This is a genomic window from Vibrio sp. B1-2 (assembly GCF_963888445.1).
GTDB lineage: Bacteria > Pseudomonadota > Gammaproteobacteria > Enterobacterales > Vibrionaceae > Vibrio > Vibrio anguillarum.
In genome coordinates this window covers 57672-106463 of record NZ_CAWPJH010000004.1, presented here as the reverse complement: position 1 = coordinate 106463, position 48792 = coordinate 57672, and the positions used below count along the sequence as shown (strand labels likewise).

Genomic DNA, 48792 nt, shown 5'->3' with positions numbered 1-48792 from the left:
CATTAATTATGTTTAGAGCTTGAGAAACATCCATAAAAAAATCCAAGTGCATTAAATACACTTGGATTTTGACAGCTCTGAAGGATCGTTCAACCGATCACTTTGGCCTTAACTGATCGGCATTACTGCATTGCAGGCCTTATTGGATAGATAATAATTCAACAGTGAATTAGCTGGTTAAATCATCGAAGAACTTTTTCACGCCATTAAAGAAACCTTCCGATTTAGGCTTATGCTTATTTGCCGCTTCACCACCGCAAGTTTCTTCAAATTCACGTAATAGTTCTTTTTGACGCGTGCTCAGTTTCACTGGTGTTTCAACCACGAGTTTGACAACCAAATCACCGATCGCCCCACCGCGTACGCCTTTCACACCTTTACCACGCATACGGAACATGCGCCCTGTTTGCGTCTCTTCTGGCACTTTCAAGTTTACACGACCATCGAGTGTTGGAACTTCAACTTCACCGCCAAGTGCCGCCATAGCAAAACTTACAGGGACTTCACAGTATAAGTTGTTGCCATCACGTTCAAAAATGTGGTGCTCTTTGACGTGAACTTGTACGTACAAATCCCCCGCTGGAGCGCCCATTTCTCCCGCTTCACCTTCGCCAGATAAACGAATGCGATCGCCCGTATCCACACCGGCTGGAATTTTAACATTAAGCGTTTTGGTTTTTTGCTTACGCCCCTGTCCATGACACACGTTACATGGGTCTTTAATGATCTTACCTTTACCATGGCAAGTCGGACAGGTTTGCTGTACAGCAAAAAATCCTTGGCGCATCTGTACTTGACCGTGACCATGACAGGTTCCACACGTTTGCGCAGACGAGCCTTTCTTCGCGCCAGTACCTTCACAAGAATCACAATGGACCAGTGTTGGCACTTCAATCTCTTTCGAACAACCACGAACGGCCTCTTCTAAAGACAGTTCCATGTTGTAACGCAAGTCAGCACCACGTTGTGCACGCGCTTGACCACCGCCCCGACGACCACCACCGAAAATGTCACCAAAGACATCACCGAAGATATCGCCAAAATCAGCACTGCCGCCACCAAAGCCGCCACCGCCCATTCCGCCTTGTTCAAAAGCAGCATGACCGTACTGATCATAAGCCGCTTTCTTTTGCGAATCGGTTAAAATTTCATACGCTTCTTTTACTTCTTTAAACTTGTCCGAAGCGCTGTCATCCCCTTGGTTTCTATCAGGGTGAAACTTCATTGCTAGGCGCTTGTACGCCTTTTTAATATCGCGCTCAGAGGCATCTCGGCCTACGCCTAATACTTCGTAAAAATCACGTTTTGACATCTTCTTCGTCACCAATTTGTTACCGCAAACGACACGCTGCCGCTTGGTGTTTATATCGACCTAACTAATGGCTCTAGATTCTAGTGAATTCAAACTAAAAAGACACTGTTAGTTAGATGGACACCAATGAGTTTTCATTAATTACAGACATACGGGCGTAAGAGTTACCCCAAACGCCCGCATCATACCGTTGATTTCATTCTTCTCTTAGAGAAGTTAGGGTGGGTTAAACTCGCGAGCCACCCAACCCTAGCCCTCCCCGTTTAAAAGGAGGGAACTCAATCAATTACTTTTTGTCTTCTTTGACTTCTTCAAACTCAGCGTCAACGACATCGTCTTCTGCAGACTGTTGTTGGCCTTCACCCGCTTGTTGTGCTTGAGCTTTTTGCTGAGCGATCTCCATCAGTTTTTGAGCAGCAGTCATAAGCGCTTGAACTTTAGCGTCGATCGCTTCTTTGTCTTCACCTTTCTTCGCTTCTTCAAGCTCAGTAATGGCCGCTTCAATCTTCACTTTATCGTCAGCAGGAAGAGCATCACCCGCTTCTTCAATTTGCTTACGAGTACCGTGAATCATTTGGTCCGCTTGGTTACGTGCTGTCGCTAACTCTTCGAACTTTTTGTCCGCTTCTTTGTTTGCTTCAGCTTCTTGGACCATTTTCTCGATTTCAGCATCGCTCAAACCGCCAGACGCTTGGATAGTGATCTTCTGCTCTTTGCCTGTTTGTTTATCTTTCGCAGACACGTGCAAGATACCATCCGCATCCAAGTCAAACACAACTTCAATTTGTGGCATGCCACGTGGTGCAGCTTGAATACCTTCTAGATTAAATTGACCTAGCGATTTGTTGTACATGGCTTGCTTACGCTCACCTTGTAGAACATGGATCGTTACTGCGTTTTGGTTGTCTTCAGCGGTAGAGAATACTTGATTCGCTTTAGTTGGAATCGTTGTGTTTTTCTCAACCAACTTAGTCATCACGCCACCCATTGTCTCGATACCGAGAGACAGAGGCGTTACGTCAAGTAGCAGTACGTCTTTTACTTCACCCGCAAGCACACCACCTTGAATGGCCGCACCAACAGCAACCGCTTCATCTGGGTTAACATCTTTACGCGCTTCTTTGCCAAAGAATTCAGCCACTTTCTTCTGAACCATAGGCATACGAGTCTGACCACCCACTAGGATAACGTCAGTAATGTCGCCAACAGACAAGTCTGCATCAGCCAACGCCACTTTTAGTGGCTCAAGCGAACGCTGAACAAGGTCTTCCACTAGAGATTCTAGTTTCGCACGTGTCACTTTCACGTTCATGTGCTTAGGACCAGCAGCATCAGCGGTGATGTAAGGCAAGTTCACATCTGTTTGTTGCGCTGATGACAACTCAATTTTCGCTTTTTCTGCGGCTTCTTTTAGACGCTGCATCGCAAGTGGATCAGTTTTTAGGTTGATGCCTTGCTCTTTTTTGAACTCATCAACGAGATAGTTGATCATGCGGTTATCAAAGTCTTCACCACCAAGGTGTGTGTCACCGTTAGTTGCTAGAACTTCGAATGTTTTCTCGCCTTCAACTTCATCGATCTCGATGATTGAAATATCAAATGTACCACCACCAAGGTCGTATACCGCGATAACGCGATCGCCACCTTGTTTGTCCAAACCATAAGCAAGTGCAGCCGCTGTTGGTTCGTTGATGATACGTTTTACTTCAAGGCCTGCAATACGACCTGCATCTTTCGTTGCTTGACGTTGTGCATCGTTAAAGTATGCAGGAACCGTAATAACGGCACCAGTAACTGGCTCACCAAGAAAATCTTCAGCTGTTTTCTTCATTTTCTTCAGAACTTCAGCTGAAACTTGAGGAGCGGCCATTTTTTGGCCTCTTGCTTCAACCCAAGCATCGCCATTATCAGCCTTCACGATTTTGTAAGGCATGATTTCAATATCACGTTGAACTTCTTCGTCTTCAAAACGACGACCGATCAAACGCTTAATTGCAAATAGCGTATTGGTTGGGTTTGTTACCGCTTGACGTTTTGCAGGCTGACCTACTAGCGTCTCACCATCTGTATATGCAATTACCGATGCAGTTGTACGTTCACCTTCAGCGTTTTCAATAACGCGAGGTTTGTCGCCATCTAAAACAGCAACACAAGAGTTAGTAGTACCTAAGTCAATACCAATGATTTTACCCATCAGGCTATCTCCAAATAAATTCTATTTTTGTTTTATGCTACCCCCTATGTGGGGGAGGGAGAACAGGGTTTCAACCCTTACTCACAAACTAAACAAGGATGTTCGTTTCTCGTATGCCCAATAAATAAGGTCACTCAGCACCTTTTCAAGGGCAAAATTGAAAAAAGTTATGATATTTCGACTAAACAGCGTAAATAACGACTTTTTCAATCCCGAAATCACTTAATGAAGGCTTCTATCTCGACATTAATCGATTTCGACATAAAAAAGAGAGGCGACGTACACCTCTCTTTGGCACTGAATAAATTAACGCCAATAAAGCATTTGGCTTATTTCGCAACTCTTTACTTTGATACCATGACCATCGCAGGGCGAATCACTCGGCCATTCAACTCATAGCCCTTTTGCATCACAAACATCACAGTATTAGGTTCATGATCTGGGCTCTCTTGAATTGACATTGCTTGGTGCAATTCTGGGTTGAATGTTTCGCCTTCAGGATTAATCTCTTTCAAGCCAAACTTTTCAACTACGCCAATGAAAGTTTTGTGCGTCAGTTCCACACCTTCCACCAGCGGTTTCACCACTTCGTTCTCAGCGTCAGCAGCTTGAATCGTGCGCTCTAGGTTGTCTAACACTGGCAACAACTCTTCAGCAAAACGGCTCAACGCATATTTACGCGCTTTATCGATCTCTTGCTCTGAACGGCGGCGCATATTTTCAACTTCCGCTTTCGCTCTTAGCACCGAGTCTTTTTGCTCTTGAATTTTTGCTTCGCTCGACAGTAGCGCCGCTTCTAATTGCGCAATTTGGGACTCTTTCTCATCGACTTCAACTTGTTCGTTCCAATCGATATCCGCGTCAGTACCAACGACTTCAGCTTCTTGACCCACTACTTCTTGCTGTAGTTCTTCTTCTTTGATTTTGTTTTCTTCGTTGTTCATGATATCTCCAGAATCCAACTATTTTGCGCTTAACCTCCACAGTTCAAAAAGTTAAGCACACAAAAATTCGCACAAAGGCATAACTTGCCCTTATTATGGGGATGAACAATCCTGATTCAAGCCTAATTAGTTTGGAAAATTTATGAAAAAACCATTTGAAGTGATCGCTATCATTGGAAAACCAAGAGATCAACAAGCCATTCAAACACATAAAGAGCTTTACCAATGGCTAACTTCAATGGGATATCCGGTCTTTATTGATGATCGTCTCAGTGAAATATTGGAAGGTGTACCTGCGGAACATTTCGCTAGCCTGCTTGAAATCGGCAAAAAAGCAGACCTTGCGGTTGTGGTTGGGGGCGATGGCAATATGCTCGGTGCCGCACGCGTATTATCACGCTTCGACATTTCCGTGATTGGGGTGAATCGTGGCAATTTAGGATTTTTGACCGATCTCAACCCAGAAGATTTTCAACCAAGGCTACTTGCAGTACTCAATGGCGAATATTTAGAAGAACAACGCTTCTTACTGGAAACAGAAATTCATCGCCACGGGCAAGTCAAAAGCCATAATGCAGCGCTTAATGAAGCAGTATTACACCCCGGAAAAATTGCACATATGATTGAATTTGAAGTCTATATAGATAATAGCTTCGCTTTTTCTCAACGCTCTGATGGCCTTATCGTTTCTACCCCAACGGGCTCTACCGCTTATTCACTTTCTGGCGGCGGGCCGATTTTATCCCCCAGTTTAAACGCCATTACACTGGTTCCCATGTTCCCGCATACCCTTTCAAGCCGCCCCTTAGTTGTGGATGGCAACCGCCAGATAAAACTGCTGGTTTCGCCTGATAATCGCGGAACACAGGAAGTTAGCTGCGATGGACAAGTATCCCTACCGGTTTCCCCCGGTGATGAAGTGCATATTTACCAAAGCCCAAATATTCTAAAGCTCATTCATCCTAAAGATTACAGCTACTATCACGTGCTAAGAAAGAAACTGGGTTGGTCGAGTAAATTGTTTTAAACCAACCTCTTCACCTTCTATTGACTGTCGACCTCGATTAATAATATCGAGGTCTTTTTTACAGGGAATCATTAATATTTAATGGGTTTTAAAATTTCTATTTATTTTCCATCATAAATTTACTTATCCTATAGCTGATTATTTGTGAGCCATGATTTATTCCATATTCAAGTTAAGGACTTCGATCACAATTATTATTTCTATCAATTTACTTACTGATCAACTTGGTTAAGAATCGTTCCATCAGTCAACCAGCTATAACTCACCACGGATTTAGATATGAGTAAAAATCTAAAAATTCAAGATAAGTTATGGTCAAGCTCCCTAGCTTGGTACACGCACGACTATCAAATCTCAATTTTACCATCTTTTGCACACGCCTAGCCTGCTTGGTTGTTTCTGCATTCTTTCGAATCCATTAAACAATCAACATCAACACTAAATCTATTTATATCGTTTTTCGATGCTTGCATTCATCTTTATTAATTTAAAGTTGTTGCTTGGTTATTCTCAAATAGATTTATTTCACTCGAATTTTATCGCTAATTATTTGGCGCGATATTTTGCACTCTAAATATATAAAGAGTGCTGACTAATATCGCCTGACGAAATTTAAATTATTCAAAGGTATTATCATGGAAAACTTTAAACACTTACCAGAACCCTTCCGCATTCGTGTTGTTGAACCAGTAAAACGTACAACGCGTGAATATCGCGAAGAGGCCATCCTTAAAGCGGGTATGAACCCATTTCTTATCGATAGTGACGATGTATTTATTGACCTTCTCACTGATAGCGGCACAGGCTCTATTACTCAAAGAATGCAAGCAGCAATGCTAATGGGTGACGAAGCTTACAGTGGCAGCCGCAGCTACTATACGCTGGCGAATGCGGTAAAAGATATCTTCGGTTATGAGTTAACTATCCCAACTCACCAAGGCCGTGGTGCAGAGCAAATCTATATTCCTGTTCTAATTAAAAAGCGTGAGCAAGAAAAAGGCCTCGATCGTTCAAAAATGGTGGCGCTGTCTAACTACTTCTTCGACACCACTCAAGGTCACACTCAGGTTAACTGCTGTGTGGCGAAAAACGTCTATACCGAAGATGCGTTCGATACGTCTGTCAATGCAGATTTCAAAGGTAACTTTGACATCGCGAAACTGGAAATGGCGATTGAAGAAGCAGGACCTGCGAACGTACCTTACATTGTCAGCACGATTACTTGTAACTCTGCCGGTGGTCAGCCTGTTTCTATCGCTAACTTAAAAGCGGTATACGAGATTGCTCAACGCTACGATATTCCTGTCATCATGGACTCTGCGCGCTTTGCTGAGAATGCTTACTTTATTCAGCAACGCGAACCGGGTTATCAAAATTGGACTATCGAAGAAATCACTCGTGAAACCTATAAATACGCAGATGGTTTAGCCATGTCTGCTAAGAAAGATGCAATGGTTCAAATGGGTGGTCTGTTGTGTTTCAAAGATGAATCGATGATGGACACTTACACAGAGTGCCGCACGCTTTGTGTGATTCAAGAAGGTTTCCCTACTTACGGTGGTCTTGAAGGTGGTGCAATGGAGCGTCTTGCTGTCGGTCTATACGACGGCATGCGTCAAGACTGGCTAGAGTACCGTATCGGCCAGGTTCAGTACCTTGTTGATGGCCTAGAAGCCATTGGGGTTGTGTGTCAGCAGGCTGGCGGCCACGCAGCATTCGTTGATGCAGGCAAACTATTACCTCATATCCCTTCGCATCAATTCCCAGCTCATGCTTTGGCCTGTGAACTCTACAAAGTAGCAGGTATCCGCGCGGTGGAAATCGGTTCGTTACTATTAGGCCGTGATCCTGCAACGGGTAAACAACACCCTTGTCCTGCTGAGTTGTTACGCCTAACCATTCCTCGTGCTACTTACACTCAAACGCACATGGACTTTGTTATCGAAGCATTTGGGAAAGTAAAAGAGAATGCCCACAACGTGAAGGGACTCGATTTCACCTACGAGCCACAAGTGCTACGCCACTTCACAGCCCGTCTAAAGGAAGTTGAATAATCACTAACTAAAGCGCGCCTAATTGGCGCGCTATTTCCTTCTAAATCGAGCAAAACAAAATCTATAAATTTAGCGGGATTTTTTGTGAACCTCGTCAAACTATTTAATGAACATTTAATGATCAATTCAAAACTAATTAACCTCATCGAATGAAGTAAAATTCACTAGAAAGCCAGAGCTATCAAGCAACATAAATCACTTCCTGTCGCATGCACTAAACTCAGCGCAGTTTACAATACTCATAGTTTTCTGACAGGCACCTTTACTGTATAAAAAAACAGTTTATACTGTTCACTTATACAGTGTTATTTGATTATATAGGTACAGAAATGCTGGCTCATTTAAGTGTGAATAATTTTGCTATCGTTAAATCATTGCAGTTAGAGCTTTCCAAAGGAATGACTACCATTACTGGCGAAACTGGTGCGGGTAAATCCATTGCAATTGACGCGCTCAGTTTATGTCTTGGTGGCCGTGCGGAAGCAGGAATGGTCAGGCAGGGTGAAGAAAAAACCGAAGTCAGCGCCGCCTTTATTTTAGACAATAACCTCAACGCCACGCGCTGGTTGGAAGACAATGACTTGCTCGACCAAAAAGAGTGTATTTTACGCCGAATCATCACCAAAGATGGCCGCTCTCGAGCCTTCATCAATGGCAGCCCTGTGCCTCTTTCACAACTCAAAGCTCTAGGTCAATTACTGATCAACATTCACGGTCAACACGCCCATCATCAACTGATGAAAAGTGAGTATCAAATGAGCATGCTGGACCAATACGCAGGTCACGTGAGTCTTGTCAAAGAGACACGCTCAGCCTACCAAATGTGGCGTCAAGCAGATAACCAGCTCAATCAACTCAAAGAAAATAGTCAACAAAACCAAGCTCAAGTTCAACTGCTGGAATATCAAATCAAAGAGCTCAATGAATTGGCGATTGGTGAAGAAGAGTTCACCGAACTCGAACAAGAGCACAGACGTTTAGCCAACAGTGGTGAGCTTGCTACCACTTGCCAGCAAGCCATTGAACTTATTTATGAGGGGCAAGAAGTCAATGCGCTAAGTTTGCTGCAGTCAGCCAACCACGCCTTGCTTGAACTGGCCGAGTTAGATGAAAAACTTGCCACCTTACCCAACATGGTGGCTGAAGCCATCATCCAACTCGAAGAAGCCAACAGTGAATTGCGAAACTATTTGGATAGTATCGATGTCGATCCTGAACGTATGGCTTATGTAGAAGAACGTTACTCTAAAGTGATGTCCATATCGCGCAAACACTACATCGCTCCTGAAACGCTTTACCACCACCACCAAGATCTGCTCAAACAAATAGCGCAACTTGACTGCTCTGAAGATAAATTACAAGAACTGGAAAGTAACGTTGCCAAACAGTATCAGCAGTTTGCAACCTGTGCCGACAAACTGCATAAGTCTCGTAGCCGTTACGCGAAAGAACTGGATAAGTTAATCACCAATAGCATGCACGAACTGAGCATGGAAAAAGCCAAGTTCTGCATCGAAGTTAATCATGAAACAACGCATCCATCACCACTGGGTTTTGACACCGTAACCTTCTTAGTCTCGACCAACCCAGGTCAACCGCTGCAGCCTATCGCTAAAGTCGCGTCAGGCGGAGAACTGTCACGGATATCTCTAGCAATCCAAGTGATCACCGCTCAAAAAATAGACACTCCTAGCCTTATTTTTGATGAGGTCGATGTCGGTATCAGTGGGCCAACTGCTGCGGTGGTCGGAAAAATGTTAAGGACATTAGGCGAATCAACTCAAGTACTGTGTGTGACTCACTTACCACAAGTGGCAGGCTGCGGGCACCAACAACTGTTTGTCAGCAAGCAAGCCAAAGCTGGAAAGACAGAAACACAAATGAAACGGTTAGACAATGAACAACGCGTCGCTGAACTTGCTCGCCTTTTAGGGGGTAGCCAAATCACCGAATCTACCCTTGCTAATGCGAAAGAACTGCTGATCGCCGCCTAAGCTGACATTTTTCTTTTTAGGTTTGCAACCAAACTCAAAATTTGCAGTCTCAACTAGCTCGTAGCTCAGTCTATTTTTTACTTCTGCTGCGAGCTTGTTTATTATCAGTCCAGTTTTACGACCTATTGGCAAAGAATTTTGAATATGCAGTTAAAAAAGTGGTTAATCGCAGTCCCTTTAGCAATGACAATGCTGACTGGATGCTCTTTATTAGAAAAACTCGTTTATCGTATTGATATTAACCAAGGCAACTACGTTGAACAGCAAGCCGTCGATCAACTCAAGTTCGGTATGAGCAAAGAACAGGTTAGGTTTGTCATGGGGTCGCCGATGCTTATTGAAAACGGTTATCCCGATACTTGGTATTACATTTATCACCACACGGAAGGCCACAAAGAATCGATACAGAAAAACCTGATTGCGACATTTAATACCGCAGGTGCTTTGATGGAAATCAGTGGCGACTACCCTCCTAGCGAACGGTTTTTTGAAGGCGTAAACTGAACGAAAACACGTTCAAACAAATGATACCCAAAGTGCACCTCACAATGAGTGACACTAACGGACAGGGCTCATAACGAGCCCTTTATCTTGCACCCAATACCGCAGCAACGTTTACTGTTGCGCTTTTGCCTGCTCGGCTCTCTTGCGACGGATCTCTTTAGGATCGGCCAATAACGGACGATAAATTTCAATGCGATCACGGTCTCTGACCGTCGAATCTAGCTTAACGTTACGACTAAAAATCCCGACCTTATTTTTTGATAAATCAATCTCTGGGTAGAGCTCAAGCACACCGGACTGTTGAATTATCGTTTCGACGGTTGAGTTTTTGTCTACCACCAAATTCAGTACTCTTTGCTCGTGAGGCAATGCATAGACTACCTCAACATGGATCATCTCAGATTCAATACTCATTACTGATACACCTGTTTCGCTCGTTTGGTAAATGCGTTAACCATATTACTAGTCAATTCATTGAATATCTTGCCAAAAGCCAATTCCACCATTTTGCTCGAAAATTCAAACTCCAGTTTAAGTTCAACCTTGCAGGCCTGTTCATCAAGTGCAGTAAAATACCAACCGCCTTTTAAAGCCTTAAAAGGACCATCGACCAAATTCATCAAAATAGCTTCACTGGCCACCAACACATTCGACGTTGTGAACGTCTTACTTATCCCTGCCTTTGAAACATCCACCGAAGCCACCATCGACAAATCGGAAGATTCAATAACGCGAGAACCAGAACAACCTGGCAAAAATTCAGGATAACGAGCAACGTCATTCACGAGATTAAACATTTGTTCTGCACTAAAAGACACTAAAGCAGAACGACTGACTTGCTTCATATTCTCTCCTCATCACCACCGAAAGAGTCTGGTGTGTAACAATTTTACTTTTATTCTTATCCTACGCAAATAAAAGGATTTCCTAAGCTCGAACCAAGCCGTATAATGCCGCCATTATGGTAAAGAAAAAATCAAACTCAAAAGCAGGTAGCAATACCATTGCTGTAAATAAAAAAGCTCGCCACGAATACTTTATCGAAGATGAAGTAGAAGCAGGCATGGAGCTCCAAGGCTGGGAAGTCAAATCTCTTCGTCAAGGCAAAGCTAATATCGCAGAAAGCTACGTTTTCATGCGAGACGGAGAAGCCTTTGTTTCCGGAATGACAATAACGCCACTGCAGCAAGCATCCACTCACGTGGTTGCCAACCCAACTCGCGTGCGCAAGCTGTTAATCAGCCGCCGTGAACTGGATAACCTTTATGGACGCATCAACCGTGAAGGCATGACACTTATCGCACTATCACTGTATTGGTCTCGCTCTTGGGTGAAAATCAAAATTGGTGTAGCGAAAGGTAAAAAACTGCATGACAAACGTGATGATTTAAAAGAAAAAGATTGGGCAAGAGAGAAAGCACGCGTAATGAAGAGCTCATTGCGTTAATCTTGACCACTTAGACGCAGAAAGCTAGACAGACAAAGGTTTTCTGGTAGTATGCGTCAACACACTTGGGGCTGATTCTGGATTCGACGGGAATTTTGCAGTCTGAGGTGCATGCCGTGGGGCGGTTTGCCACGTTAAAAGCCGCAAAAAAATAGTCGCAAACGACGAAAACTACGCACTAGCAGCTTAATAACCTGCCAAGAGCCTTTCTGCCCTAGCTTCCGCTCGTAAGACGGGGAACAACAGAGAGTCAAAACCAAACAAGCTCGTGCCGCGTCTCCCGCCTGAGAGACAAAGCATTAAAACTAATTCAGGATAGCCATTAGATAGCGTGTCGGTTCGCAGTTTGATGGTGAAATTAAAGATCGAATAAGCATGTAGTACCAATGATGAATGATTTTCGGACGCGGGTTCAAATCCCGCCAGCTCCACCAAATCATAGTTTAAAGACGTCCCAGGGCGTCTTTTTTCTTGCTCGCAATAACGTAAAATCAACAACTTAGCATCCAATAACGTCCAATGCGATTTCATAGCAGCTTTGATTTTTAGGTACACTACAAGGTACACTGATTTTATCGTGTTAATCTGGTGTACCCATCATGGCAAAAAACACAGTAAAGCTGACAGATAAAGAGATCAAAGCCTCCAAACCTAGAGAGAAAGAATATAATCTTTTCGATGGTGATGGCTTGCGACTTAGAATCAAACCTAACGGTTCAAAGCAGTGGATCTTCAACTACTATCGCCCCACAAACGGTAAACGAGCTAACTTAAGCTTTGGAATGTACCCAGAGATCTCCCTTTTACAAGCAAGAAAAAGCTTACTTTCTGCCAAAAAGAGCTGATCGCACAAGGCATCGATCCACAAGACGATCGAAAACGCCAACAACAAGTTCATAAAGAGATCCATGAGCACACCTTCGAGAACGTCACGAAAGACTGGTTTGCCATCAAACAGCACGATGTCACTCCCGATTACGCGATCGATATCTGGCGTTCATTGGAACTGCATATCTTCCCGCACATCGCCAATAAACCGATAAAAGCGATCACGGCTCCGGAAATCATCGAGCTACTCAAACCGATTGAAGCCAAAGGTAGCTTAGAAACCGTCAAACGCCTATCTCAGCGTTTGAATGAGGTGATGAACTTTGCCACTAACTGCGGCCTTATCCTAGCAAACCCACTTACTGGTATTCGTGCCGCTTTCAAAAAGCCTAAAAAAGAGAATATGGCCGCATTAGCACCACATGAATTACCAGAGCTAATGGAGGCAATACTAATGCAAGTATTAAACGCACAACTCGTTGCTTATTAGAATGGCAATTACACACCATGACGCGCCCTTCTGAAGCCGCTGGCGCTAGATGGGATGAAATTGAATGGGAAGAGAAAGTCTGGACCATTCCAGCCGAGAGAATAAAAAAAGAAGAGAGCACCGCATCCCGCTCACAGAGCAGATGCTAGCGCTTTTGGAAGTGATGAAGCCAATAAGTGGTCATCGCGATTTTGTTTTTCCGTCGGATAGAGACCCGAAAAAGCCCTGCAACAGCCAAACGGCTAACATGGCATTGAAACGTATGGGGTTTGCTGGAAAGCTGGTTAGTCACGGTTTGCGTTCTCTAGCGAGTACCACACTCAATGAGCAAGGCTTTGATCCTGATTTAGTTGAAGCAGCCCTAGCCCACGTTGATGATAACCAAGTTCGAAGTGCCTATAACCGCACGGATTATCTCGAACGTAGAAAGCCAATGATGTGCTGGTGGAGCGAGCATATAGAAGAGGCCGCCAAAGGCAGCCTCTCCGTTACCTGGACTAAGCTAAGCAGTTGAAAGTCATTTCGTCCATGAATTAGACAACGTCTCAGCCTGCTTCAAAATAAGCTCGACAGCTTCAGCGGCTTTGTCTGGTGGATATTTCCAGCGTTGTAATGTACGGCGCACGAGTATTTTTAATCTAGCGCGAACACTGTCACGAACTTGCCAATCAACCGTGGTCGATTTTCTGAGTTTGTCAGTGATTTCGACGGCAATCTTTTTAAGGATCTCATCACCAAGTTCACGCACTGCGCTTTCGTTGTTGGCTAGAGCATCATAAAAGGCGATTTCATCTGGGTTTAAGCCCAGCTCAGCCTCGCGCATCATTTCTTCCTGAAACTCTTTGGCCATTTGAATAAGTTCTTCAATGACCTGCGCCGTTTCAATCGCGCGGTTATTGTACTTTCTAAGCGTTTCTTGCAAGCGTTCAGCGAATTTTTTCTCTTGCACAACGTTATTACGTGTTTTCGCCTTAATGTCATCCTTGAGTAGTTTTTCAAGTAACTCAACGGCCAAGTTGCGCTCCGGCATCTGTCGCACGTCTTCTAAAAACTCATCCGATAGCAAGCCAATATTGGGCTTGTCCAAGCCACAAAGTGCAAACACGTCAGCCACGCCTTCGGCGATCACTGCGTTATCTAGAATCTGTTTCAGTGCCGAGTTCTTTTCTTCCTGAGTGCGCTTTCTATCTACGCTGGTAAATTTGCTGATGGCGGCCTTAATGGCTGAGTAAAAGGCGATTTCTTTCCTTAACTCTTTAGCCTCATCCAACGTACTGCATAGTGAGTATGATTTTGTTGCCGCCAACACTAAGTCTAAGAAACGCTTTTTGCCATCCTCTAAGCCGAGCACATAGTTAGCGGCAGGCACCAATAGTTTGTGCGCTTGTGTTTCATACCCCGATATGTCCAAACCATCGGATTTTGGTGTTTTACCGAACATGCCACGAATAGCATCCATTTTTTCTAAAAGAATTGAAAACGCTTCTTCTGCATTGAGCGTCGGCTCACCCTTCCCTTTTGAGTCTGTATAGATTTTTAAAGCTTGCTTAAGCTCATTGGCTATACCGATGTAATCAACGACTAGACCGCCAGGCTTGTTTTTAAACACGCGGTTAACCCGAGCAATGGCCTGCATCAGGTTATGGCCTTTCATCGGCTTATCGATATACATGGTATGACAACAAGGCGCATCAAACCCCGTTAACCACATATCCCTGACAATGACCAACTTCAGAGGATCATTCATATCTTTAAAGCGCTTTTCTAAACGTTTTTTGGTTTTCTTGTTGTAGATATGCGGTTGCAACAATGGCTTATCTGATGCACTGCCCGTCATCACAATTTTAATCGCCCCTTTTTCAGGGTCATCCGAATGCCATTCGGGGCGCAATGCAATAATCTCATTGTAGAGGTGGGCACAGATATCACGGCTCATGGCCACTATCATGGCTTTACCATCCATGGTGGCATTGCGTGTTTCAAAGTGGTCAATCAAGTCCGCCGCAACTTGGCTTAATCTAGGAGTCGCACCAACTAGCTTTTCAAGGCGGCTCCATTCCCCTTTGGTTTTCTCACGGTTGCTGACGTCCTCTTCATCCTCGACCACTTCATCAACTTGATCCGACAACTCGGCGATTTCAGCGTGGTTCAAATCAAGCTTGGCAAGGCGAGACTCGTAATAAATAGGCACAGTTGCGCCATCATCTACGGCATCTTGAATGTCGTAGATAGACACATAGCCACCAAATACAGCGCGAGTGTCTTTGTCATCGATTGAAATGGGTGTGCCAGTAAAACCAATAAAAGAAGCAAACGGAATGGCATCGCGCATATGCTTGGCGTAACCAAACTTATATTGGCCATCGGCACTCAGTGTTGCTTTAAGGCCATATTGGCTGCGGTGTGCTTCATCTGAGATCACAACGATGTTGTGGCGGTCATTGAGAACTGGATGATGTTTCTCGTCGTCAAGCAGGGCAAACTTTTGCACTGTGGTAAAAATAATACCGCCGGACTCTCTTTCTGCTAATAACTGCCTTAACGCATCCCGGTCAGATGCTTGAACAGGCGTTTGCTTTAATAGCTCTACGGCATTGCAGAACGTGGCAAACAGCTGGCCATCTAAGTCGTTGCGGTCGGTAACGACTATCAGCGTTGGGTTATTCATAGCCTTTTGCTGAAGTAACATACCGGCATAACAACACATTGAAATACTTTTGCCACTGCCTTGAGTATGCCAAACCACACCGGCTTTTTTACTGCCAGGTACAACTTCATCAGCATAAGTTGCCCTTTTCTCAGTTACACCATCGATGTGCTGCGCCGCAATAACGGTCGCCTTTACCGCTTCTCGCACGGCATGAAACTGGTGATAACCGGCAATTTTTTTAATAATTTGCTCGCCGTCGGTTTCAAACAATACAAAAAATCGGATGTAATCCAGCAGCAACTCACGGTCAAAAAAGCCGCGCACCATGGTTTCTAGTTGCCATTCAAGTAACGGTTTATCATCTTCATTTTTAATGGTGCGCCAAGGCATAAAGCGCTCTTGGTTGGCGGTGAGAGAGCCTACCCGAGCGGTGTAACCATCACTGACGACTAACGCCTCGTTGAAAACAAACAGGTCTGAGATTTCATCTTTATAGGTTTGCAGCTGATTAAAGGCATCCCAAATATCGGCGTTTTCATCGCTTGGGCTTTTCAGCTCAAGCACAGCCATCGGTAAGCCATTAATAAAGCAAATCACATCCGGCCTGCGTGGCTGTTTAGTGCCCGTAATGGTGAACTGATTAACAACTGAAAAGGTGTTGTTGTTTAGGTTATCGAAATCAATGATAAAAGCATGGTCAGTTACTGACTCACCCTCGTCATTTTTGTATTCAACCGGCACACCTTCCAATAGCAACCGGTGAAATGCGCGGTTATTGGTGATCAAATCCAAGCTTTCTGGCTTTAACACACTTGCTTTAAATTGCTCGAAGCAATGGTCTATCTGTGCAGCAGGAAGGTGTTTATTGATCGTTTCAAATGCCGCTCTAAGTTGACCATCCAATACCACTTGCGCGTAGTCATTACGCAGTGGGTTGTCGCTATCTGGGGCAATATCGGGGCCATGTAGCACATCCCAGCCACCTTCACGGAACCAGTCTAAACAGAGGCTTTCGAGTTGTTCTTCGTTCATTGATCACTCCCTCCACCAACTACATCTAAAATATTTTCGACTATGGTATCTCTCGCATTAACGGGGTAACCATACTTACGCAATAACACGCGGGTAGCATTTTTCATTTCCGCTTGTACAGTGTCGCGTGCTTGCCAATCCACGACCATAGATTTCGAGAGATATTTATTCAGCTCATCCGCAATTAACTGAATACGGTTTGGCTCCACTTCTAGGCTTTCAGGCGTGGACTTCAGTAACCCGAGGATAGAACCAGCATTTTGCCCCACTGGCCGTGAAGGTTGTTCCGGCTGCCCAGCTTCATCAATTACGGGTTCACGGACAGGAGCAACTTTTCGTTGCTGCAAGGCTTTATCCCGTTCAATCTCCGCCATAAAAATATTGCAATAGTCCGCTGCGCCAATTAAATCAGGGAACAAGCTAGCGTGATGAACATTCATACGCCGTAGGTGTTTTAAGCACTCTTGCTGTTCCTCGTTCTTGATATACACCTTACAAATATACTTGGCGAGAATGCCTGCTTGCTCTCCTTCAGTCGCTGTTTTTAATTCGTCATCTGGAAAGTCTTCATCGGTTAATACTTCGGTTAATTTGTTTTCAATCGTGGCGTCATAAGGCGAAAAGGTAAACAGCCCTGCTTGACTCACCAAGCGGCCATGATCGTCTTTTTTCGGCTCAAATACGCGAATATCAGGGCAAAGCTCATCATCAGCTATAAACGTTTTATTCAGGATATAAACAGCACGATAAGGATTGTCTTTTTCGTCTTGCTGGTCTTCTTTGGCAAAAGCAAAAAATAACGCAACATAGGGCGAGTAGGTCCAATCCAATAGCGGAGTCATCAAACCATGATGCTGGCCGATTGACCAAAGCTCGTCGTGCTCACGTTCATCCCCATCATCTAACAACGAATGATCAGAGATTCGCCCACGAATTGCCTTACGGAACATATCCAACTGACGCTTTGCTAGCTCCTCTGTTACGATGTCATTTTTCGTCATACGTGCCAAAGTTGGCGTCATTCCCCAGTAGTACATACGTTGCCCACGAAAAATAAACTGGGTATCAACACGATTAAAAAACGGGCTTTCCAGCAAAGAAGAAAAGTCGCGCCAATGTTCGATTCTGGTTACTGGGATCCGGCCACTTGGCTGCTCTGGCACAATATCAAAACTTCTTTCTGGATTTTCGCTATTCCAAACCGGAATTTTACTAACATCAAAAGCAGCGACTGTCATTCAACAACCTCACTGGTTAAGTCGATTTCACCGGAAAGCAGTTTTGGAAGTAGTGTATCGCGCAGCGACTCCAAACTTGCGCTTTGTGCATTATTGGCATCAACGTTTGACTGGAGCGACTGCATAATTTCTTTGAATAAATTCATAACGCCTTTAGTTGGTGTGATGACATCAAGGCGATATGCATTGTCTCGGTTCAGCCCAGGAACAGCAGCATCAGTATTCATGTCTTTTAGACCTAGATTTTGTAAAACTAAGTGGCAATATTTCAGTGAATAACCTGCTCTCGGTTTCACGTAGAAGACAGTATCAATTGGATGAAATGCTTTTGGTTCCCAGTACACCGAACCAACAGTGCCTTTACGACCAACAATGATTCCTGGGCCTTCCACAAGGCTTTGATTATGATATCCAGTCAGACCTCCCGAACCATACACAGGTACATCACCATCAACACGAACCGTTTTCTTTAATGCCTTACCATATGCTAGTTCGAGAATGTCTTTTAGTCGCTTTAGTTCCCACCCCTCTGGTATTTCGCCAAGTTCGGAGTCTTGCATGGCGGCAGGAAACAGCGCGGCGGTTTGGGCAAGTTTGTTAAATTGCTCGGGATTGCTGGCTTTTAAGCTGTTCAGTTCATCAACAGTTTTGGCAGAAAGAACACGCATGGCAGCCAGTTCTGCATCTTCAGCGCTTCCACCCGCAGCTAGGGTTTCAATCTTGGCTTTGACGGGATCAAAATCGACAAACCAGCTTTTGAAGAGCGCTTGTGCGATTTGTTCTAGGGTTTGGTTGGTTTGGGTGTTGAGTTCTAACTTCTGGTCAATTTCGAGCAGAATACCACCGATTATTTTTTGTGTTGGAATGTCATTAACAATCTCTAATAACAGCTCTTTTACTGAATTTCGGTTTAATTCCGTTTGTCCAGTGGTGCCTTCAGCAAAACTTTCGATTAAGCTTTGCTTTGATTTCATCAAATAACCAAAGTAAATAGGATCGACTAATTCTGGGTTTGGCCTAACAATAGTTACATGAGAGTCTACTGTAGCAACGTCATCGGCACCAAAGTACTGCGCTACTCTCCCTAACGTTCCAACTCCAGTAGAGTTAATTAATACATCATGCTTTTTGAGCATTTTCCCTTCAGTGATTTTTCTTTTGCTTAAATCATTTCGTCTTGAAGGCTCAAGCGATACTTTAAAGTCTCTAATACACTTCTGATTCAATACAATGACTGAATCATCTATTACCTCTGTATACTTAGGCGTGATCCCTCTATTTATATATAGAGCAAGGCTTTCGACTGTGACCTCAGATTTCATAACCAACCCCCGCAAAATTCTCCTCAACCGCCTTTTCTAACTCAAACCCGAGGCATCGCTTAATTACCTTCATTCTGCTCTCCTTGTAAGTTTTCAATCAGTTTGAGTTCGCGTTGTATTTCTTGTTGCAGTTGTTGTTCTGTGGGGAGGTGCAGCATATATTTTGAGGCAAAAATCTGTTTGCGATCATTGAGTACCGAGTATTTGGCTACGGCTTCGTTTTTTTCGGCGCAGAGAATAAGGCCAATGGTTGGGTTGTCGCCTTTGCTGGTGTATTGGTCGTCAAATAAACGAATATAACCGTCCATTTGCCCGACATCGGCATGAGTGAGTTCGGTCATTTTTAAATCAATCAGTACGTAGCATTTTAAAATGCAGTGGTAAAACACCAAGTCTACGAATAAGTCTTTATCTTCAAACTGTAGGCGTTTTTGCCGCGCTACAAACGCAAAGCCTTGGCCGAGCTCCAGTAAAAAAACTTGTAGCTGAGTCATTATGGCGCTTTCTAGGTGCGATTCGTGTAATTGTGGTAATTCTGGCAACCCTAAAAACTCTAATACATAGGGGTTTTTAAGCACTTCAATGGCTGGGGTGGCTGAGGTTATTTGCTTTCGCCCTTGCGCAATTAAGGCGTTCGGGTTTTGGCTGGCCAGTATGCGCTGGTAATATTGCGAGTTTATTTGCCGCTCTAAATCGCGCTTATCCCAGCCAGACGCTGCGGCTTCTTGTTCATAAAAGTCACGTGCTTGGGCGTCTTTCACCTTCATTAAGGCGCGATAATGCGACCATGACAGCTTTGCCGAAAACGCACTTTCTCCACCCGCTGGGTGGGTAATGGCGAGTAACTGGGTAGATTCTCCACCCGTTGGGTGAGGGATCGGTATTCTGTCTGGGTAGGTTAAATAAAATTGGCGAAAGTACCAAAGGTTGGTGGCCGAAAACCCTTTGCCATAATTGCGATTTAAACGGGCTGACAGGGCTTCGATCACTTGTTTGCCGTATTCTGCTCGCTGTTGACCTTGTTGTAATTGCAGGACAATTTCTCGCCCTATCAGCCAATTAGCCAGTACGGTATTGTGGTTGACTGAGCGAACGACATTGCTACGCGCCTGTTCAAGTATGCTCACTACTCGTTCAAACAGGGGCGAAAGCTGTTGTTCAAGCGTGGACAGCTCAGAGCTCATAACCAATCCCCGCTAGGTTTTCTTTAATTGCCTTTTCTAGTCGGTCAGATTCTTCAAACTGCGCTTTTAATTGTGCGGTTAAGCGCTGCATTTTATCGGCGAATGGCTCGCTGTCTTCCTCGGCATCGGCGGCACCGACGTAGCGCCCTGGCGTTAATACGAAATCGTGCTTTTGCGTGTCTGCCAGCTTGGCGCTGAAGCAAAACCCTTTTTCGTCTTCGTAGCCAGTACCCGATTGCCACGCGTGAAAAACATTGGCGATTTTGGCGATATCATCGCTGGTAAAGTCGCGCAGTACTCGGTCTTTCATAAAGCCAAGGTTGCGGGCATCAATAAACAGGGTTTCGCCACGGCGGTCACGTTTGCCTTTTTGTGTTGCTGAGCTGCCGCCTTTTTTGTTTTTGGTTAAAAACCAAATACAGGCAGGTATTTGGGTATTGGTGAATAGTTGGCCGGGTAGTGCCACCATACATTCAACCAGATCAGCCTCGATAAGTGCTTTGCGAATTTCACCTTCGTTGTTGGTATTGGAGCTCATGGAACCATTAGCGAGTAATAGACCCATTGAGCCGTTATCGTTAAGGTGGTGCAGCATGTGTTGTATCCAGCCGTAGTTGGCATTGCCTTGCGGCGGTGTACCATATTTCCAGCGAATATCGCCCTCTAATTTAGCGTGCCACCAGTCTTTGATATTAAACGGTGGGTTGGCCATTACAAAGTCTGCACGCAAGTCGGGGTGTTGATCATCTAAGAAGGTATCGGCGTTTTTTTTACCAAAGTTAAAGTCAATGCCGCGAATGGCCATGTTCATAGCAGCGAGCTTCCAAGTAGTGGGGTTGCTCTCTTGACCATAAACAGAAATATGTTTGCGCTGCTCTGCTGCGTTGTAATGTTTATCTGCCGCATGCGCTTCGATGAACTTATCGTTACTGACAAAGAAGCCACCGGCCCCCATTGCAGGGTCATAGACTCGGCCTTGATAAGGCTGAAGCATTTCAACGATCAGGGTAACGATGCTTTTGGGCGTATAGTACTGGCCGCCTTGTTTGCCTTCTGCTAATGCAAATTGCCCAAGGAAATACTCATAGACATGGCCCAAAATATCTTTGCTGTGTAAATCTAACTTTTCGCCGTTGTACTCTGGGTTACGGAAGCTGGTATCGGAAAACTTATTGATAAGTTCAGTAAGGTTGTAATTGTCTACTTCATAACGAGAAATATTAGGTAAAACACCTTTGAGTTTCTCATTCGCTAACTTGCCACCTATTTTGTAGGTTTCGATTAACTCTAACGCATAGTCAAGCAACCAAGAAATTGAGGTCAAGCGCCTAGTTGTAACAGGATCTCGTGTTTTATCTTCATTATTGGCCCTTATCTCAGTGGCTTCGGCTTCACTTATTTCCTTACCAGCATGTTCTAGCCACAATACCGAACCGATAGATAGTGCGGCTGTATTCTTTAAATATTCCCAGCGTGAACGTTTTGGAACCCAGAACACGTTTTTTTCTTGGTAGTATTCATGCAGTTCTAACTCTGCATTGACCGCATCGTTGTATTCTTCGTCAGAGGCGTAATCTTCACGAGGCATGAAATAAATGTTGTCGTCGCTGCTGTCTTCGGTAAACAAAGTGCGCAGTTCTTGTTGGCGCTCTTCAAAAGCGTCTGACACATACTTTAAGAAGATGATGCCTAGCACGACGTGCTTATAGTTGGCGGCGTCTAAAGCATTACGTAATCTTTCTGCTGATTTCCAAAGCTTATCGTCGAGTTCATTTAGGAACTGCTGTTCTGAATTGTTCATGTTCTTCTCTATGCTGTGACGCTATCGAAACCAGGCGCAATCTAAAGGTTACCGATACCGTATAAATTTTGATCATTATCAACCAAAATTGCGTTTTAAAATCGTGGTTATCAATTTCACTGGATGAAAATTAAGCTAAATTTCCAACATGTTAGCTCTACACGATAAAGTCGAAAAATTTCTTGGTGAGAGAATATGAAAAAACAGATCCGTGGGCAATGTTCTAGGTATGGTTATGAGATTGTGCGCTTAATCTCTGGTCAAAAACGCTGAACTTATCGGTATTATTCAGTTAAAGCGCACTATTTAGCCAAACCACTTCTTGTTCTAAGGCCAACCCCTGCCGCTTCATTGTTTGTATAAGTGCTTTTAACTCATTTTCCTGTTCGAGCCATTGGCCAGCATTACGCTCAAAGGATTCAAACTCTCGTGCAGTGTCAATCCAGAGTTTATTATGGCCATAGCGAGTTAATAAGGTGCGCCAATTCGGCATCAGCCAAAAAGTGGCTCTTTCTCCGAGCTGCTCTTTTAAGCGGCGGTAATTGTTCAGCCCCACTCCATCATAATCAGCAAATAAATAGATTAATGGCGACCGCTGCGGGGCGGCCAACCAATCGATCAACTTATTGTGCAATTGGCCGCGATACCAAATCACGCTGGTGGGCTCCGAAGTGGGTAGCCAATCAAGCCTATCAAACAGCTCTTGGTTCTCCACGAGCCAGATAGGATGTTCGCTGTACAGTGAATAATTTTTGTCGCCGCCGATTTCTAGCGCAGCAACGCCAAATTCTTCACTCGCCCGTTGTAACTGTTCCGTAGCCCTATCTCTGTCATACCAATTCGGCTGCCCTCGGGTCTTAATGAATACATGAGTAACATCGTGGGTGATTCTTCCCTGTTTACTGCTTCGAGTGCTGGCGATATTCGCTGCTCTTGGCGGAATCGATAATGGTAAGTATTGATGTGGCGACAATTGCTGTAGAGTCACGGTCACGACGGCTAAGTCTTCAATGCGGTAGGCGACGCCTCTACCGCTAGGCGTCATTCGCACGCTGTGAGTCTTTCGGCAAAATTCGTCGAGTTGCCTTTTCTGCGCAGTCGTCATTGTGCTCGCTGCAATCGAGTCTGGATGTGCATTCATGAGCCGTTTTAAGGCGGCAATCAATGGTTGGCTCACTGTGATACCTCCGCGATTGGCTGAGTCACAATAGGACTTTCGATCGGCGACAATAGCTGCCAGCTATTACGGCTTATGACGTTTTTGCCATTTACTTGGTGAATTGGCACACAATACCGAGCGGTGGTTAACGGTGCCGGCGAGGCAAAAATTAACGCGAAGCCAAATTGCTCGGCTATCTCGATTAAGTTGGCTTGATTCTTGGTATCTAATGCTAACGCCTCGTCCAAATAACAGACCGCTTTCATTTGGTGGCGTTTGTCTTGCATTAGGTGCAGCATGGCAAGGCCGGTGACTAACTTCGCCATCAATACCGTGCCGTTAGACGCTGCGCTATCAATATCTTCAAAAGACTCTTGCTGCTGCCCCTGCTTTGCCACGACAAACTCAAGCCTAAATAAGTCTGCGACTCTTAATCCTTGGCGAGCATTGCCCTCTTCAATTAACGTATTTTTCGCCCGCTCTAGATCTGCATCATCTAAAATGCTCGCTTGATCGAACAAATCGAAACTTTGCCCCGAATCTGTCTGCTCTGCTTGCTGTATAAGTACATTAATCGCATCTACGAGCAGACTCTCTTCAACTGGTTCAATTTTGAATGTTTTGAGATCTGATAACTGCCTGTGACTGATTAGCCGATTGAACTCTTTCATTTTACTTTGCAAAGCAAGCAGACCACTGCGTAACTCCCTTAAGCTCGCTGTCACATTAACCACCGCAGAACGTGCTTTTCTCTCTAACGCTTGCTTTTCGTCGTCTAAACAATGGCTAAATTGAATGATGCCTTTTAGCTCTTCGTCTTGAGTGGATGCCATTTGAAACTTTGTGAGCCCTTTCTGAGCTAACTCATTTTTCATTTGGCGTAGCTCTTTAGAAAGGTTATCCAGTTCCCGACAATCGTTGATGAACTGTTCAAGACGAATGGGGAGAAACTCCAAGCTCCACTCTTCGGTTGCTATCCATGGGGTATGAGGCTGTTCCGACAACGCCGTAAACAAGGATTGATCATCCATTCTTTGTTCTTTGAGCACCTCAACACGGTTATTATCTGAAGTTAACTTAATGAGCTTTTCCGAAGTCTTGTTGATTTGTTCTGTCAGCGCTTGATTGCGTTCCTTAGCACTTGCTAAAGCATGATTAATCGCTGCGATCTCTTGCTCGATTTTGGCTTTTTCTTCTCTACGTTGAGACTGACTAGCGGTGAGTTGCTCAAGTTGCTGATAATCAATGAGCGCCTTTTCACACTCTTTCACAGCGCGGTGCAACTCGTTCTTTTTCTTTTCCGCCAAATCCCTTTGCTGACTGACCTCTAGCAGCTCTATGAGGCTATTTATCTGCAGATTGACACTATCTAGCTCTTCCACCAGCTCTTGTTCGGTCTTTTGAACATGTTGAGGAATGAGCTCATCAAGGGATAAAGTTAAACCAGAAAGAGTGAGCGACGGCGCAGCTTCACCACTCAGCACTTCTCGAAGCTGATTGATATCGAGTGAATAATGCGAGGGTGAACGCTGCATCACTTGCTGACTCAGTACTTTGTTCAGTTTTTCTAGCTCATGCACTTTGAGCAATTTGGATAGATGAAGATACAAGTTATCGTCTAGGGTTTGCCGTTGCGTTTCCAACCTTTGGCGCTTTTCTGTCCGTTCTTTTAACTGTTTGGCTAAATCTGATGAAGAAGAGCGTTGCGATTGAATACATAGCGCTGCCTGTTCTTCATAACTTTGTTTTGCTCGGTTGAGCTGGCTCTCTAAGTAAGCTTGATTCGGAATCAACGCAAAGCGAGCTTGAAGCTCTTGGTGCTGCTCTTCGATACGTTTTAGATCAGTGAGCTTGTTGTTTAACCCACTGCGTGTTTCAGCACGATCAATATCTTTGTTATGCAACTGATCTTGCTCTTCTTCAAGCTGATGCTTCTGTGCTGATAATTTTTCTCTCGTTGTTTGAACGTGTCCGTGCCAATCTTGCAATAATTGGTTAACTTTAGGTTGCGCTGACGCAATTTTGCCTCTTAGGGACAATGTACGCTGAAATTTATGCTCCAACTCTTCGATGGCCGCAAGATTATTCACCGCCGCTAGATACTGCTCCCGCTCTAAGTTGATATCCTGAAATGCCTTCTCCCATTCTTGCTTAAAATCGATACTCGCATTGGGCAGCTCACGGCTAAATATCTTGAGCAAGTAGTCTTTTACATCGCTGGAATTGAGCTTATCCAATCTGAGCGTTTTGGTGAGCACTTGCTGGAAAGAACGTGCATCACTTACGTGTTCAAGCTTGAATACCGTAAAGTCGATGTCACCGCTCCTCTTACTCTTTGCACCACCGTAAATCAAATGGCGGAAATCTCTTTCATTGTATTGATAGACTCTGTGCTGATGGCTGGCTAGATGGTTGACCAGTTTGGGTTGGGTAACAATATGGCCATCCACCAAACGGTAATCATCCAGGTTTAATTCGCCTTTGTAGGCAAAGTATTCATAATCGTGGCCTACGCCTTTACCAACACAGCCGAAAACAACCGTTCCGGTTTGAGGAAGTATGACTTCAAGCAGGATGTATGCGCTGTTGTTTGGGAAATAGAAACGACGTGCTTTTTCGACGCTATGAGAACCAAAGTCCATTCTTCTTTGGTCAATGATCAGTAGAAACTGGAGGGCGTTGATTAAACTGGTTTTACCGTGATTATTTGGTGCGATTAACGACACAGAATCATCCAGTGGAAGTTCTGCTCGCTGATATCCAGCACTGCCAATTAATGCGAGACGCTGAAAGCCGTAATTTAGCATGATTCACTTTCCTCATCAGTGATTACATCGCTGACAGAAGCTTGATCGGTAATCGCCTCAAAGTGGTCTAAGTAACGATATACCGAAGGTAATAAGCGCCAGTGGTTGTTTTCTTGAATCGCAAAGCCTTTTCGCACCGCATTTTCGAGGATTTTTACTAATGCACCTTGATCTAACTCTTCTGCATCCAACAATCCTTGATGCTTTTCATAGACCTCATTTAGCACTTTATTGTCAATGGCCCACTGGTAAAACTGGCTCAAAGAACGACCAGTATCCGCTTGGTAGTCAAAAATCACCATAAGCAAAAGCGCCAGCTGTCGCGATTGCTTATTGATGTTTTGAGTCCCCTCATCGTCATGAAACCAAGCAAAACCACGCCCATCGATACGTAGCTCAAACCCTAGGTTAGAAAATAGATGTCGATACTGTTCCGATTGCTGTTCGAGTTCATACCACAGAGCTGCATCTGTCGAACGGTTCAGGTGTCGACCTGAATTGAATAAGTTGAACAGTTCTGTGAGATGTGTCAGCTCGGTTAAGTCGAGTTTACTATTTTGCATTATCCATATCCTTTGCACTTGTTGAGTGAGTCAAGGTCGTTAGTTGATGAGGATGATAAGTGACAGAGACGGTGCTGAGCGCTGTAGTACAAGGATTTGTACCCAAAAGGCTTTGCCATTGTGGTTCTCGCACCAGTTCATGATAGAGACGGAGTAATTCTGTATCAGGTAAATAGCGATAGTGTGTACTTAACCAAGTCATGAGATTCTCGACCGGCAATGCTTCTGCAAGTTGTTCACGCAATCGCTGTTCATCGATCCAATTCACTAAGAGGCTATCAGAGAGCTCTTCTTCGTCCGGAAAAGGAATAGAATTAGGTTCAAAACTCAAAAATTCAGCCATCAGTTCACGCACTTCGTTCCCAATCTGAATTTTACTGGTACGACTGGTTTTCCATAATGGTAAGCCGACTGCATTTAGCCCTCGCACTAGCCCCTTCTTACGAACTTGGCTTATTTGCTTGCTAATCACAGCAGAAAGCTGGTTATGTAGCCTCGCTTCCTCTCTCAGCGGTAACAAGGTATCTGCACATTGCTGAGCGATGATCCGCCCTTGGTATCGAAGATCTTTGACTTGATAAGCAATCTGACGCATTGCTAACCTTTGTTGATACAAAGAACCACGAATAGCCAGAGTATCAACGGCTTTGTCTAGTGCTTCTTCTGCTTTTTCCAACAATGGATAGAAACTGCCCCCAAGACCGCTATCCATCATTTCATTCATGGGTTCAACGTATTGGTCATACACTTCTAATACTTCACGATAGCGGCGTTCAATTGGCACACTGGTGTCTGCTGACTTAGCCGCTTCAGCAATGTCAAAAATGGCTTGCTTGTCTTGTGTTAATTGTTGGGCAATCTTTCTCGTCAACTCTGACAATTGGTTAGCGCCTGAACGCAGTAAATCATTATCGGTGTCTTCAAGTCCCTTTAATACTTGACCAGTGGCGTTTTTGATTGCTTCAACACGGGCTTTAAGTACCGCAGACAAACCAAGCTCGTGCTCCTGGGTCAAGCCACGTACAAAATCCACCACCAACGTGTTGATCTGATAATCACTACTTCTGCTGATAGGCTGCAAGATGTCCGCGTTGATAAGACTAGTCAGCACGGTGTTAGTATCTGCATCTTTGTTTTTATACTGGTTTATCACTTGTTCGAGGATGCGAAGTTCAAACGCGGGGAACTCTCGTGAAAGCCGGGCTAACTGCTCAACCACTTCCCAGTGACGGTGTAATTGAAAAACAAGACTTTTAGGGGAAACCATCTCTCTACCTTATCCACAAAGTTCTAGACTTTGATTCACCAAGACTATGCATAGATTGAAACTAAACTCATAATGTCTACTTAATGGCGACAGGTAAATACTGAATACATAAACATATCGAATAACTAGACAGGAATCTAACAATGAGTGCATGGCCAATTCGATGGGATCTGCTGTTTCGATACCGAATGATTGAGATTATTGCGTTATGGAAAGGTCGCTTAACCACCAATCATCTGATCCAGAGCTTTGGTATCGGGCGTCAACAAGCTTCCAAAGACATCAATACTTATCTTGCGGAGATTGCACCTGGCAACTTAGTTTACGATAAGTACCTCAAAGGCTATAAACCCAGTGATAGCTTTAGCCCTAAACTCACCTCCGGCCATGCCGATGAATACTTGCATATTCTTTCGCGTAGTGAGGATATGACGGTCACTTTTAATGAGCTCGATATGGGCTTTGAACATTCCACTATGGTTCGCCCAGTAACACGCAACATTTCGTCACAAGTATTACGTCCTTTGGTGCAAGCAGTAGACGGTACTGGATTAAATACCTAGATATTGAAGACCTTAGTTCAGATGAACAAGACTATGTTTTGCTCAAGTTTGGCACGATGTCGCCTATTGGCAACTTAAGAATAAAAGACTCTCTTCCAGAACGCTACGAAGTCGCAGACAACCTCTACTTCTCTGTTGATGATGTTAAAAATAGAGCAGGTGATTTCCTCGACTATGCACAGCAAAGAGGGGCAACCACTACAGAAAGCCCCACTAGAGGTTGGCGGAACTTACGACTTCGTCGGAATAGCGGACACCTTATCTGATCTCGTGCCAAAGGAAGTGTTATTACAAGAGCTAGCGATTACTGCAAGTAAATGCGTAGGCCTAAAGCAGAGACTCGCTTTACGAGGAGTGCTAGAACAAATCTTGGAGATGCCAGCCGTTGGCTTTAATCATATATCAGAAAAGCTCACTAAATGGGGGCTGCTATGAATAAGCCAAGCAATAAGGAGTCAGTACAAGATACGGTGGCTCGCCTAAGAGCAAACCGAAATCAACAGCAGACCAAGACTGGGAAGAATGCAACTCATTCGATCAAAGAGCGAACACAACTCGATACGCCAACGAGATCGAAAGCCTCAAAAAACGCCAAAGCAGTCAGTGCATCGGAACGCAAAACCGAAGCGAACAAAATCATCAAGCAACTATTACTTGGTGAGCTTACACAAGGTCAAGCGTTGAAAAATTTACGCATTAATATACTGGGACTCAAACAGGATGTGTTCGCAAGACTTGTCGATGTTTCAAGAAAAACACTCTCAGATATAGAGAATGATCGGGGCAGCTACAATACAGAGATTCTCAACAAGGTATCCAAACCATTTGGCTTAAAAGTCGGACTGCTCCCCTCTTCTCCCGATGCGTTAAAATCGCTATTGATAGATGGTGAGGATGGGTAAAATGCTCAGTATCAGCGCTCTTGATTTAGATTAAGTTGCTATAACAAGCTAACATTTTAAAGTGAGTTGGAAATATATGGACGCGGGTTTAGTTCCTTTTGAAGCAGGAAATTGATGATTTTACCAAGTAGCTCTAAATAATGGCAGCTCAATGACTATCGCTTAATAAATAGAAGGCGCGCCAATCTCAACTTAGGACGCCACCCTGATGTTTCTCTTGTACAAATGCGGAGGTCAGTTTACACACCCGCAGTTATGCATTCGTTTGTTGCTGATGGGTAGCGACTGTCGTGAGTTTATCGGCGCGGAAAAGCTTGTAAGCCATAATGCCAATAACCAACGCTTTGATAATCATCATTTGTGGGTTACCGAAATAGGCAGCCATACCAACAAACCCCGATAAGAACATGAGCAAACGGAACCTTTTCAGGTCAGTCATATACAGTGCCAACAAAATTAACGCGAGATCGCCAAACTGCAAGGCTTCGGCAAGTGTGGGGTTATTGATAAAGCTGCTTACGGCCACATAAGCAATATAAAGAATACCGCTCGCCATCAAAGCCGCAGCAGAATTGATCACCATTTTGCTGGTGTTAGTAAAATCTTTCACATATCGATATGCGTTAATGGCACCAACCGACAGGTTAAGGATGACTTTAGGCCACCAGCCCATCAAAATTGACCAAGCAATGTCATTCGCAGCCGAAGCAAATGCAGCATAGCGAGTAAACTTCATCGAATTAAAAATAGTGAGTGATATATAGAATGCGACAGATGTCCATCCTAATACTTCGCGTAATATATCAAGCAAAATACGATCTCTTTTTACATAGAATCATCATCCACAACAATGAAACTATCTGCTACTAATAAGGCCAGTAGTGGTTTATAAACCCACCACCTAACCGTTGGGCGCAGGATAATATCACGGCATTCGGTATAAATCCTAGAAAAGACTCTTATCAATACACGCTTATCCTCGAAAATATGTTTCTCAATTTTGGAAACAAAAATGCAAACTCAACAAACGCATCACCACTCCCCTTTTGACACATTCAATCATCCCTGAATGAAAATTAACTGACGTACGCTAACTCATTCAGCGAGGAGAACGAACCGCAACCACTTTCGTCTCAATCAACTGGTAACGAATCCCAGCTTGGTCAAACGACTGGCGCAGCGCCGTTAAATTCCGGTGATAGGTCACTTGCCGACCAGATGCCGTCTTCACTTTCATTACCATATTACTCATACACTTATCCTCTACACTTAACCGATTGGTTGCATCAAACTATGCTATTTTGAATATTTATCACCAAACAACTTGGAGTTGCAGGTAGCAAGGAAATCATTATTGTGCGAACTCTTTGAGTGCCGCCATCGCCTTTTCTGCCTTCTCTTTTTGCACAAAAATATGGTCATGATAATAGCCCGCCATCACATTAGCGCTGATGCCATACGAAGCTAGCTTAGTTGCAAAAGCGGCCGTTAAACCCACCGCCTCTAAACTTGAATGAACCGTCAACGTAATTAAGCTGAATACCGATTCAAAATCGAGCTGCGCCGCAACGGCCTTTTGCTGCTCAACGACCAAGGTCAGCCCTTCACGCTCTTGAAATGTCGCCACGGGTTCTAAATGCAAATAATCGGCTAATGCCCCTTGCACAGTACAAAACACATAACTTCCGCCCACCAACTCGGGTGACATGGATTGCAGTAAAACCTCTAAATCAGTAATCGCTGTCATATTTTTCTTTCTCATTCAAATTGAAGCCGAAGTGCAGAGTAAAGCCCTCTGTGGAATAAGTGAAATTAATAATATTAATGGTTAATTAGTCATTCTTATTGAATAGAACATCACTTGAGTTCTATGGCGACTTTAGGCTAGCTGTCTGCGCACGAAAAACTTAAAACAACTCAGTTGATCACACTTGTACTGCAATCAATTGAGCCTTTGGTATTAGATAGTTAGAATAGCGTTCACTTTGAGGAGCGATTATGTCTATCGAGTTCTACAACCAAAATGCCCAACTGTTTTTTGCATCAACCAAAGAAGTAGATACCCATTCGCTGATGGAACACTTTACGCCCCATATACCAAAAGGGGGCATCATCCTTGATGCTGGTTGTGGTTCTGGCAGAGATGCAAAAAGTTTCATTGAGCAGGGTTATAAAGTGGTGGCATTTGACGCCAGTGAAGAATTAGCAAGCTTAGCATCTCAACTGCTTCAAATTCCGGTCACCGTTTCAACCTTTGCTGATTTTCAAAGTGATCAATCTTTTGATGGTATTTGGGCTTGCGCATCGTTACTGCATGTTGGTGAGTTGGATCTTCCAGATACCTTTACTCATTTAGCTTCTCAGCTAAAACCATTAGCCCCTCTATATTGTTCTTTTAAATATGGGACAGGGGAAGTGGAACGTGATGGCCGTCGATTTACCAACGGTGATGAACAACGTTTAGCACAATGGATCGCTCATGCCCCATTGAATATGGCAAAAATCTGGATAACCAATGATTTAAGAGCGGATCGCCAAAACGAACAGTGGTTGAATGCTATTTTAATAAAAAGTGAAGAGCGATGAGCGCTCATAGAAACAAGGGTCTGGCCACTTTATATAACGGCCCAAAATTAAGTGCGGGAGGGAAACAAGACCCGCTACTTCCTAAGTTAATCCAAGCCATTAACCACGCTAGTGAAATAGAGATCTCGGTTTCTTTCGTTCAACCTTCCGGATTGGATTTACTATTTGACCCTATTCTTGACGCTCTAAAAAGTGGAGCCTCACTCAAATTACTGACTTCGGACTATCTAGCAATAACCCACCCAGTCGCATTACGACGCCTTATGATATTGGCGGAACGTGGAGCGCAATGCCGTATTTTTACTTGTGAAAGTCAACATAGCTTTCATATGAAATCCTACATTTTTGTTAAAACAGAACAAGGGACCATCAGTGAAGGGTGTGCTTGGGTCGGTTCAAATAACATCAGTAAAACAGCATTACTACAAAGCTATGAGTGGGCTTTACGCCACGATTTTGAGCAACCAGCCACTTCACCCGCAGCGCAAGAATTTGAATATATTCGTGAGCAGTTTTCAGCTATTTTTTCTCATGAACAGAGTATGACTCTCTCCCATCACTGGATAGACGACTACTTACTGCGCTACAAAAAACTGTCAATGCAACGTTCATTAACACTGTTGGATGGAGCCGATGAAGCACCGGAGATACCTACCCCAAACTCAATGCAAGTGTTGGCTTTATCAGCGCTAGACCAGAGCCGTGAGCAAGGCTATGTACGTGGCTTGGTTGTCTTAGCGACTGGAATGGGAAAAACATGGTTAGCCGCTTTTGATGCTCAACAGATGCAAGCAAAACGCGTCTTGTTTGTTGCCCATCGAGAAGAGATTCTGACTCAAGCTGAAAGCACATTTAGTAAATTAATACCTAACGCTAAAACTGGCTTATACAACGGAGCTGAAAAAACAGAGAAAGCTGATTATCTTTTTGCTTCAGTCGCCACCTTAGGTAAAAAAGCGCAGTTAGCGCGCTTCAAAGCCGATGATTTTGACTATATTGTTGTCGATGAATTTCATCACGCGAGTGCACGTAGTTACCGAGATTTACTCGCTTATTTCCAACCAGCGTTTCTTTTAGGCTTAACCGCAACACCCGAGCGCTCTGATCAAGCCGATATATTATCGCTTTGCGACAACAATTTAGTGTTTGAGCGTAACTTGGTGCATGGCATTGATGAGAAAATTTTAGTGCCATTTCATTACTACGGTATTTACGATCAATTCGTCGATTATCAAGAAATCCCTTGGCGCAATGGTAAATTTGACCCCACAGCTTTGGACAGTGCATTTGCAACCAAGCAGCGTGCCGAACATATTTATCAACATTGGTTTGGCAGAAAACAACAGCGCACATTAGCTTTCTGTATTTCTAAACGTCATGCCGATTACATGGCGAAATACTTTTCCAAACAAGGCATTCGCGCTATCGCCGTCTATAGTGACTCTCGAATACGTCGAAACGACGCCCTAAAACAGTTGAATGAAGGAAGTATCGACATTCTTTTTTCTGTCGACCTGTTCAATGAAGGAACCGATCTACCAGCGATTGATACCATTTTGATGATTCGTCCCACCGAATCAAAAATACTCTTTTTACAGCAATTAGGCCGCGGTTTGCGCCAATCTCCGAGTACAGGTAAACAGCAATTAATGGTGTTAGATTTTATCGGTAATCACTCTTCATTTTTAAATCGGCCCGCAACCCTACTCAATGTGGGTTCACTGAAAGAAATAGTCAAAACGACCAACCAAACCACTTCGTTAGCGGCCGGTTGCTATGTCAACTTTGATCCACAACTGCTGCAATTTTGGCAAACCTTAGCAAAACAGATACGTTCAACTGCGGCTGAAGATTACCAAGATCTCAAGCATCAACTCGCACACCGACCAAGCGCCGCCGAATTTTTCCACCATGGCTATGATCTCAGTAAAGTACGCCGCTCGATGAAAAGTTGGTTTAGGTTCGTGGCAGACCAAGAAAGTGACTTAGCACTGACTCAACGACTGACGAAATATGACGAGTTTTTGCTCAAAGCAGTCGAAATCACAGCGATGAGCAAATGCTTTAAAGCCGTTTTACTTGAAGCACTATTAGAGCTTGATGGTTTGAGAAAGCCCCCAACATTGAATGAGCTAGCGATTCAAAGTCATAAAGTGTTATCACGTAGACCTGATTTGATGCGACGAGATCTCACCGAACAAGCCAAGCAATTTAGCGCCACAGGATCCGAATGGCTAAATTACTGGAATCGAAACCCAGTCAAAGCGTTTACAAGCCCAGACTCTTCTGGCCATGCATGGTTTAAGGTGGATAATCATCGCTTTGTACCCACTTTTGCTGTAGACAATGCCGATTTGCCACAGCTTCATGATTTTATTCAAGAACTTGTCGATTTGCGCTTTGCCGAATACATACAGCGAGTCAGTAAGCAAGAAGCACACTCAAACTCGAAGCCAATCCAAACTTCGGCAAAGATCCTTCCGTTGCCAAACCAAGCAGGCGAAAAAGGTACCTATTTGCCCCTCTACCCCGATCTAAAAATTGCTTGCGGTCATTTCAAGCAAGGTAGTCATGATACTCAAGAGCAATATTTAGTCGCCGCTGGTTACGGTAAGCTTGATCCAACAAGACATTTCATTGCCCCCGCTTCAGGTAACTCAATGAATGGAGGTAAAAAACCGATTCAAGATGGTGATTTACTACTACTTGAATGGGTCACACCAAAGAGCGCAGGTTCAATTTCTAATCTGGTCATGGCGATTGAAACTCAAGATGAAACGGGTGATAACCACTACTTGCTACGCGTAGTACGCAAAATAGGACCAAACCATTATCAGCTTGAGGCACAAAACGCTGACTACGCTCCTATGCTCGCAACCGACAGCATGCGTACTTTTGCTCGGCTCAAAGCCATCCTCCGTTAATATTGCATGCTTCCTGACGCTCGATTGGGGAAATAAACATAAAACCAAAATAACCACCAGTTATTTTGTGACAGGCAGCAAATAAAGAGACGATAAATTTGCGCTTAAAATAGCGATTCAAATCACCTTTTCAGCGCATTTACTCCCATAAATCTTCTTCACACATCACATAAAACCGCGCGAATGTTACTGGCCACGGTTTATTTCCATTTGGAAGTGGAAATAGGGCTTATCCACCCTTGCTCCCTTTTACGCTATTTTCTTCTCCAAGCTAAACATTTGGAGAATCCCACGGTGCAAAACTCTCAACCCATTAGCATGGATGATGCACAGATTATAGAGCTTGGCTTGTCGCTCACCGAACGAGCCATTGCCTTGCTTAATTCACACGCTATCTACCCCGATTCGCTACAGAAAAAAATGCTCGAAACACACATCAAAGCGATGGTTTGGCGCTCATTTAGCGGTGAATCGTTACCTGAACTCGATATGGAGATGTTTGATGAAATCTCTCCTATTTGTTTCACCTTGGCCGAGCAAGTGTGTCGTTGGATGGAGAACCTCGCTTATGAAGAAGCGCATCTGCTTTCGGTCCATTTTGAAGTAGCTAAAGAAAACGAATTAAACCCAACAGCAGGAGAAACAACATGTCAGTAATCAAAGTCGTTATTGGTGATCGCATGGGCAAAGGTCAGAAAGTAGGAGCAGGTGCTCAAGCGGCAGGCGCTGAAGTGACCGTTATTCCCGGCATGGCCGCAGACATGAAGCTAGGTGATGTCATGCATCAGCAGCAAGCCGATTTAGGGATCTCTTTTTGCGGCAGCGGCGGCGCTGGTGCTATCACAGCGCAAACAAAATATGGCTATCAATGCCGTTATGGAATGCGCTCTGTTGAGGAAGGGATAACCGCGATCAATGAAGGCTGTGTGGTTTTGGGTTTCGGCTTTATGGATAAAGAAGAGCTGGGCGAAAAACTGGTGAAGGCGTTTGTGGCTAAGCATGGCATCAAAGCATGAAAGAGCAGTTAACCACTAAGGTAACTGTGAGTGGCAAGGGCGAAACAAAGCAGCAGGCTTTTGCCGCGGCTTTAAGCCAAGTACAACCCACGTTACTTAAGAATAACGCAAAAGTCCTCCTCCGGATTGAGCCGTTAGACGTCAACGTTTTGCAAGCAGAAGAGAAAGTAACGCGAGAGAAATTCCTTTTCTTCTTTCTTGCAAGAGATCGACGCCAATACAGCGTCAAGCTAGAGGTTACGGTCAGCCTGACCCACATCGATGTGGAACAGGTCGATTTCAAACGTTAACAGGTCACTATAAGGATCCCTGACATGTTTCTTATCATTCTCTTTAAGTCCATCATCATTGGTGGCTTAGTCGGTATCGGCGTTGGAGTAGGCGCGGCAAGGATGTTCCATGCTCCAACTATCCAAGGTATGGGTGCATTTCGTACTCTGGGAGAGTTGAACTCGTGTGAAGGCGACCCTGCCTCTCACTTCTCTTTTGGGCTTGGATTCTTCTTTAATGCTTGGGCCTCAACGGTTGCGGCAGGGGCATTCACTCAAGATGTTGACCACCGCATCATCCCGAACTGGGGCGCGGCGGCACTGATGATAAAAAACCGCGACCTTGCCACTACCTTGCATGATCCAAAACGAATGGGTATTGCTTGCGCCATTATCGGTGCGATTGTGGTTGCGTTTCTTAACTCAACGGCGGCGGCCGTTCCTGCGGCGCTGCAAGTCACGGCAGTAAAGGTATTAGTACCAGCGGCAAACTTACTGGTGAATACCGTCATGCCGGTTATTTTCTGGCTAGCGGCAATTGAAGCGGGTAAGAAATCGGGCTTTTGGGCCACTATCTTTGGTGGTTTAGCTCAGATGATTATGGGCAACGCCGTTCCTGGTTTGGTGCTGGGTATTTTGATTGGTAAAGGTGTTGAAGAGAGTGGTTGGAACAAAGTAACCCAGATCATGATGGCGGCGATTATTGCACTGTTTGCGTTAAGTGCTTTCTTCCGCGGGTTCGACATGAAATTTATCGAAGCTTTTCATATGCAAGTTCCTTTGTGGCTTGAAAATATCCATCTCATGATCAGTGGTAAATAAGGAGTTGACCATGGACGAAAAAATGAAAAACAACTTTTGGTATGCCGACTGGTCTTTCCCGATTTTTGTGGGATTGCTTTCAGCCGGGGTTTTTGCCGGAACGCACATGTACTACTTATACGGTGTCGGTGCTTTTAACGAAGTGGCGTTTGTTTCCATGCTGCGAGCAGGGATGGATACAGGCGCGTACGGTGCGGTGGCCGCTTTTGGTGCAAGCTTTCTGTTTGCTCGCATCATTGAAGGTTCGCTCGTGGGCATTTTGGATATCGGTGGCGCAGTGCAAACCGGTGTGGGTTTAGGGATTCCAGCTTTACTACTGGGTGCTGGCATTGTTTATCCTCTTGAAAATTTCACCGCTTCGTTAATCACAGGCATGCTCGCTGGTTTGGCGATTGGTGGCTTAATTGTGCTGGCACGTAAATTCACCATTAACCAAAGCGATTCAACCTACGGGGCTGATGTGATGATGGGAGCAGGCAATAGCTCCGGCCGTTTTCTTGGACCATTGATCATTTTATCTGCGATGGCCGCTTCTATTCCAATTGGGATCGGCTCTCTAGGTGGCGCATTGATTTTCTATGTGTGGGGTAAACCGATTACGGGTGGTGCAATTCTCGGAGCGATGGCGTTAGGAGCTCTTTTTCCTATCGCACTGTAAAACAAGCTGGGGTTTAAATTCTACTGATAATCGCTCTTCGCGCCGATGAGCGAAGAGCGTGAGATACAAATTATGTATGACATCCTGATCAAAAATGCCCAACAAGCGGGTGGGTCTAGTATCGATATCGCCCTTCAGGGCAACAAAATAGCGGCGGTGGGCGATCTTGCTGGTTCATTGGCAAAACAGACCGTCGATTTAGATCATGACGTTTTTGTGAGTGCTGGTTGGATTGACGGCCACACTCACTGCTATCCGAACTCGCCGATTTATAACGACCACCCCGATAACGTTGGGGTGTCAGGTGGCGTGACGACTGTCATTGATGCGGGCAGCACAGGCGCAAACGATGTGGATGATTTTGCACAGCTTGCAGCGCAATGCACAACCCATGTGCGAGCTCTACTGAATATCTCGAAAATTGGCTTGTTGCGCCAAAATGAACTGGCCGATGCCAACGACATTGATCTGGATAGCGCAAAGCAAGCGCTGCTTCGTCATCCCGAATTTATTGTCGGCTTAAAAGCACGCATGAGCGGTAGTGTTGTCGGCCACAATGGCTTAATGCCACTTCATGCAGCCAAAGCATTACAGCAGCAATGCGGCTGCGTTCCATTGATGGTGCACGTTGGTAATGCACCGCCAGATTTGGATGAGATTGTCGCTCTGCTGGGCAAAGGCGATATTCTCACTCACTGCTTTAATGGCAAGCCTAACCGCATTCTTGATTGTCATGGGGAGATAAAAAGCAGCGTTCAGCAGGCCAGAGCTCGAGGCCTGAAACTTGATATCGGCCACGGCAGTGCCAGTTTCAGTTTTGAGGTGGCTGAGCAGGCCATCGCACAAGGGATTTTGCCCGATACGATCAGTTCTGACATTTACTGTAAGAACCGGCTCAATGGCCCGGTTTACGGTCTTGCCCACCTGATGTCGATGTTTTTTACGCTCGGATTATCCCATGAGCAGATCATTGAGCGCGTGACGAGTCAAGCAGCGCAAGCACTTCGCCTAGCGAAAAAGGGGCACTTAATTGCAGGCTATGATGCCGATTTAACGCTCTACACCATCAATAAAGCGTCGGTTAACTACACCGATACTCATCACCAGCATCGAACTGGACAACAGAGATTTACGCCTCTTGCTGCCATTATTGACGGCAAGCTTGTATTGACTGAACAAGGACAACAGCATTATGTCTTCCATTCTTGAAAAATATCACTTGAAACAGGTGATCAACGCATCTGGCCGTATGACAGCTCTTGGTGTTTCCACTCCTCAGCCCGAAGTGGAGCAGACTGTCTGTTTTGGGATGAACAACTACTTTGAAATGAGCGATTTGGTGAACAAAACTGGCCAATATATTGCTCGTTTGCTGCAAGTTGAAAATGCGGTCGTCGTCTCATGCGCTTCAGCGGGAATTGCGCAGAGTGTCGCGGCAGTCATTGTGCGTGGTAACCCTTATCTGCTTGAGCATCTGCATGCAAAAACGCACCCGATCGCAACGGATATTGTGATCCCCAAAGGGCATAACGTCAATTATGGCGGCCCGGTTGGTACCATGGTAAATCTTGGCGGCGGTAACCTGATTGAGGCCGGTTGGGCTAATGAATGCAGCGCAGAACAATTAGCCGCGGCGATCACCCCCAATACCGCCGCCATTCTCTACATTAAATCGCACCATTGTGTGCAAAAAAGCATGTTAACCGTGCCACAAGCGGCCAAAGTGGCTCAAGACCACCAGCTTCCACTGATTGTTGATGCGGCAGCAGAAGAGGATCTGCAACTCTATTATCAGCAAGGGGCTGATCTGGTGATCTACAGTGGTGCGAAAGCGATTGAAGGCCCAACCAGCGGTTTAGTGATTGGGAAACATCAATATGTGGAATGGGTTAAGCAGCAATCTGCAGGGATTGGCCGTGCGATGAAAGTCGGTAAAGAAGGCATTTTAGGCCTAACGCATGCCATTGAGTTGTACTTAAGCCGCCAACCAGAAACCGGCCAACAAATGGTGGATAAAATGACGCCATTTATCGAGGGGTTAAACCGTATTGAAGGGATAAGCGCGCGCGTGGTTTGGGACAGTGCAGGCCGAGATATCGCACGTGCAGAAGTGAGTTTTGATGCCAAACAATTTGGTATCAGCGCTAATCAAGCCGTCACACGCCTCCAAAATGGTAACCCAGCGATTTACTGCCGCGCTTACAAATCCAATGAAGGTTCGGTGGAATTTGATGTCCGCAGTGTTTCATCTCATCAACTTGAACTTATTCTTAGCGCCATGAACCAACTGAATCAGGAGTCATTAGAATGTCTTTAAGCCCTAATTTTTACGCTGACCGTGTATGTCTCAATGTGCTGGCGGGCTCTCATCATAATGCGATTGAAGTCTACCAAGCCGCAGAAGGCCATGTGTTGGTTGGTATGCTCTCGAAAGATTACCCAGATACCGCAAGCGCTGCGGCTGATATGAAAGCGTGCGCTGAAAAAATCGAGAATGCTTTATCGATTGGCCTTGGCGCAGGGGATCCGAAACAATCGGATATGGTGACGGCTTTAGCCGGAATACTACAACCTCAGCATGTCAATCAAGTCTTTACTGGTGTCGGGGCTACGCGTCAAGCGCTAGGTCAACATCACACTATCGTGAATGGTTTGATTTCACCATCAGGCACTGTTGGCTTGGTTAAAATCTCAACTGGCCCGAAAAGTTCCGGCATGGAAGAAGCGGTTGTTCCCGTTGATACGGCGATTGCCATGTTGCAAGATATGGGCTGCAGCTCAGTCAAATTCTTCCCAATGCAGGGGCTAAAATGCAAAGCTGAGTACCAAGAAGTTGCCAACGCCTGTGCTCGTCATCACTTTTGGTTAGAGCCAACGGGTGGTATTGATCTAAACAACTTTGAAGAGATTTTACGCATCGCTCTCGATGCTGGGGTCGAAAAAGTCATTCCACACATTTATAGCTCAATCATCGATGAGAAAACCGGACAGACTCGCCCCGAGGATGTGAAAACCCTGCTGGCCATGACTCAAAAACAACTGGCACATTCATAACACCGACGCCGGAGCATGTGCTCCGGCATAACAAAGCGTTGGCTATCTATTGCCTTTTAGTGCATTTTACCTTTTAGATAGCGCTGTTCATGCTGGAATGGGAATCGATGATGTACAAGCTACCGCACCCTCGCCTAATTCATTTGTTGGATGCTGTATCCGCCTCGCCTTTGACTCAGGACGAACTTGCGCAACGGCTTAATGTTTCGACACGCACCATACGCACCGATGTCGCGCTGCTCAATAATGTGATGGTCAACCATGGCGCGCATCTTCTCCACCAGCGCGGTTCCGGTTACCAACTCAATATTTACAACCCGTCAACTTTCGAGCATTTTTTGTCGAGGGTGCAAAATGCAGAAACGATTCCAAGGACCAGTAAAGAGCGCATCATTCAGATTCAAGTACTGCTATTAACGGCAGAACAAGGCGTAAAAATTGACGAATTGGCCGAGACATGGAATCTAAGCCGCACCGTTATTCAAAATGATATGGCCGATGTACGCAGCCAACTCGCCACGTTTGGTTTATCGATTGAAAGTAAACCTCGTTTGGGCATGCTGATCCAAGGCCCAGAAATGGCAATTCGCTCCCGTTTAACACAGCTTATCTACATCGAACAAAAAGAGACAAAACAAGCTCTGGGCTTTATTAGTACGATTTTCCCTGAAAAATCTCAGCAAATTTTTGCAGCGCGCTTTCGTGAAGTGTTGACCAACCATACACTCTATATCAATGATATTGGGCTGCGTTGGTTAACCCTTTATGCCGCCGTCACACTGCACAGGCTCGCGTGTGGCAAAGAGCTTACCGAATTTTCTAAAAACGATGTTCATGAAACGACGCTACCGATTGCCAAAGCGTTATTTTCTGCGCTACCGATGCTGCTACCCGCCAATAACCATGAAATTGCCGCCTTGGCGATTCACATTCAAGCGAGAATTGCGACGAATCAAGCACTCCTTAGCCAGGGTGTACAGCATGAAGCCGATGCTCTAGTCACTCATATCTTTGATTATATCTATCAAAATTACCCTTACGATGTGCGTGACGATGCGCTATTACGCCGCGATCTCCACAACCACGTCTGCCATATGATCATTCGTGTCAAACATCATGTCGCCACAATTAACCCATTGGCCGAACATATCAAACAGCACTACCCACTCGCTTACAGCATTACCTTATCGGCCATCGCAGACTGGATCAGAGAGACGGGTTACTGCATGACACAGCACGAAATAGGCTATCTTGTAATTCACATTGGTGTGGGGCTTGAACGTAATTACCATTTAGGTCACCGTACACCAAAAGCGCTCCTGTATTGCGACGCCGGTAATGCCGCGACACTTGGGCTAGAAGCGATCATCCGCCGCCAGTATCCGCAATTGGATATGAAAACGGTTTATTCACCTGAACAGTTGATGACCGCTGATGCCACGCAAGCGGACCTCATTATTACCACCATGCCCTTAGCCAATAGAGAGATTCAGAGCTTTGTGGTTGACCCCTTCCCTACCCAACATCAATTGGAAGAACTGGGCAAACAAGTGTTGGTTGATCGCACGCACTCTTATCTTTTGGATAAGTATTTTTCCAAGGCTCAATTTCTCTACCTTGATGACGTCATTGAGCAATCACACCTCTTTGAACAGGTTTGCTCGCATCTTGAATCAACGGAATTGGTAGAGGAAGGATACCGAGCTTCACTGCAAAAGCGAGAGAGTTTGGTTTCAACCATGATGGGTGAATACATTGCTCTACCTCACTCGATTGAGCTCTTTGCTAAACGTTCGATGGTTTACACCGTCGCTGCACCGCGTGGAATTGAATGGGGTAATGGTGAAAAAGCCTATCTGATCTTTTTCCTCGCCTTAAGTAAATGTGATTATGAAGAGGCGATGGGGCTGTATGATCTTTTCCAAGTGCTGATTAATAAAAAATTAGGCAAAAGTCTGTCGCAATGCGAAACCTTCAAGCACTTCAAAACACTGGCGCACTTGGAATTACAATAGAATAACTGATCCCTATAAGTATTTCTTTTAAAAACAATTATCAATTCTTTTATAAATCAAAATTTTAGAGGAAAACCTAGCCACAACAAGGCCCTCGCTAAGAGGGCCTTAATATCAAGATTACTGAGTGGAGAGGGCTTACAACACGTCGAAGCGATCGGCGTTCATGACTTTGGTCCAAGCAGCGACAAAGTCTTTGACGAACTTCTCTTTGTTATCGTCCTGCGCGTAAATTTCAGCGTATGAGCGCAAAATAGAGTTTGAGCCAAACACCAGATCAACACGAGTCGCTGTCCATTTTGTTTTACCGCTCTTACGCTCAACCATATCGTAAGAGTTACGGCCCGTTGGCTTCCAAGTGTAATTCATGTCGGTGAGGTTAACGAAGAAATCGTTAGTCAACGCCCCAACACGATCAGTCAATACGCCGTGTTGGCTGCCGCCGTAGTTTGTACCGATAACCCGCAACCCACCAATCAATACGGTCATTTCTGGAGCAGTCAGGCGCAATAGTTGCGCTTTATCTAACAGCATCTCTTCTGGGTTAACCACGTAATGTTGCTTCTGCCAGTTACGGAAACCATCCGCCAGTGGCTCAAGCACATCAAACGATTCCACATCGGTTTGTTCAAGCGTTGCATCACCACGTCCCGCAGTAAAAGGCACAGTAATATTAACGCCTGCCGCTTTGGCCGCTTGTTCAACACCGACGTTACCCGCCAAAACAATGGTATCGGCGATGCTAATACCCGCATCAGCGGCAATTTTCTCCAGAACAGCCAACACTTTACTGAGTCTTTCTGGCTCATTACCTTGCCAATCTTTTTGAGGAGCCAAGCGAATGCGCGCACCGTTAGCGCCACCACGTTTATCGGAACCACGGAAAGTACGAGCACTATCCCATGCGGTGCTGACCATCTCACTGATGCTTAAGCCGCTGGCCGCTATTTTTGCTTTTACTGCATCCACATCATAATCTTTACGACCTGCGGGGATGGGATCTTGCCAAATGAGATCTTCTGCCGGAACATCAGGGCCAAAGTAACGCGCTTTAGGCCCCATATCACGGTGAGTAAGCTTAAACCAAGCTCGCGCAAACACTTCAGAGAAATACGCTGGGTCTTTGTAGAAACGCTCTGAGATCTTGCGATATTCAGGATCCATCTTCAGCGCCATATCGGCATCGGTCATCATAGGGTTATAACGAATGCTTGGGTCTTCCACATCAACCGGTTTATCTTCCTCTTTGATGTTGATTGGCTCCCACTGCCACGCGCCAGCAGGGCTCTTCGTCAGTTGCCATTCGTAGGTAAACAACAGGTGGAAGAAGCCGTTATCCCACTGGGTTGGGTGCGTAGTCCATGCACCTTCAATACCACTGGTGACGGTATTACGGCCAATGCCGCGGCTGGTGTGGTTATTCCAACCCAAGCCTTGTTCGTGCAAGTCCGCCCCTTCAGGATCTGGCCCTAAGTTCGCAGCGCTACCATTACCATGCGCTTTACCCACCGTATGCCCACCCGCTGTCAGCGCCACGGTTTCTTCATCATTCATTGCCATGCGCTCAAAAGTGACGCGCATGTCATGTGCGGTTTTAAGCGGGTCTGGATTACCGTCAACGCCTTCAGGGTTTACATAAATCAGGCCCATCATCACGGCAGCAAGCGGGTTTTCTAGATCGCGCTGACCGGAATAGCGGCTATTTTCTCCGCCACTTGGCGCTAGCCACTCTTTTTCTGAGCCCCAATAAGTGTCTTTTTCTGGGTGCCAAATATCTTCACGACCAAAAGCGAAACCAAAGGTTTTAAGCCCCATGGATTCATAAGCCATATTACCCGCCAAGATCATCAGATCCGCCCAACTGATTTTGTTGCCGTATTTTTGTTTGATTGGCCACAATAAGCGACGAGCTTTATCTAAATTGGCGTTATCAGGCCACGAGTTAAGCGGAGCAAAACGCTGGTTGCCAGAGCCCGCACCACCGCGACCATCTGCAATTCGGTAAGTACCCGCGGAGTGCCATGCCATGCGGATCATCAAACCGCCGTAATGCCCCCAGTCGGCAGGCCACCACTCTTGGCTATCGGTCATTAGTGCTTTGAGATCTTTTTTCAAGGCATCAACATCCAATGTTTTTAGCGCATCGCGGTAATTAAAATCCGCCCCCATTGGGTTGGTTTTCACGTCGTGCTGGTGAAGAATGTCAAGATTCAGTGCTTTCGGCCACCAATCCATGTTCGATAGTTCAGCAGAGGTTACTCCGCCGTGCATGACAGGGCATTTACCGCCCGAATTCATACCTTTATTCTCCATTGCGTTCTCCTTGCTTCGCATTACTGCGGCTATTTAAGTGTGCTTGATTTATTCTAAAAACACTCAGCACGGTCGATATTGGCTGAACATTCACTGTATTAAATTCAAATGCAACAAAACTTAGAACAACATCATGTATATACAATAACAACGAGAGGTAATGAGCCTGCGGTCACGACTTGTTCGAAAAACCTTTTTCTTCAAAACCTTGCCACGATTATTGTTTCTGCTGCGTTCTGTACAGACTAGACAAGATGAGCATTAAACACTAATTCACTGTGGCTATTAATTTGATAGGCATCCTCTAACGCAATACGGCTAAGTTCACCCCTAAAGTCTCTCCTAACCACAGAACTTGTCCCTCAGAATGGTCATACCTATCGTCTCCAGAAACCGGATGGATTAACACGCTAAGACCTTCCCGATGTTCATCTAGCCACTCAATAAATCCGTGGCTATTGTCAGCAAGGTGTACTTCAAACATCGGCTTTAAGTGCGGGCCAACAAGCCTTGGTACTAAGCCAAACATGGCTTGTACATCATGTCGTTGTTGGGCAATTTTTTGTTGTACGCGTTGTGCTTTCGCTTGCTCTGCGAGATCAAAATAAACATGGGCATGAAACATAAAATAACTCCTCTTGATTTTTAAGCAGTGTACTACGCCAAAAGAGCATAGAAACCACAACAAATTTGCTGATGATTTTCAGCTAATTTGAAGGTACTAACCACAACGTATTCTATTTTAAGAGCCAAGAAATGGGCATTATCACACGATGACGTTGATTCAAACGAAGAACCAGCGTATTAAATAACCTCAAACTTTCGATGGTGGATACCCGCTTTGCAACCTATCAATCAACTGCTCCTCTCAATGCAGCCGTTATTGGAACAGTACGGCTACCTAGCACTGATCATCAGCATCTTTTTCGAAGGGATTGGCATTCCGATGCCCGGCCAATCGCTCATGATTGCCGCGTCCATTTTGTCATCCAATGGCGTAATGAATTTCTCTCTTGTTATGATTGTATCGTGGCTAAGCTGCTTTATTGGTAATAGTTGCGGCTATCTACTCGGCTATTATTTTGAGGGTTGGTTGGATAAAAAAGGCTATATTTCAGGGGCTAAATTTCAAAAACTGCAAAGCGCTATTCAAAAATACGGCCCGATTTGCTTAATCATCAGTCGCTTTGTTGAGGGGATGAAACAATTTATGCCATTAGCCTGCGGAGTGGCGAAAATGCCCATCAGAGTATTTTTACTGGGTAACGTGCTTGCCACCACAGTTTGGGTCGCGGTCTTTGGTTTACTCACCCATTTTGCGTTTGTACATCTTCACCAAATCAGCCACTTTTATTCTGCTTACCGCTATTGGATCTGGGCAATGGCCGCTATCACTTTTATCGTTATGATTTATGCAGTATTGAAACATAGACACACTCAGCGCTGATAGCGACCTGTCTCTGACTTCATTTACCACCCCTTCTGTCATCACCACATAAAAATAAGTGTAGGGGCTAGTGATTGTGTTTCCACTCAATTTGATGTTTGATGTTGCCATTATGTGAACATTTACACCAACTCTGAATGTGCTCAGAGAACACACTAGGGTGATTTAAGGAGACAACATGGACGTGATCGTCTTAGGTAGCGGCGTCATCGGGCTAACCAGCGCATGGTATTTATCACAAGCGGGCCACCGAGTAACGGTGGTGGATCGCCAATCACAAGGTGCAAAAGAGACCAGTTTTGCTAACGCAGGGCAAATATCTTACGGCTACTCTTCCCCTTGGGCTGCACCCGGCATCCCACAAAAAGCATTAAAGTGGCTGTTTGAAGAGCATGCACCGTTGAAAATAAAACCGTCTATCGACCCACAGCTGTTGGCGTGGATGGGTAAAATGCTACTGAACTGCCAACAGGATCGTTACAACATCAATAAAGCCCGAATGCTGGCGATTGCCAATTACAGCCGCGTCTGTTTGGCTGACCTGAATCAGCAGCATAATCTGCAATATCAGGGTCGTCGTCTTGGAACGTTGCAAGTATTTCGCAGTGATAAACAGCTACAAGCAATACAAAAGGACATCAAACTACTCGAGCAAAGTGGGATTCGTTATCAGCTTCTTGATGTCGATGGGTGCATTAAGCAAGAGCCGGGGCTTGCTCTTGTTCGCGATAAATTGCGAGGTGGTTTGTACCTCCCCGATGATGAAACCGGCGACTGTTATCTGTTTTGCCAACAATTAACAGAGCTCGCGAAAAGCCGTGGGGTGCAATTTCTGTTTGATACACAAATAAAAACATTAACCACTGAAGGCAAAAAGATCATCGCTGTCCAAACCGATAAAGGTGAGCTAAAAGCAGACAAATATGTCGTCGCACTCGGCAGTTACTCTACCGCTTTACTGGCGACATTGGGTATCTCCATTCCTGTTTATCCAGTGAAAGGGTACTCACTAACGCTGCCGATTGTCGACGCCGAATTGTCCCCACGTTCAACGGTAATGGACGAAACATATAAAGTGGCCATCACTCGTTTTGAGGATCGAATTCGTGTCGCGGGCACGGCAGAGTTAGCCGGGTTTGATCCTGCCTTGCCTGATGCGCGCAAAGCAACCATTGCAAAAGTCGTGACCGATCTCTTTCCTCAAGGCGGTGATTTAGCACAAGCTAAATTCTGGACAGGCTTTAGACCAATGACGCCTGACGGGACCCCGATTATAGGCTCCACTCCATTTGAAAACCTCTACACCAATACCGGACATGGAACCTTAGGGTGGACGATGGCTTGCGGATCTGGACAGCTTCTTGCCGACATCGTCAGTGAGCAAACTTGTGCTTTACCAATTCATGAGTTGAATCTCTCTCGCTACCTCATCAACTAGTCACAATAGAAAATGCTTATTATTAGCTAAACCTTAGTGGAAAGTTATTATGCATAATGATTCATCCGAGAGGATTTAATTTCCAACCTTTCGGGTGACCAACCCATATGCGCTGAAATTTTAGCCAATTCTAATTAACCCACCTATTATTTAACATTTCATTAGCATTTTGTGTTCCTCATCACGCTAACGATTATTCACAGACAAATAAATTAACATCTAAGTTACAAAAAGATTAATATGTTGCCCACAAAGCAAACACAACACTCACCAAAACTACTAAAACAGGGAAATGCATATGCAGTCATTTGTTGATTTTCTGAATGGAATAATCTGGAGCCCGGCGCTAATTTATTTATGCCTTGGTGCGGGTTTATTCTACTCAATTGTGACCCGATTCGTTCAGGTCCGTCACTTTTTTGAAATGTGGCGACTTCTTCTTTCCGGAAAAAGCTCAACCAAAGGGATATCCTCTTTCCAAGCTTTGGCCGTTTCACTTTCGGGACGCGTCGGTACGGGTAATATTGCAGGCGTAGCCGCAGCAATTGGTTTTGGTGGCCCTGGTGCTATTTTCTGGATGTGGGTAGTGGCCTTTTTTGGTGCCGCGACTGCTTATGCTGAGTCAACTCTGGCACAGATTTATAAAGAAGAAGATGAAGGTGAATTCCGTGGTGGCCCCGCTTATTACATCGAAAAAGCGATGGGACAAAAATGGTATGCATGGATCTTCGCCATTTCCACCATCTTTGCTTGTGGTGTGCTTTTACCTGGCGTGCAATCCAACAGCATTGGTAATGCCGTAGAAGCAGCTTTTGGGGCTGGCCCAATCATTGAAACCACTATCGGTAGCTTCACTTTTGCTAAGATTTTTACTGGTACCGTAGTGTCAATTATTTTAGCTTTCATCATCTTTGGTGGTGTTAAGCGTATCGCTAACTTCACACAGGTCGTGGTGCCATTTATGGCTT

The 48792-nt window shown here is 44.9% G+C and carries 41 protein-coding genes, 1 other RNA gene and 4 pseudogenes (1 of these 46 cut by a window edge); 27 read left to right on the top strand and 19 right to left on the bottom strand.

All coding sequences use genetic code 11. The features are described 5' to 3' along the window. Positions 1-169 precede the first annotated feature (169 nt). The 3 genes from dnaJ to grpE all read right to left on the bottom strand — a co-directional run bounded on the left by dnaJ (position 170) and on the right by grpE (position 4450). Positions 170-1312 (bottom strand): molecular chaperone DnaJ, encoded by a 1143-nt coding sequence (gene dnaJ / locus AACQ75_RS02465; protein ID WP_170889424.1) that lies wholly within the window; start codon positions 1310-1312, stop codon positions 170-172. 286 nt (positions 1313-1598) lie between these two features. Then, the gene (dnaK, locus tag AACQ75_RS02460; protein ID WP_170889423.1) at positions 1599-3506 is read right to left on the bottom strand and encodes a molecular chaperone DnaK; all 1908 of its coding nucleotides are present in this window, start codon (positions 3504-3506) and stop codon (positions 1599-1601) included. 344 nt (positions 3507-3850) lie between these two features. Next, entirely contained in the window at positions 3851-4450 is a 600-nt protein-coding gene (gene grpE / locus AACQ75_RS02455; protein ID WP_038148829.1) for a nucleotide exchange factor GrpE, read from the bottom strand. 142 nt (positions 4451-4592) lie between these two features. Here grpE and nadK point away from each other — a divergent pair, with 142 nt between their 5' ends. From nadK to bamE, 4 genes are all read left to right on the top strand, one after another. Next, a complete protein-coding gene (gene nadK, locus AACQ75_RS02450) occupies positions 4593-5477 on the top strand; it encodes an NAD(+) kinase (protein WP_013857433.1) in 885 nt (294 codons plus the stop codon). 635 nt (positions 5478-6112) lie between these two features. Continuing rightward, complete coding sequence (tnaA, locus tag AACQ75_RS02445; RefSeq protein WP_170889422.1) at positions 6113-7531, top strand: tryptophanase; 1419 nt, start codon at positions 6113-6115, stop codon at positions 7529-7531. Positions 7532-7860: 329 nt separating this feature from the next. Beyond that, positions 7861-9525, top strand: coding sequence for a DNA repair protein RecN (gene recN / locus AACQ75_RS02440; protein ID WP_170889421.1), 1665 nt, complete (start codon positions 7861-7863; stop codon positions 9523-9525). 144 nt (positions 9526-9669) lie between these two features. Continuing rightward, complete coding sequence (gene bamE / locus AACQ75_RS02435) at positions 9670-10029, top strand: outer membrane protein assembly factor BamE (RefSeq protein ID WP_026027472.1); 360 nt, start codon at positions 9670-9672, stop codon at positions 10027-10029. A 111-nt stretch (positions 10030-10140) separates the two neighbouring features. Here bamE and AACQ75_RS02430 read toward each other — a convergent pair whose 3' ends face one another. Together AACQ75_RS02430 and AACQ75_RS02425 are read right to left on the bottom strand one after the other, a co-directional pair. Beyond that, positions 10141-10443 carry an RnfH family protein gene (locus AACQ75_RS02430; RefSeq protein WP_010319507.1) on the bottom strand — a complete coding sequence of 101 codons (303 nt, stop codon included), beginning with the start codon at positions 10441-10443 and terminating at the stop codon, positions 10141-10143. Continuing rightward, on the bottom strand, positions 10443-10874 hold the full coding sequence (locus AACQ75_RS02425) for an SRPBCC family protein (protein WP_013857438.1): 432 nt from the start codon (positions 10872-10874) through the stop codon (positions 10443-10445). The genes AACQ75_RS02430 and AACQ75_RS02425 overlap by 1 nt, the downstream gene beginning before the upstream one ends. A 116-nt stretch (positions 10875-10990) precedes the next feature. Here AACQ75_RS02425 and smpB point away from each other — a divergent pair, with 116 nt between their 5' ends. The 5 genes and pseudogenes from smpB (at position 10991) to AACQ75_RS18135 (ending at position 13308) form a co-directional block, all read left to right on the top strand. Further along, positions 10991-11476, top strand: a complete 486-nt coding sequence (smpB, locus tag AACQ75_RS02420) for an SsrA-binding protein SmpB (protein ID WP_013857439.1) — start codon at positions 10991-10993, stop codon at positions 11474-11476. Between the two features lie 67 nt (positions 11477-11543). After that, positions 11544-11910, top strand: a transfer-messenger RNA (tmRNA) gene (gene ssrA, locus AACQ75_RS02415). Positions 11911-12075: 165 nt separating this feature from the next. Continuing rightward, a complete protein-coding gene (locus tag AACQ75_RS18145) occupies positions 12076-12321 on the top strand; it encodes an integrase arm-type DNA-binding domain-containing protein (protein ID WP_445285771.1) in 246 nt (81 codons plus the stop codon). Further along, on the top strand, positions 12318-12794 hold the full coding sequence (locus AACQ75_RS18140; protein ID WP_445285772.1) for a tyrosine-type recombinase/integrase: 477 nt from the start codon (positions 12318-12320) through the stop codon (positions 12792-12794). Before AACQ75_RS18145 ends, AACQ75_RS18140 begins: the two co-directional genes overlap by 4 nt. A 17-nt stretch (positions 12795-12811) precedes the next feature. After that, positions 12812-13308: pseudogene (locus AACQ75_RS18135) on the top strand (tyrosine-type recombinase/integrase). Positions 13309-13311: 3 nt separating this feature from the next. Here AACQ75_RS18135 and AACQ75_RS02405 read toward each other — a convergent pair. From AACQ75_RS02405 to AACQ75_RS02365, 9 genes are all read right to left on the bottom strand, one after another. Next, the gene (locus AACQ75_RS02405; protein WP_170889420.1) at positions 13312-16476 is read right to left on the bottom strand and encodes a type I restriction endonuclease subunit R; all 3165 of its coding nucleotides are present in this window, start codon (positions 16474-16476) and stop codon (positions 13312-13314) included. Beyond that, positions 16473-17714: an FRG domain-containing protein gene (locus AACQ75_RS02400; protein WP_170889419.1), complete on the bottom strand. Its 1242-nt coding sequence runs from the start codon at positions 17712-17714 to the stop codon at positions 16473-16475. Before AACQ75_RS02400 ends, AACQ75_RS02405 begins: the two co-directional genes overlap by 4 nt. Further along, positions 17711-19036 (bottom strand): restriction endonuclease subunit S, encoded by a 1326-nt coding sequence (locus AACQ75_RS02395; protein WP_170889418.1) that lies wholly within the window; start codon positions 19034-19036, stop codon positions 17711-17713. The genes AACQ75_RS02400 and AACQ75_RS02395 overlap by 4 nt, the downstream gene beginning before the upstream one ends. 59 nt (positions 19037-19095) lie before the next feature. Continuing rightward, the gene (locus tag AACQ75_RS02390; RefSeq protein ID WP_170889417.1) at positions 19096-20220 is read right to left on the bottom strand and encodes a PDDEXK nuclease domain-containing protein; all 1125 of its coding nucleotides are present in this window, start codon (positions 20218-20220) and stop codon (positions 19096-19098) included. Continuing rightward, complete coding sequence (locus AACQ75_RS02385; protein ID WP_170889416.1) at positions 20210-22021, bottom strand: N-6 DNA methylase; 1812 nt, start codon at positions 22019-22021, stop codon at positions 20210-20212. The genes AACQ75_RS02390 and AACQ75_RS02385 overlap by 11 nt, the downstream gene beginning before the upstream one ends. 292 nt (positions 22022-22313) lie before the next feature. Continuing rightward, the gene (locus AACQ75_RS02380; RefSeq protein WP_170889415.1) at positions 22314-23198 is read right to left on the bottom strand and encodes a DUF7281 domain-containing protein; all 885 of its coding nucleotides are present in this window, start codon (positions 23196-23198) and stop codon (positions 22314-22316) included. Beyond that, positions 23195-25987 carry a hypothetical protein gene (locus AACQ75_RS02375; protein ID WP_170889414.1) on the bottom strand — a complete coding sequence of 931 codons (2793 nt, stop codon included), beginning with the start codon at positions 25985-25987 and terminating at the stop codon, positions 23195-23197. Before AACQ75_RS02375 ends, AACQ75_RS02380 begins: the two co-directional genes overlap by 4 nt. Further along, positions 25981-26550, bottom strand: a complete 570-nt coding sequence (locus AACQ75_RS02370) for a condensin complex protein MksE (protein ID WP_088728673.1) — start codon at positions 26548-26550, stop codon at positions 25981-25983. Before AACQ75_RS02370 ends, AACQ75_RS02375 begins: the two co-directional genes overlap by 7 nt. Further along, positions 26540-27817, bottom strand: a complete 1278-nt coding sequence (locus AACQ75_RS02365) for a hypothetical protein (protein WP_170889413.1) — start codon at positions 27815-27817, stop codon at positions 26540-26542. Before AACQ75_RS02365 ends, AACQ75_RS02370 begins: the two co-directional genes overlap by 11 nt. Positions 27818-27960: 143 nt before the next feature. Between AACQ75_RS02365 and AACQ75_RS02360 the strand changes: the two are divergent. The 4 genes and pseudogenes from AACQ75_RS02360 to AACQ75_RS02345 all read left to right on the top strand — a co-directional run. Next, positions 27961-28356 (top strand): annotated as a pseudogene (locus tag AACQ75_RS02360) (WYL domain-containing protein); the annotation flags it as partial. Next, a pseudogene (locus AACQ75_RS02355) lies at positions 28320-28815 on the top strand (hypothetical protein); the annotation flags it as partial. The pseudogenes AACQ75_RS02360 and AACQ75_RS02355, both read left to right, overlap by 37 nt. Then, the gene (locus tag AACQ75_RS02350; RefSeq protein ID WP_170889412.1) at positions 28800-29282 is read left to right on the top strand and encodes a helix-turn-helix transcriptional regulator; all 483 of its coding nucleotides are present in this window, start codon (positions 28800-28802) and stop codon (positions 29280-29282) included. The pseudogene AACQ75_RS02355 and the gene AACQ75_RS02350, both read left to right, overlap by 16 nt. 114 nt (positions 29283-29396) lie before the next feature. Next, positions 29397-29519 (top strand): annotated as a pseudogene (locus AACQ75_RS02345) (integrase); the annotation flags it as partial. A 16-nt stretch (positions 29520-29535) separates the two neighbouring features. Here AACQ75_RS02345 and AACQ75_RS02340 read toward each other — a convergent pair. From AACQ75_RS02340 to AACQ75_RS02330, 3 genes are all read right to left on the bottom strand, one after another. After that, positions 29536-30093, bottom strand: a complete 558-nt coding sequence (locus AACQ75_RS02340; RefSeq protein WP_013857463.1) for a hypothetical protein — start codon at positions 30091-30093, stop codon at positions 29536-29538. A gap of 288 nt (positions 30094-30381) precedes the next feature. Beyond that, positions 30382-30534, bottom strand: coding sequence for a hypothetical protein (locus AACQ75_RS02335; protein ID WP_013857464.1), 153 nt, complete (start codon positions 30532-30534; stop codon positions 30382-30384). Between the two features lie 99 nt (positions 30535-30633). Continuing rightward, positions 30634-31029: an ACT domain-containing protein gene (locus tag AACQ75_RS02330; RefSeq protein WP_170889411.1), complete on the bottom strand. Its 396-nt coding sequence runs from the start codon at positions 31027-31029 to the stop codon at positions 30634-30636. A 251-nt stretch (positions 31030-31280) separates the two neighbouring features. Between AACQ75_RS02330 and AACQ75_RS02325 the strand changes: the two genes are divergently transcribed. The 11 genes from AACQ75_RS02325 to AACQ75_RS02275 all read left to right on the top strand — a co-directional run bounded on the left by AACQ75_RS02325 (position 31281) and on the right by AACQ75_RS02275 (position 42626). After that, entirely contained in the window at positions 31281-31868 is a 588-nt protein-coding gene (locus AACQ75_RS02325) for a class I SAM-dependent methyltransferase (protein ID WP_047688972.1), read from the top strand. After that, a complete protein-coding gene (locus AACQ75_RS02320; protein WP_170889410.1) occupies positions 31865-34792 on the top strand; it encodes a DEAD/DEAH box helicase family protein in 2928 nt (975 codons plus the stop codon). The genes AACQ75_RS02325 and AACQ75_RS02320 overlap by 4 nt, the downstream gene beginning before the upstream one ends. 294 nt (positions 34793-35086) lie before the next feature. Next, positions 35087-35449 (top strand): transcriptional regulator, encoded by a 363-nt coding sequence (locus tag AACQ75_RS02315; RefSeq protein ID WP_228209387.1) that lies wholly within the window; start codon positions 35087-35089, stop codon positions 35447-35449. After that, the gene (locus AACQ75_RS02310) at positions 35440-35808 is read left to right on the top strand and encodes an SFCGS family glycine-rich protein (RefSeq protein ID WP_017045611.1); all 369 of its coding nucleotides are present in this window, start codon (positions 35440-35442) and stop codon (positions 35806-35808) included. Before AACQ75_RS02315 ends, AACQ75_RS02310 begins: the two co-directional genes overlap by 10 nt. Then, positions 35805-36098 (top strand): DUF4312 family protein, encoded by a 294-nt coding sequence (locus AACQ75_RS02305; protein WP_017047947.1) that lies wholly within the window; start codon positions 35805-35807, stop codon positions 36096-36098. Before AACQ75_RS02310 ends, AACQ75_RS02305 begins: the two co-directional genes overlap by 4 nt. A 24-nt stretch (positions 36099-36122) precedes the next feature. Continuing rightward, on the top strand, positions 36123-36899 hold the full coding sequence (locus AACQ75_RS02300) for a DUF4311 domain-containing protein (protein ID WP_017045612.1): 777 nt from the start codon (positions 36123-36125) through the stop codon (positions 36897-36899). Between the two features lie 10 nt (positions 36900-36909). Further along, positions 36910-37557 carry a DUF4310 family protein gene (locus AACQ75_RS02295; protein ID WP_064624573.1) on the top strand — a complete coding sequence of 216 codons (648 nt, stop codon included), beginning with the start codon at positions 36910-36912 and terminating at the stop codon, positions 37555-37557. A gap of 45 nt (positions 37558-37602) precedes the next feature. After that, entirely contained in the window at positions 37603-38766 is a 1164-nt protein-coding gene (locus AACQ75_RS02290; protein ID WP_212755066.1) for an amidohydrolase/deacetylase family metallohydrolase, read from the top strand. Beyond that, on the top strand, positions 38750-39874 hold the full coding sequence (locus AACQ75_RS02285; RefSeq protein WP_170889408.1) for a DgaE family pyridoxal phosphate-dependent ammonia lyase: 1125 nt from the start codon (positions 38750-38752) through the stop codon (positions 39872-39874). Before AACQ75_RS02290 ends, AACQ75_RS02285 begins: the two co-directional genes overlap by 17 nt. Then, positions 39865-40611, top strand: a complete 747-nt coding sequence (gene dagF / locus AACQ75_RS02280; RefSeq protein ID WP_094166393.1) for a 2-dehydro-3-deoxy-phosphogluconate aldolase — start codon at positions 39865-39867, stop codon at positions 40609-40611. Before AACQ75_RS02285 ends, dagF begins: the two co-directional genes overlap by 10 nt. Before the next feature lie 89 nt (positions 40612-40700). After that, positions 40701-42626: a BglG family transcription antiterminator gene (locus AACQ75_RS02275; RefSeq protein ID WP_249339393.1), complete on the top strand. Its 1926-nt coding sequence runs from the start codon at positions 40701-40703 to the stop codon at positions 42624-42626. Positions 42627-42764: 138 nt separating this feature from the next. On the opposite strand, the gene katG is transcribed toward AACQ75_RS02275, so the two are convergent. Together katG and AACQ75_RS02265 are read right to left on the bottom strand one after the other, a co-directional pair. Further along, the gene (katG, locus tag AACQ75_RS02270; RefSeq protein WP_170889407.1) at positions 42765-44939 is read right to left on the bottom strand and encodes a catalase/peroxidase HPI; all 2175 of its coding nucleotides are present in this window, start codon (positions 44937-44939) and stop codon (positions 42765-42767) included. A 304-nt stretch (positions 44940-45243) separates the two neighbouring features. Further along, complete coding sequence (locus AACQ75_RS02265; RefSeq protein ID WP_017046265.1) at positions 45244-45564, bottom strand: DOPA 4,5-dioxygenase family protein; 321 nt, start codon at positions 45562-45564, stop codon at positions 45244-45246. A 216-nt stretch (positions 45565-45780) separates the two neighbouring features. On the opposite strand from AACQ75_RS02265, the gene AACQ75_RS02260 reads away from it, so the two are divergent. From AACQ75_RS02260 to AACQ75_RS02250, 3 genes are all read left to right on the top strand, one after another. Continuing rightward, complete coding sequence (locus tag AACQ75_RS02260) at positions 45781-46386, top strand: DedA family protein (protein WP_170889406.1); 606 nt, start codon at positions 45781-45783, stop codon at positions 46384-46386. Between the two features lie 178 nt (positions 46387-46564). Further along, entirely contained in the window at positions 46565-47824 is a 1260-nt protein-coding gene (locus AACQ75_RS02255; RefSeq protein ID WP_170889405.1) for a D-amino acid dehydrogenase, read from the top strand. 298 nt (positions 47825-48122) lie between these two features. Next, a protein-coding gene (locus tag AACQ75_RS02250; RefSeq protein WP_017043180.1) for an alanine/glycine:cation symporter family protein crosses the window boundary here: on the top strand, positions 48123-48792 show its beginning. Its footprint extends 875 nt past the window's final position; only the first 670 of its 1545 coding nucleotides appear in the window; it begins with the start codon at positions 48123-48125; its stop codon lies beyond the right edge, outside the window.

Coding starts and splice junctions, on each gene's coding strand:
- dnaJ (WP_170889424.1), bottom strand. CDS start 1,312: ATGTCAAAACGTGATTTTTACGAAGTATTAGGCGTAGGCCGAGATGCC.
- dnaK (WP_170889423.1), bottom strand. CDS start 3,506: ATGGGTAAAATCATTGGTATTGACTTAGGTACTACTAACTCTTGTGTT.
- grpE (WP_038148829.1), bottom strand. CDS start 4,450: ATGAACAACGAAGAAAACAAAATCAAAGAAGAAGAACTACAGCAAGAA.
- nadK (WP_013857433.1), top strand. CDS start 4,593: ATGAAAAAACCATTTGAAGTGATCGCTATCATTGGAAAACCAAGAGAT.
- tnaA (WP_170889422.1), top strand. CDS start 6,113: ATGGAAAACTTTAAACACTTACCAGAACCCTTCCGCATTCGTGTTGTT.
- recN (WP_170889421.1), top strand. CDS start 7,861: ATGCTGGCTCATTTAAGTGTGAATAATTTTGCTATCGTTAAATCATTG.
- bamE (WP_026027472.1), top strand. CDS start 9,670: ATGCAGTTAAAAAAGTGGTTAATCGCAGTCCCTTTAGCAATGACAATG.
- AACQ75_RS02430 (WP_010319507.1), bottom strand. CDS start 10,443: ATGAGTATTGAATCTGAGATGATCCATGTTGAGGTAGTCTATGCATTG.
- AACQ75_RS02425 (WP_013857438.1), bottom strand. CDS start 10,874: ATGAAGCAAGTCAGTCGTTCTGCTTTAGTGTCTTTTAGTGCAGAACAA.
- smpB (WP_013857439.1), top strand. CDS start 10,991: ATGGTAAAGAAAAAATCAAACTCAAAAGCAGGTAGCAATACCATTGCT.
- AACQ75_RS18145 (WP_445285771.1), top strand. CDS start 12,076: ATGGCAAAAAACACAGTAAAGCTGACAGATAAAGAGATCAAAGCCTCC.
- AACQ75_RS02405 (WP_170889420.1), bottom strand. CDS start 16,476: ATGAACGAAGAACAACTCGAAAGCCTCTGTTTAGACTGGTTCCGTGAA.
- AACQ75_RS02400 (WP_170889419.1), bottom strand. CDS start 17,714: ATGACAGTCGCTGCTTTTGATGTTAGTAAAATTCCGGTTTGGAATAGC.
- AACQ75_RS02395 (WP_170889418.1), bottom strand. CDS start 19,036: ATGAAATCTGAGGTCACAGTCGAAAGCCTTGCTCTATATATAAATAGA.
- AACQ75_RS02390 (WP_170889417.1), bottom strand. CDS start 20,220: ATGAGCTCTGAGCTGTCCACGCTTGAACAACAGCTTTCGCCCCTGTTT.
- AACQ75_RS02385 (WP_170889416.1), bottom strand. CDS start 22,021: ATGAACAATTCAGAACAGCAGTTCCTAAATGAACTCGACGATAAGCTT.
- AACQ75_RS02375 (WP_170889414.1), bottom strand. CDS start 25,987: ATGCTAAATTACGGCTTTCAGCGTCTCGCATTAATTGGCAGTGCTGGA.
- AACQ75_RS02370 (WP_088728673.1), bottom strand. CDS start 26,550: ATGCAAAATAGTAAACTCGACTTAACCGAGCTGACACATCTCACAGAA.
- AACQ75_RS02365 (WP_170889413.1), bottom strand. CDS start 27,817: ATGGTTTCCCCTAAAAGTCTTGTTTTTCAATTACACCGTCACTGGGAA.
- AACQ75_RS02350 (WP_170889412.1), top strand. CDS start 28,800: ATGGGGGCTGCTATGAATAAGCCAAGCAATAAGGAGTCAGTACAAGAT.
- AACQ75_RS02335 (WP_013857464.1), bottom strand. CDS start 30,534: ATGAGTAATATGGTAATGAAAGTGAAGACGGCATCTGGTCGGCAAGTG.
- AACQ75_RS02330 (WP_170889411.1), bottom strand. CDS start 31,029: ATGACAGCGATTACTGATTTAGAGGTTTTACTGCAATCCATGTCACCC.
- AACQ75_RS02325 (WP_047688972.1), top strand. CDS start 31,281: ATGTCTATCGAGTTCTACAACCAAAATGCCCAACTGTTTTTTGCATCA.
- AACQ75_RS02320 (WP_170889410.1), top strand. CDS start 31,865: ATGAGCGCTCATAGAAACAAGGGTCTGGCCACTTTATATAACGGCCCA.
- AACQ75_RS02310 (WP_017045611.1), top strand. CDS start 35,440: ATGTCAGTAATCAAAGTCGTTATTGGTGATCGCATGGGCAAAGGTCAG.
- AACQ75_RS02305 (WP_017047947.1), top strand. CDS start 35,805: ATGAAAGAGCAGTTAACCACTAAGGTAACTGTGAGTGGCAAGGGCGAA.
- AACQ75_RS02300 (WP_017045612.1), top strand. CDS start 36,123: ATGTTTCTTATCATTCTCTTTAAGTCCATCATCATTGGTGGCTTAGTC.
- AACQ75_RS02295 (WP_064624573.1), top strand. CDS start 36,910: ATGGACGAAAAAATGAAAAACAACTTTTGGTATGCCGACTGGTCTTTC.
- AACQ75_RS02290 (WP_212755066.1), top strand. CDS start 37,603: ATGAGCGAAGAGCGTGAGATACAAATTATGTATGACATCCTGATCAAA.
- AACQ75_RS02285 (WP_170889408.1), top strand. CDS start 38,750: ATGTCTTCCATTCTTGAAAAATATCACTTGAAACAGGTGATCAACGCA.
- dagF (WP_094166393.1), top strand. CDS start 39,865: ATGTCTTTAAGCCCTAATTTTTACGCTGACCGTGTATGTCTCAATGTG.
- AACQ75_RS02275 (WP_249339393.1), top strand. CDS start 40,701: ATGCTGGAATGGGAATCGATGATGTACAAGCTACCGCACCCTCGCCTA.
- katG (WP_170889407.1), bottom strand. CDS start 44,939: ATGGAGAATAAAGGTATGAATTCGGGCGGTAAATGCCCTGTCATGCAC.
- AACQ75_RS02265 (WP_017046265.1), bottom strand. CDS start 45,564: ATGTTTCATGCCCATGTTTATTTTGATCTCGCAGAGCAAGCGAAAGCA.
- AACQ75_RS02255 (WP_170889405.1), top strand. CDS start 46,565: ATGGACGTGATCGTCTTAGGTAGCGGCGTCATCGGGCTAACCAGCGCA.